The organism is Echinicola soli, assembly GCF_006575665.1.
In the GTDB taxonomy this organism is placed as follows: domain Bacteria; phylum Bacteroidota; class Bacteroidia; order Cytophagales; family Cyclobacteriaceae; genus Echinicola; species Echinicola soli.
Window position 1 is genome coordinate 528,872 of the sequence record NZ_CP041253.1, and the last position, 57,671, is coordinate 586,542.

General features: G+C 42.1%; 38 protein-coding genes, 1 tRNA gene and 1 pseudogene (1 of these 40 cut by a window edge). 16 read left to right on the forward strand and 24 right to left on the reverse strand.

Annotated features, from left to right (window positions below):
* From FKX85_RS02310 to FKX85_RS02320, 3 genes are all read right to left on the reverse strand, one after another.
* Positions 1 to 2,077: the 5' portion of an efflux RND transporter permease subunit gene (locus FKX85_RS02310; RefSeq protein WP_141613196.1), read on the reverse strand. 1,088 nt of this gene lie to the left of the window's left edge; only the first 2,077 of its 3,165 coding nucleotides appear in the window; it begins with the start codon at positions 2,075 to 2,077; its stop codon lies off the left edge, out of view.
* A gap of 26 nt (positions 2,078 to 2,103) precedes the next feature.
* On the reverse strand, positions 2,104 to 3,195 hold the full coding sequence (locus FKX85_RS02315; RefSeq protein WP_141613197.1) for an efflux RND transporter periplasmic adaptor subunit: 1,092 nt from the start codon (positions 3,193 to 3,195) through the stop codon (positions 2,104 to 2,106).
* 194 nt (positions 3,196 to 3,389) lie between these two features.
* Positions 3,390 to 3,797: a hypothetical protein gene (locus FKX85_RS02320; protein WP_141613198.1), complete on the reverse strand. Its 408-nt coding sequence runs from the start codon at positions 3,795 to 3,797 to the stop codon at positions 3,390 to 3,392.
* Positions 3,798 to 4,285: 488 nt separating this feature from the next.
* Here FKX85_RS02320 and FKX85_RS02325 point away from each other — a divergent pair, with 488 nt between their 5' ends.
* Positions 4,286 to 6,805 carry a Kelch repeat-containing protein gene (locus FKX85_RS02325; protein WP_141613199.1) on the forward strand — a complete coding sequence of 840 codons (2,520 nt, stop codon included), beginning with the start codon at positions 4,286 to 4,288 and terminating at the stop codon, positions 6,803 to 6,805.
* An 18-nt stretch (positions 6,806 to 6,823) separates the two neighbouring features.
* Here FKX85_RS02325 and FKX85_RS02330 read toward each other — a convergent pair whose 3' ends face one another.
* From FKX85_RS02330 to FKX85_RS02355, 6 genes are all read right to left on the reverse strand, one after another.
* Entirely contained in the window at positions 6,824 to 9,028 is a 2,205-nt protein-coding gene (locus tag FKX85_RS02330) for a hypothetical protein (protein WP_141613200.1), read from the reverse strand.
* 427 nt (positions 9,029 to 9,455) lie between these two features.
* On the reverse strand, positions 9,456 to 10,271 hold the full coding sequence (locus FKX85_RS02335; RefSeq protein ID WP_141613201.1) for a DUF3823 domain-containing protein: 816 nt from the start codon (positions 10,269 to 10,271) through the stop codon (positions 9,456 to 9,458).
* 27 nt (positions 10,272 to 10,298) lie between these two features.
* A complete protein-coding gene (locus FKX85_RS02340; protein WP_210416900.1) occupies positions 10,299 to 12,446 on the reverse strand; it encodes a RagB/SusD family nutrient uptake outer membrane protein in 2,148 nt (715 codons plus the stop codon).
* A gap of 43 nt (positions 12,447 to 12,489) precedes the next feature.
* On the reverse strand, positions 12,490 to 15,717 hold the full coding sequence (locus FKX85_RS02345; RefSeq protein WP_141613202.1) for a SusC/RagA family TonB-linked outer membrane protein: 3,228 nt from the start codon (positions 15,715 to 15,717) through the stop codon (positions 12,490 to 12,492).
* Between the two features lie 99 nt (positions 15,718 to 15,816).
* The gene (locus FKX85_RS02350) at positions 15,817 to 17,247 is read right to left on the reverse strand and encodes a glycoside hydrolase family 76 protein (protein ID WP_229239737.1); all 1,431 of its coding nucleotides are present in this window, start codon (positions 17,245 to 17,247) and stop codon (positions 15,817 to 15,819) included.
* Between the two features lie 31 nt (positions 17,248 to 17,278).
* Positions 17,279 to 19,090, reverse strand: a complete 1,812-nt coding sequence (locus tag FKX85_RS02355) for a carboxypeptidase-like regulatory domain-containing protein (protein ID WP_141613204.1) — start codon at positions 19,088 to 19,090, stop codon at positions 17,279 to 17,281.
* A 423-nt stretch (positions 19,091 to 19,513) separates the two neighbouring features.
* Between FKX85_RS02355 and FKX85_RS02360 the strand changes: the two genes are divergently transcribed.
* Positions 19,514 to 21,079 (forward strand): hypothetical protein, encoded by a 1,566-nt coding sequence (locus tag FKX85_RS02360; RefSeq protein WP_141613205.1) that lies wholly within the window; start codon positions 19,514 to 19,516, stop codon positions 21,077 to 21,079.
* 441 nt (positions 21,080 to 21,520) lie between these two features.
* On the opposite strand, the gene FKX85_RS02365 is transcribed toward FKX85_RS02360, so the two are convergent.
* Complete coding sequence (locus tag FKX85_RS02365) at positions 21,521 to 21,778, reverse strand: GIY-YIG nuclease family protein (RefSeq protein WP_141613206.1); 258 nt, start codon at positions 21,776 to 21,778, stop codon at positions 21,521 to 21,523.
* Between the two features lie 208 nt (positions 21,779 to 21,986).
* Between FKX85_RS02365 and FKX85_RS02370 the strand changes: the two genes are divergently transcribed.
* The 6 genes from FKX85_RS02370 to FKX85_RS02395 all read left to right on the forward strand — a co-directional run bounded on the left by FKX85_RS02370 (position 21,987) and on the right by FKX85_RS02395 (position 31,827).
* Positions 21,987 to 23,246: a tyrosine-type recombinase/integrase gene (locus FKX85_RS02370; protein WP_141613207.1), complete on the forward strand. Its 1,260-nt coding sequence runs from the start codon at positions 21,987 to 21,989 to the stop codon at positions 23,244 to 23,246.
* Positions 23,247 to 23,540: 294 nt separating this feature from the next.
* A complete protein-coding gene (locus tag FKX85_RS02375) occupies positions 23,541 to 24,977 on the forward strand; it encodes a hypothetical protein (RefSeq protein WP_141613208.1) in 1,437 nt (478 codons plus the stop codon).
* Positions 24,974 to 25,327, forward strand: a complete 354-nt coding sequence (locus FKX85_RS02380) for a hypothetical protein (RefSeq protein WP_141613209.1) — start codon at positions 24,974 to 24,976, stop codon at positions 25,325 to 25,327. The genes FKX85_RS02375 and FKX85_RS02380 overlap by 4 nt, the downstream gene beginning before the upstream one ends.
* A 334-nt stretch (positions 25,328 to 25,661) precedes the next feature.
* Positions 25,662 to 25,889, forward strand: coding sequence for a hypothetical protein (locus FKX85_RS02385; protein WP_141613210.1), 228 nt, complete (start codon positions 25,662 to 25,664; stop codon positions 25,887 to 25,889).
* A gap of 749 nt (positions 25,890 to 26,638) precedes the next feature.
* Positions 26,639 to 28,366: a HEPN domain-containing protein gene (locus FKX85_RS02390; RefSeq protein ID WP_141613211.1), complete on the forward strand. Its 1,728-nt coding sequence runs from the start codon at positions 26,639 to 26,641 to the stop codon at positions 28,364 to 28,366.
* A gap of 44 nt (positions 28,367 to 28,410) precedes the next feature.
* Entirely contained in the window at positions 28,411 to 31,827 is a 3,417-nt protein-coding gene (locus FKX85_RS02395) for a DEAD/DEAH box helicase (protein ID WP_141613212.1), read from the forward strand.
* On the opposite strand, the gene FKX85_RS02400 is transcribed toward FKX85_RS02395, so the two are convergent.
* The 7 genes from FKX85_RS02400 to FKX85_RS02430 all read right to left on the reverse strand — a co-directional run bounded on the left by FKX85_RS02400 (position 31,786) and on the right by FKX85_RS02430 (position 38,401).
* The gene (locus tag FKX85_RS02400) at positions 31,786 to 33,096 is read right to left on the reverse strand and encodes an McrC family protein (protein ID WP_229239738.1); all 1,311 of its coding nucleotides are present in this window, start codon (positions 33,094 to 33,096) and stop codon (positions 31,786 to 31,788) included. The genes FKX85_RS02395 and FKX85_RS02400 overlap by 42 nt on opposite strands.
* On the reverse strand, positions 33,089 to 35,098 hold the full coding sequence (locus tag FKX85_RS02405) for an McrB family protein (protein ID WP_210416901.1): 2,010 nt from the start codon (positions 35,096 to 35,098) through the stop codon (positions 33,089 to 33,091). The genes FKX85_RS02400 and FKX85_RS02405 overlap by 8 nt, the downstream gene beginning before the upstream one ends.
* 42 nt (positions 35,099 to 35,140) lie before the next feature.
* Positions 35,141 to 35,422: a hypothetical protein gene (locus tag FKX85_RS02410; RefSeq protein WP_141613213.1), complete on the reverse strand. Its 282-nt coding sequence runs from the start codon at positions 35,420 to 35,422 to the stop codon at positions 35,141 to 35,143.
* Positions 35,419 to 35,895, reverse strand: coding sequence for a 5' nucleotidase, NT5C type (locus FKX85_RS02415; RefSeq protein ID WP_141613214.1), 477 nt, complete (start codon positions 35,893 to 35,895; stop codon positions 35,419 to 35,421). Before FKX85_RS02415 ends, FKX85_RS02410 begins: the two co-directional genes overlap by 4 nt.
* Positions 35,896 to 35,920: 25 nt before the next feature.
* On the reverse strand, positions 35,921 to 37,015 hold the full coding sequence (locus tag FKX85_RS02420) for an ADP-ribosylglycohydrolase family protein (protein WP_141613215.1): 1,095 nt from the start codon (positions 37,013 to 37,015) through the stop codon (positions 35,921 to 35,923).
* Positions 37,016 to 37,024: 9 nt separating this feature from the next.
* Positions 37,025 to 37,519: a DEAD/DEAH box helicase family protein gene (locus FKX85_RS02425; protein ID WP_141613216.1), complete on the reverse strand. Its 495-nt coding sequence runs from the start codon at positions 37,517 to 37,519 to the stop codon at positions 37,025 to 37,027.
* 468 nt (positions 37,520 to 37,987) lie between these two features.
* Positions 37,988 to 38,401 (reverse strand): helix-turn-helix domain-containing protein, encoded by a 414-nt coding sequence (locus FKX85_RS02430; protein ID WP_229239739.1) that lies wholly within the window; start codon positions 38,399 to 38,401, stop codon positions 37,988 to 37,990.
* A 387-nt stretch (positions 38,402 to 38,788) separates the two neighbouring features.
* Here FKX85_RS02430 and FKX85_RS02435 point away from each other — a divergent pair, with 387 nt between their 5' ends.
* From FKX85_RS02435 to FKX85_RS02445, 3 genes are all read left to right on the forward strand, one after another.
* A complete protein-coding gene (locus tag FKX85_RS02435) occupies positions 38,789 to 39,706 on the forward strand; it encodes an IS1595 family transposase (protein WP_141613217.1) in 918 nt (305 codons plus the stop codon).
* Between the two features lie 192 nt (positions 39,707 to 39,898).
* Positions 39,899 to 40,519, forward strand: a complete 621-nt coding sequence (locus FKX85_RS02440) for a hypothetical protein (RefSeq protein ID WP_141613218.1) — start codon at positions 39,899 to 39,901, stop codon at positions 40,517 to 40,519.
* A gap of 316 nt (positions 40,520 to 40,835) precedes the next feature.
* Positions 40,836 to 41,177 (forward strand): helix-turn-helix domain-containing protein, encoded by a 342-nt coding sequence (locus tag FKX85_RS02445; RefSeq protein WP_141613219.1) that lies wholly within the window; start codon positions 40,836 to 40,838, stop codon positions 41,175 to 41,177.
* 155 nt (positions 41,178 to 41,332) lie between these two features.
* On the opposite strand, the gene FKX85_RS02450 is transcribed toward FKX85_RS02445, so the two are convergent.
* A tRNA-Asn gene (locus FKX85_RS02450) sits at positions 41,333 to 41,406 on the reverse strand.
* 124 nt (positions 41,407 to 41,530) lie between these two features.
* On the reverse strand, positions 41,531 to 43,873 hold the full coding sequence (locus FKX85_RS02455; protein ID WP_229239740.1) for a mechanosensitive ion channel family protein: 2,343 nt from the start codon (positions 43,871 to 43,873) through the stop codon (positions 41,531 to 41,533).
* A gap of 449 nt (positions 43,874 to 44,322) precedes the next feature.
* Here FKX85_RS02455 and FKX85_RS02460 point away from each other — a divergent pair, with 449 nt between their 5' ends.
* The 5 genes and pseudogenes from FKX85_RS02460 (at position 44,323) to FKX85_RS02480 (ending at position 51,218) form a co-directional block, all read left to right on the forward strand.
* On the forward strand, positions 44,323 to 45,657 hold the full coding sequence (locus FKX85_RS02460) for an alpha-L-fucosidase (RefSeq protein ID WP_141613221.1): 1,335 nt from the start codon (positions 44,323 to 44,325) through the stop codon (positions 45,655 to 45,657).
* Positions 45,658 to 45,857: 200 nt separating this feature from the next.
* On the forward strand, positions 45,858 to 46,286 hold the full coding sequence (locus FKX85_RS02465) for an Hsp20/alpha crystallin family protein (protein ID WP_141613222.1): 429 nt from the start codon (positions 45,858 to 45,860) through the stop codon (positions 46,284 to 46,286).
* 213 nt (positions 46,287 to 46,499) lie between these two features.
* Positions 46,500 to 47,990, forward strand: coding sequence for a Do family serine endopeptidase (locus FKX85_RS02470; protein WP_141613223.1), 1,491 nt, complete (start codon positions 46,500 to 46,502; stop codon positions 47,988 to 47,990).
* Positions 47,991 to 48,430: 440 nt separating this feature from the next.
* Positions 48,431 to 50,446: pseudogene (locus FKX85_RS02475) on the forward strand (HAD hydrolase-like protein); the annotation flags it as partial.
* 100 nt (positions 50,447 to 50,546) lie between these two features.
* Entirely contained in the window at positions 50,547 to 51,218 is a 672-nt protein-coding gene (locus FKX85_RS02480; protein WP_141613225.1) for a LuxR C-terminal-related transcriptional regulator, read from the forward strand.
* A 416-nt stretch (positions 51,219 to 51,634) separates the two neighbouring features.
* Here FKX85_RS02480 and FKX85_RS02485 read toward each other — a convergent pair whose 3' ends face one another.
* The 5 genes from FKX85_RS02485 to FKX85_RS02505 form a co-directional block, all read right to left on the reverse strand.
* Positions 51,635 to 52,642: an adenosine kinase gene (locus FKX85_RS02485; protein WP_141613226.1), complete on the reverse strand. Its 1,008-nt coding sequence runs from the start codon at positions 52,640 to 52,642 to the stop codon at positions 51,635 to 51,637.
* Between the two features lie 28 nt (positions 52,643 to 52,670).
* Complete coding sequence (locus FKX85_RS02490; RefSeq protein WP_141613227.1) at positions 52,671 to 53,834, reverse strand: hypothetical protein; 1,164 nt, start codon at positions 53,832 to 53,834, stop codon at positions 52,671 to 52,673.
* A gap of 105 nt (positions 53,835 to 53,939) precedes the next feature.
* Positions 53,940 to 54,188 carry a hypothetical protein gene (locus tag FKX85_RS02495; protein ID WP_141613228.1) on the reverse strand — a complete coding sequence of 83 codons (249 nt, stop codon included), beginning with the start codon at positions 54,186 to 54,188 and terminating at the stop codon, positions 53,940 to 53,942.
* A 206-nt stretch (positions 54,189 to 54,394) separates the two neighbouring features.
* Positions 54,395 to 55,708 carry a 30S ribosomal protein S12 methylthiotransferase RimO gene (gene rimO, locus FKX85_RS02500; protein ID WP_141616677.1) on the reverse strand — a complete coding sequence of 438 codons (1,314 nt, stop codon included), beginning with the start codon at positions 55,706 to 55,708 and terminating at the stop codon, positions 54,395 to 54,397.
* A gap of 321 nt (positions 55,709 to 56,029) precedes the next feature.
* A complete protein-coding gene (locus tag FKX85_RS02505) occupies positions 56,030 to 57,496 on the reverse strand; it encodes a Gfo/Idh/MocA family protein (protein WP_141613229.1) in 1,467 nt (488 codons plus the stop codon).
* Positions 57,497 to 57,671: the final 175 nt, after the last annotated feature.

Below are 57,671 nucleotides of genomic sequence, written 5' to 3' on the forward strand. Positions count from 1 at the left end.
GATAGTCTGTATCGGTTGTTTTATCAAGCAATCGCATAGAAAAGCCACCGGAAGAACCAAAGCCTGGAATGGCCGGTGGCTCAAAGAATTCGATGACGGCTCCCAGCCCTTTGGATTCTTCTTCCAGCTCTTCCATGATTTCTTTTACGGTATGCTTGCGGTCAGACCATTTTTTCAAGTTGATCAGACAAGTACCTGCATTGGAACCACGCCCCTCTGTCATGATCTCATACCCCGCCAAGGAAGATACTGACTCCACTCCCTCGATCTCTTCACAGATTTTCTGAAGCTCTTTGGACACTTTATTGGTTCGTTCCAAGGTAGCACCGGGAGGCGTCTGGATGATGGCATAGATGGTACCTTGATCTTCACTTGGGATAAACCCGGATGGCAGGATTTGGCTTTCTAAGTAAATCCCCGCACAGAAAGCGATCAAAATACCGAATGTCAACCACCTTCTACTCACCATTCGTTTTAGCAAGGCCACGTACCTGCCAGTCAGCTTGTCAAATCCGCTGTTGAACTTGTCCAATGATTTGGTGAGGATATTGCCATTTTTCTCTTTGCCATGATGGTTTTTCAGCAGCATGGCACAAAGTACCGGTGTAAGCGTCAGGGCGATCAGTGCCGAAATGACGATAGAACTCGCCATCGTAATGGAGAACTGTCGATAGAACGTACCGACAGGACCACTCATAAAGGAAATCGGCAAGAACACCGACACCATTACCATGGTAATCGCGATAATGGCTCCACTGATCTCTCCAAGCACCCTTTTTACCGCTTGGTAAGGTGTAAGATGAGGGAAATCCTCCATCTTGGCGTGCACCGCTTCCACCACCACAATGGCATCATCGACGACAATACCGATGGCCAGTACCAGCGCAAAAAGCGTCACTAAGTTGATTGAAAGTCCAAAAAACTGGATGACGAAGAAAGCCCCAATTAGGGATACCGGAACAGCCAAAATAGGAATTAAGGTGGACCGCCAATCGCCAAGGAAGACAAACACCACCAAGGCCACCAAAATGAAGGCATCCCTTAGGGTATGGATTACCTGCTCAATGGAGGCATCCAAGAAATTGGAAACATCATAACTGATCTTGTAATCTACTCCGGGAGGGAAATTGGCCTTCATCTCCGTCAGCTTTTCCTTTACCGTTTCGATCACCTCACTGGCGTTACTACCATAATTTTGCTTTAGCACAATGGCCGCAGACGGGTGGCCGTCCAAATTGGAGTAAATATCAAAAAACTCGCTTCCCAGCTCCACCTTGCCGATATCCTTCAGGTGGATACTTTCCCCCTCTGCATTGGCTCGTATGATGACATTTTCATATTGCTCGGGCTCATTATACCTGCCTTTATAGGTCAATACATACTCCAGCGACTGGGCTTCGATGCCCGAACTTCTCCCCAGCCTACCTGGGCGGCCTACGATACTTTGCTCTTGGAGCGCTTCCATTACTTCCTCCACGGAAATATCGTACGCCCTCATTCGATCAGGATTTAGCCAGATACGCATGGCGTAACGACGGCTACCCAAAATCTGCGCATTTGCCACCCCCTTGATCCGGTTGATCTCGGGGATCATGTGGACATTGGCGTAATTGTAGAGAAATTTCTCATCCATTTTTTCATCCGACCCATATAAGTTGACATACATCAACATACTGGGCTGGATGGGAGTAATAACCACCCCCTCCCGCTGCACCAGCTCCGGTAACAGGGGCATGACGCGGTCTACGCGGGTTTTGACCCGGATGACAGCCTGATTGGGATCCGTACCCGGTTCAAAGATCACACGAAGGGTTGCCTCACCGGCACTCGTAGCATCAGTAGCCATGTACCGCATTCCTTGGGCACCATTAATGGAGTTTTCGAGCGTAATCAGTGTTGACTTCACCAGCACGTCTGCACTGGCACCTGGATAAGCGATAAATACGTTTACAGAAGTAGGTGCAATTTGTGGAAATTGAGAAATGGGCAATTTCTTAATGGCCAATGTACCTACAAAGACGATAATGACCGATATCACGATAGCGAATACCGGCCTATGAATGAATTTTTGAAACATTACTGCGCTTTTTTTATGAGACTCGATTATTCCGCATAAAGGCCTAAGCTGGACATCGCTTCTTCCGGGGACACGATATCCGGATGGATCTCATCGTTTTCCCTCACTAGTCGCAAGCCCTCCAAGAGTACCTTGTCATTTTCCTCCAAACCATCTTGGATCACATATAAATGGGGCATTTCTGCAGCCACTTTAATCTCCCTGGAATGCAGTCTGTTTCCTTCGTCCAAAACGTAGACGTATCGTTTATCCAGCACCTCAAAAGTGGTTTTCTGTGGAATGATCATGGCATTTTTGAAAGGCACAGCCATTTGGATGTTACCTGTTTCGCCATGTCTTAGAAGTCCATTAGGGTTAGGGAAAGTAGCCCTGAAAGGGATGTTTCCCGTTTCGTGATTAAAGTCCGCCTCGATCGTTTCGACTTTCCCGGGATGGCCAAACACTTTGTTATTGGCCATCAGCAGGTTTACCATGGTAACAGAGCTGTCTTTTTTTAGACTGGTCATATAATCCAGGTATTCCGCTTCGGGTACATTGTAGTACACCCACATTCTGCCGTTATCGGACAAGTTTGTAAGCAATTCCCCCTCATCAATCAAACTACCTACCCGTACATGAAACCGGTCGATGATCCCATCAAAGGGCGCACGGATTTCAGTAAAATCGAAATGAGCCTGTGCCAAGGCCCGCTCTGCATTCGCCTTGTCAAGCTTGGCTTTGGCCATGGCCAGTTCATTTGGCGCTACGACATCCCTATCCGCTAGGGATTTGGTGTTTTGGTACTCTATCTCTGCAAAATTCACCTCTGCTTTTGCACGTTGAAGTTCCGCCTGATAAAGCTTGGGCATAATCTTAAAGAGGAGTTGTCCTTTTTTCACAAACTGTCCCTCGTCCACATAGATTTTTTCCAGATAGCCACGCTCTTGGGCACGCACTTCTATGTGGTTGATGGAGTGTATCTGGCATACATAATCCTCGGTGATGGTCGTATCCATCCGGACTGGATTGGTGACTTGCAGCCTGTAAACCTCTTCTTTCTTTTCCTCTCCATGGGAGTCACAGCTCGTATGCAGCAATAAGGCACACAAGCCCATTAACATGAGGATACTCGTTCTCATAATTTTTCTTTTAAATGTTTTGGTTTCTTGTTTCGTGGCGTGGTAATAGCGGACACGCCTAAACATTCAGGACATTAAATGCCATAGAATGCCAGGTGATTTTGGGCAATGGTGGAATTAGAAAATAATGGGTAATAAATGGAACATCAGGCAATAGGATTATTGCCTTGTCGAATAAGAAAAAAAGCGATGTATCATATCAAGAACACCTGAATAAATAGGTGCCAACGATACGATATTATATGGGAAAAGTGCTTGCAGAAAGGTAAGCCTTTTAGGCTGGTGGCAGAAAATTCACCAATTAAATAGTCAAAAAAGAGGACAGCGGAGGTTCCGCCGCGTTCAACATTCTTTCTAGAAGAAGTATTTTCGTTTTCCTCCTCAATGTTTTCCCCTTCTGCAGGGTATGTCCCTTTTTTAAGGCCAGAAAAAGAGGATTTGAAAACGATGTCCTCTAAATGATGTGAGGACTGACTTTGGGCTGTAGAAAGGTATGATGTTGGCTCAGAAAATTTTTCCAGATGCTGTATCGAAAACAGTGGTGCTATTCCACTCGAAAGCAGAATGCTAAAGGACAATATCAGTCTGATCAACATTTTCATGATTGGAGCCAAAAGTATGCAATGGATTTCGCTCTGTCAAGAGAACAAGTATTAAATCTTTTTAAACAATGTACTATATTGTTTTTAAGCACCATAAGCTTGCGGTTTCTGGCAGACACGAATTCCCTCTTCTCTAATGATCATCACCACGAAGAGGTGTCTTTTTGGCTGCTTTAACAGCAACTCTCTTGCAATAATTCAAAACACCATTTGTGATTTTTCTGTAAGCAATATTTCCCCTAAAAGATCGAAGGATTTCATTCGATAAAATATGGTTTTATATGAAACCTAAAATATTAACTAAATTGGAAAAGCATTTGTATCAAATTTTCGAAAATTCTACTTTTGAAAAGGATAATGATGCATGTGGAACTCAGGTTCATGGCTTCTGTTTTAGGATATTGAAACCCACCCGGTACCTCCGCACCAGCTAAATGAACATCATATGTCCACCACCCCTATAAGCAATTGATCTATAAATATCCACGATGTTCGCATTTACTAAAATGTACTTCTTAGCTTCTTTGATTTCTGGTTTTATCATCCTACAGTCATTCTTTAACGGAGGGCTTAAATTCCAGGGGAACGAACAAGCAATAAACCAACGCACCTCATACACTATTTTTGGAGAGCATGACGCGAAATTTCCTGACCATTTTGATATTGACTTCAGCCTATCGCTAAGTCCAGTCGAAGAAATCGGATACATCCTTAGGGTCAAAACCGGCGTAAACAATCGGATTTTTAATTTATTCTATGACAGTCAAGGTGACAATATCGTTTTTAAATTTAATGAGGAGGGAAAAACCAACCTTATCGTGGCCAAAATGGACAGGACCCAATTGTTTAACCACCAATGGTTTGACATGAAAATCTCATTCGACCTCATCGGTGATTCCATCACACTTACCATTGATAATAAAACGTTTACTGCCAAAAACCAACATCTCCAAGACACCTATCATCCCGAAATTCTTTTCGGAAAAAGTGATCATATCATCGATGTCCCTGCTTTTTCGATCAAAAACCTATCAATCGTCGGGAAGAAAACCTATCATTTCCCCCTCTATGAAAATGAAGGCAATATCGTCCACGACATCAACGGCAATCCATACGGCAACGTAATCAATCCAGACTGGTTGAAAAACTATGCCTATTATTGGAAACATCAGGCTTCGTTTAAATCTGCATCCGTAGCCGGAGCAAACTATGACCCAAAAAAACAGGAAATTTACTATTATAACCAGGATTCACTTTGGAGCTACAATGTTCGTTCGGGCAATATCCGAACAGTTATTTTCGATCAAAAATGCCCTGTGGAGCTTGTCTTGGGCACTAACTTTATCGATAGCCTCCAAAACAAATTATACACCTATGAAGCATATTATGACTTCCCCTACCAAGGCCCTACTGTGGCCAGCCTGGATCTAGACACCTATCAATGGACAGAAGAAAGCTACCAACAACTCCCTACCCAGCTTCATCACCATGGATCTTATATAGATCACTACTCCTCCCAATACAGTATTTTCGGAGGTTTTGGCAGCATGAAGTACAGCAAAAATTTCTTTTCTTACGATTTGAAAAAGAATCAATGGAAGAAAACCGATGGATTTACAGGTGATGTAATTACTCCACGCTACTTCTCTTCTGTCGGTTATCAACCTGAAAATAATAATTTATATATCCTCGGCGGGATGGGAAATGAGTCTGGGGACCAATCCGTCGGAAGGAAATACTACTACGACCTCTATCAGGTAGACCTGGACGCCAAGCATGTTACCAAGCTTTGGGAAATCCCTTGGAAAAATGACAACGTCGTCCCTGTACGGGGAATGGTAATATTGAATGATTCCAGTCTATATACACTCTGCTATCCTGAACATTTTTCGGAATCTTTTCTTCATTTGTATCGTTTCTCGCTGAAGGATGGCAGCTACGAAATATTGGGAGACTCCATTCCCATCCGATCTGACAAAATCACTACCAATGCCAACCTCTATTTTGACAAAGGACTCAACAACCTGTATGCGGTGGTACAAGAATTTGAGGATGATATCTCTTCGGATTTAAAAATCTACTCCTTGGCATTTCCTGCTATTACGAGGGAAGAGTTATCAGATTTCCCGGCAAAACAAAATAGCAAAGCCCCCCTAATGGCTTTGATTCTGGGTGTCGGGATAATAAGTTTGGGGCTCTTTCTGTATAAAAAGTTAAAATCCAAATCTCCGGGCACCGAGGATCGTCCTGAGGAAGCTGAGGTTAAAAAACCGGCCCCAACAACAGCGAAAACCGTACCTTCCAATTCCATCTACCTTTTCGGTAATTTTATGGTCCGCGACGCCAAGGGCAGGGACATTACCTATATGTTCAGCGCTCAACTAAAACAGGTCTTTTGTCTGATCCTGCATTACAGTTTATCGGAAGACGGCATTACATCGCAGCATCTCAGCAATTTGCTTTGGCCGGATAAACCTGCCGACAAAGTCAAAAACTCCCGTGGTGTGACAATTAACAACCTACGAAAAACCTTGGGCGAGCTGGAGGGAATAGAATTGGTCCACGACAAAGGGCACTATAAAATCATCCTCCATGAAAAGGCTTACTGTGACTATGCAAGGTGCCTGCAGGTCATCGCCACCCACCAGATGGACAAGCACAGCGATGAGTTCGCCGGAATCGTATCCAGAGGTAAATTCCTCTACCTCTTAGACGATCCCTTGTTCGACTTGTTCAAAGAAGAAGCAGAGACCAAACTTGAACCAGCCTTGATACTGGAAGTGGAAAAGAGCTTTACCAGCGAATCGTATCCCACTACGATTTCGCTGGCAGAAGCCCTTTTTAACATCGATCCTTTAAATGAAACAGCGCTGGTGCACCAAATTAATGCCATGCTGAAACTTAACATGATAGAAGACTCAAAAATCGCCTACAGAACCTTTGCCATCGAATACAAACATGCTACCGGCAAGGATTTCCATCGCTCATATTCAAGTATCGTCTCCTAAAGCTGATACAGGCCTGAATTACCAGCTAAGTGTTACATGAACTCCTTCTGGGCTGTTTTCAAAACTCAGAAAACAGGTTTTGCTGGCTTCATCCCAAGAACTCTCTGCCTGCAATGTCTCTCCATTTACATCCCTAACCTCAATAGCTGATGCTTGTTCAGGAAGGAGAATCCTCATGACATTCGTGGTGTTCAGGGGACTCTTTGCCACCAATGCATACTCGTTTGTGGTTATTTTTTCATCATAAATCCGAGCGGCTGTCGCCAAAACCCGTGGGATCTGTGGATTCTTGACACTTTCGATATTGTACAAGAAGGCTTGCTCCCCGGGCTGCACCCTCTTTTCGTCCAAAACAGGAATCTTCGGATCAAACAGATCAATGAATTTTCCCCTGGCGATATAAGGAGAAGTATGCTCATTTTCATTGACCACAGAAATGATCTCATAAGGGCCTCTGGTCAAAGAGAAGTGATTTTTGAATTCCAGCTTGCCAGATATTGGTTCTGAACCATATAGCTTTTTGATCGTATTCACAAACTCCAAATCATTGTTTTCCTTTAGAATAAACTCCTTCGGATCAGCACGCATAACGACAACTTTGCCCTTGCCATAGGTGAATTCCCCTGCCGCGAAAGGTGCTTTCAACCCCAACTTCTGAAACAGGTCCTCGGATGGAGCATTAAAGGTATTTTCACCCTTATTCCACCATTCCTGAACTCCCTGAAAGGCATCTTTATCCCTACCGCAATAGACTAAAACACCTCCCTTTTTGACCCAGTCCGCAATATGTCCATGGGCCTCTTCTTCCATCGGCTTCATATTGGAATAAGACATGATCAGAATTTTCAGGCCATCCCAGGTTCTCGGAAAGGACACATTCTCAATATGGACGGTCTTAACAGGCACACCACGCTTTAGCAGCGGCATGGTCTGACCATAAAAATTGGACAGCTGTGGATCATCATAGCCCTGATGGGTAGGAAAACGCTGAAACATAAGGGAATTGGACATTAAGACCCCAACTCCTTGTGCCCCGCTCACGTTGTTGTCAGACAGGGGCATATCATTCAGCGTATTGACCATCACCTGCATCTGGGTGGAATAAAAACGCGGAATTGGTGCTTTCTCCTCACTGTCTGCACTGGTTCTGTAAAGTCCTTCGTAAATCCGGTCAGGCCATGGCATCACCTCGTAATCGGCAACCATCGGATAAAGCAGTTGTGCTGCAAAGGTAGCCTGGTAGTTTTTCTTATAGTCAGCCCAATCCCGCGGCCAATCTTCGATCGGATCCGTCAGAAAGTACATTTTCCTTCCGGTAGGAGCGGTCATAGATTCCATGGAACCATATTCCAGAAAAGCTGTTTCGAATACCCGCTCCTTTTCCTGGCCATTGAAATAATTGGGCTCCCGTGAAGTACCCGTCCATACCTGTGCGATATAACCGTCCACACTGGGCAGGGAGGCCAGACTGGCCTCGGGACTGACAATCATCCACTGGGAATAATTCACCAGGGAATGCGTCGGTACGTAACATCTAATATCCATACCTTTGGTTTTGCCGTATTCCTTTGCAAAGGAAAAACACTGCTCCACCGCCCGGTAGTACAGATGGTATTTCAGCTTATTGGACAAATAGGTGTTTTCAGCGGATTCATGTTGTGGTCTCCAGTCAAAACCGTAATAATCCTTCCACTCCCTTTTGAATGCCTCACTGTAACCTGCTTTGGCCCAGAATTCAGGTTCTTCAAGGTAAATAGCATCTATCCCCGCATCAATCACCCGCTTGATCACCTTCTCCTTCATGTATTCGATAAAATTCTGCGACGGCACGATATAAGGGACCATGTGTCCATGCCAGAGTGTGTCGCCTTGTTGAGTAACCTGCCCCTCATCCAGGTGCCATTCCCCATCCCATTCACCCGTGAAATAATCCTGATACTCGCCCCAGGCAATCCCCGTCATAAAATGGGTGGTATATCCTTTGTCTCTCCAGGTCTTGACGCGCTCTTCAAAGGTCATATCAGCCTTTCCGTGATGGTCCTTCACACTATAGACAATTGCTACGTCCGCCCGAACATCAGTTACCGGCTTCCAAGGGTTGGAGGTTTGGAAAGCCGTTTTTTCTCCTTTTGGCCTCGCAGCATTCTCCCCAAATTGGGCAGGCTTGGCGCAAGCCAGTAATAAGAGAACAGGGATCAGGTATAATAAAGCAGTTTTTTGCATGGGTATAAAGTTTCTAATGTTTAGCTCAGGGGATACGATTTAGGTGTCACCTTTTGACGCTACCCGTCTGTCCACCAGGTAGCGTCAAAAGGTCATTTCACCGTTAACTAAATGGTAGTTAGGAAAAGGCAATTTTCAGATTGTCCCGCAGCTAAGAGGCTCAACAACCTACTTTGATCACTATATACCTGAGTTCGATTTAAAAACCGTCACTGCGAGGTGTTGAGGAAGGTTGTGCTGTGGAAGCCGCGGCAGTCTCCACTTAGCCCTTTCGGATTCACACCCCATCCTAAAGGGCCTACCTATAGCTGCAGAAAGACCTGTTTGGCACCAGACAAGCTCGGAATGATATCGAATTTATAGTCAAACTGAGGTTATATATACGGAGTGTCAATTTACATAATTGCCTTTTTCATGCACTTTCAAATCAATAAATCAATACCTGACGTGGTTCATTGTAGTTCCATCGTCTGGTACCGCTTCCTCTTGGCGTATCAAAATTGATTCGCGCGGCCGCCCTGACAAAGACCATTCTGCCCTCGGGGATCGTACCATTTGATTCAATGGTAATGGTCTCACCAAGCATGGAATTAAACGAAGACCCGGAAAATTCCAACTGGCTGGACCAGCGTTCATCACGGGCACGGTAGCCTACAGTAGAAGAATAACTGACGAACAACTGGATATCGGTCACATTCTGAAAACTGTCGCTGTAACCACCCATGGGTTCGATTTTATCGCGAAACGCTTCTTCTGACAAACCACGGGTCACCCTTATCTGGGCCCTTACCTTCCCGTTGATCACTTCCGGCTCTTTGACCCACTCCACTCTCAAAAAAGGCTGCACTTCAAACCTGACATTGGTAACTCCCTGAATGTCCAACGTCTGTGTTTCGTCGGCTAGCGGCACCCCGCGTTCATCTTCACGGATAAGTGGGATAAACGGCCCGTCGATACGGACATTGTAGGTTCCAGAAAACAGTTTGGTATTCTGAAAGGTCCCGTCCGGCATGCAAAAGAAGTCGGGATTAGGAGAGGCATTATCCCCCCAACTCACCTCGGTCAACCGGACCCGTATTCCTTCACTTCCCTGATCGGTGAGCACCGGCTCTCCGGTCTCCATGTCCACGACTTCTCCTTGGAGTGTTTCCGCAGGCAGCTCATAGTTATCCAGCTCAAACATGCTGCAAGAACTGAGAGAAAACAGCGCAGCTAATACTAGGTATGCTATATTTTTCATCATTTGAAATTCTAGGTTATTGATCATGCCTTATCGGTTGGGTTGTTGGTCTATGACCGGACTCTTGGAGACTTCCCCACCTGGAATGGCGAAATAGTAGTCGATAATATTGTACTCGAAAGTCTTCAAGCTTACCCATTGGAAACGGGCGTCAAAGAAATATTTTCCACTCTCGGTTGACAGGAACGGATAGAGTCCCCTGAAGCGATAGCGGGAATTCATGCTAAAGTCCTCTTTGTCCCGGGCCTCTCCCCAAAACCCGTCTCTTTGCTCATAATGCTGCACTCTCCATCGGCGCAGGTCCCATTTGGTTTTATGCTCCAGGGCAAGTTCCTTTCTACGCTCCTTACGGACAATATTGCGGCTTTCTATATCGGAAGTAAGCATTCCGGTCAGCAAAGTAGCCCCTGCTCTTTCACGGATTTCATTGATACCGGAAGTGGCCACCTGCAGCATATCCGATCCATCAGGGGAAGCTTCCCCTGCCAGGGCAAGCTCTACGGCCGCTTCGGCTGCATTGAGCAATGCATCGGCATACCTCATCAACACAAAATGCTGATCAGACCTGCCTTCGCCCGCTTCGAAAGAAGGGTCAGGATTCAGCCATTTACGGCCATATAGTCCAGTAAGCGTACTTTCTCCATTGTTGTAGAACGGGCCGTTGGCACCGGCTGCGGGGATTTGCTCTCCCTGGAAGGTAACCAACTCTTGGCTCCCTCCCTCCCTGGCACTGAGAAAGAGCTCTTTGGGTGCCTGTGTATATAGGGGCAACTGCTGATATCGTGTCTCTGCGGTCGCGTAGGAATAATCATTGAAGAGTGGTTGGACCGGTTCTGATCCGGTGTACACGCCGGCGCGGATTTCAATTTCCTGGTTCTTAAAAATATCCCCTGGAAAAATAACATAGGCACGAAGACGTGGTTCCGCATTTTCGAAGAAATCCAAAGGCGTATCATACATCAGGTAATCTCCTTCTGTATTGGTGGAGCCGTTGGTCACCTTAATCGTTCCGTCGGGATATCGGTCAAAGCCTTCAAACAACTCGATGAAATCCAGCGTCGGACAGGTACCTGAAGCCAATGGAGCCTTGAAAATAAAAGGGGCACTGTAGGCATCATAACCGTGGGTCGCCACTGGAAAGTCATACTCCTTTACATAAATATTCTCAGGACTGGTAACATCGCTGAACATGTCCACCATATTTTGGTATTGCGCTTCAGGATCGTCTGCAGCCCATTTTCTCTTATAGAGCGAATAGCGGCCGCTACTGATCACTTCATTGGCAGCCAGGTAGGCTTCCCTGAAGTACCTTACCGATGCGGATTGAGCCGTTTCTTCTGAAAATCCGATGACCCTGACCCCTGTCTTCAGTCCGGTACCTGTAAGTCTTCCTGGCACGGTTTCATTGTACTTTGCCACGCTGCCTGCATAAAGCATTGCTTCGGATTTAAAAGAAAGGGCCACATACTTATTGGAATATCCGGGCTTTGGGCTGGTGGGTTGGAGTAATTCGATTGCCTGGTCATAATCTGCCAATACCTGGTCCCAGGTTTCTTCCTCCGAAGAGCGTGGGATTTCCAAGTTTTCGCCGTCTGCTGGATAGCGTAGCACCCTTGTCGCCAAAGGCACTCCTCCAAAGCGTCTTGCCATGGCAGAAAACACAAAGGCCCGGACAAAATAGGCTTCACCTAAATAATGATTATAGGTCACCTCAGGAAAGGCATCTGCATATTCCGGCAATTTTTCCAACAAGTAATTGGCTTCCCTCAACAAGCGAAAAGCCATCCCCCAATATGGAGTCCTCTCACCGGTAAAGGCCGAACTGATTCCATCACGGTTTACCGCTTCTCCGGTCCCCTCAATCCCAAGAGAACCAAGCCATGAATTGTATTCCACACCCCACTGTGCCATATATTTAAACTCCTCAAAGGGCATCTTGCTGTACATCCCTGCGATATACACATCCATTCCCGATTCACTGGTCATGAGTGTCTCGTCACCGATTACATTGGGAGGAGGCACATCCAGATCCGTACAGCTGGAAATGTACAATACACTGAATATCAGTAATATGATATTTATTTTCATATGATTATAATTATTTTTCTGGCCATACGGAATCTCGTATGGTAAATCATCATTGCTGTGTGTAACATGCTTCGCTATGCTCGATTTCATGATGTATTTCATTTTAATGTTCCAAGGTCTCATCTAGCTGCTGTTAAAATGACGCCGTCACCCCTAGTGTGTAGGTTCTGGTCAAGGGGTACATTCTTCCCAGTTCATCTCCGGGATGCTCAGGATCCACAAATTTCACCCCTGTAAAAGTCAAGAGGTTATAGGCATTGGCATAGAATCGGATATTGGTAGAAGGGCTCCTCCATGGTTTTAGGGTATAACCGACCTCGATACTTTTCAGGCGCAGGTAATCGGTGCTTACCCTGTTAAATTCAGAATTCCCGAATGGATAGTTGCCTGTATAGCCGTAATATCCATTGACCCATTCCGTTTCGGGGTCATAGGGATCCGCCAAGGGATCCACCGGATGCCAGCGATCGAGATATTGCTCCAGCGCACCCCCACCGTTGCTCCCCCAAATGGAGTACAATGGTTCTTGGTACTGCATAGAACCCAATGCAGTACCTTGTAAAAGGACGCTCATATCAAAATTCTTGTAAGTAGCATCAAGTGCCAAACTGAAGTTTAACCAAGGGGTTTGGTCATAGGCAAAGGGGTGCTGGTCCAGACCATTGATCTCCCCGTCACCATTCCAGTCCTCATACTTATAATCTCCCGGCAAGATGCCCCTATCCTTATAGATGTCATAAGACCAGATATCCTCCCAGTCGGTATATCGGCCTGCGGATACATAGCCAAACTGCACTCCTTGATAGCGGTTGGTCAGGTTGTCATTGCGCCAGCGGTCGTAGGAATTGCCATAAGGCCCCTTCTCCGCAGCGATCAAGTGTTGTCTTCGCGTAATTGTTGCAATTCCTTTCACTCCATAGGAAACTTCTCCTATCCTATTTCGATGTGAAAGTTCGAGATCGATCCCGAATTGACGGTCACTGTTGGTGTTTTCCCTGGGAGCTCCAGTACCTACTACTGAAGGCACATCGCCCGACCGTGTGGAGAATAATCCCTCTCTACGCCGGTCAAAATAGTCCAGGGAAAAGCCGAACTTGCCCATCCAAGCTTCGAAATCCACCCCTACGTTAAATGTCTTGGCAGTCCACCAGGATAGGCTCTCATTCGGGACAACCGCAGAGGCCCCGTACACAAATTCCCCATTGAGCATATATCCGGGAGCATACTGGTTGTAATACCCTTGCTGGGCATTTCCGCTGGTAGCAGGATATATATAACCTGGATACCAATCATAGGCCAACGATCCATCATCGGCTGTCATCCCGTAACTGGCCCTGAATTTAAGTTGGTCCACAAAAGAGAGTGCTGAAACGGATTTAAAGAAAGGCTCTTCAGATAGTCGCCAGCCGATGGATCCAGATGGGAACCAGCCCCATCGATTGGTCTCGACGAATTTGGACGATCCATCGTAACGGAACTGCACCTCGGCAATGTACCTTTCTCCATATGCGTAGTTTACCCTTCCAAACATGGCCGAGTTAGATATCTCATACAAGTCTCCAGAACCGCCCTGCATACCACCTTGTTGATTTTCGTTCATGCCGCCCACGAGATATTCCATGGCAAAGGCCAGGTCACGTTGTGCATAAAAGTTATCCCCTTTCCGATTTTGGGTTTCAAAACCCAAAAGTCCGGAGACAGCATGGACCTTATCAAAGGTGCGTTTATAGTTGATCAGAAACTGGCCCAAAAACTGCTGTTTGGCAAAAAGCTCTCTTCTTATCTGGTTAGGGGAGCTATTGTTATACAGTTTTGACACGTAGGAATCTTCAACAGGATCATACATGTACTGGTAATATTCCCGGCGGTAGATGTCATTGTCATCCCCCCGGTAGTCAAAACTTACAAGTCCCTTTGCGGATAATCCTTCCAGGGCACTGGAAACAGTGCCAAAATCGAAATCCAAGGATGCTGAAGACTGAAAGTACTTTTGCTTGTACTTTCTATGCCCCGAGACATCTGCCCTCATCATCGCAATAGTATTCTGCTCCAAATCCAGTCCTTCGTAGTTCAGCATGGTATTTTCGGGATCTGCATAAGCGGGAAAAAGCACTCCTTGTCTCCAATAATTCCGAATAATGTCCACTGCACTGGAATAGGGCGAATTTCGCTGATCGGCCACTCCACTGAGGTTCAGGTTAAAATCCAAGCCCTTGGTGATTTCCGTAGTGATATTGGATCTCAGGTTGATTTTGTTGTAATTCATGTCACCGGATTTGAAAATCCCTTCTTGATAAAGGTATCCCCCGGCGATATAGTATTGAGTTTTCTCTGTCCCTCCCGTAATACTGATGTCATGTTGGCTTTGCGGGGCAAAATCACTGATCAGTAATGCATTCCAGTCTGTTGTGCGCCGACGTCCCGTTCGGAAAGCTTCAAAATCATCTTCCTGATAAATCAGGTTTCCCCCATTGATATTGTTCATGGCCATTTCATTGTAAAGGGTCATGGTCTGGTAGGGATCCGAAAGCTCAGGAAATCCAGAAGGACGCTGCAAGGTATAGGAACCATTGTAAGTGACCGTAGCCTTCCCACTTTCACTTCCCCTTTTGGTCGTGACGAGCACCACGCCATTTGCAGCACGTGCTCCATATATGGCGGCCGAGGCGTCCTTTAGCACGGACACTTCGTCAATATCTGTAGGGTTCAGCCGCTGAAAATCGGCCATGGTCCGCTGAATACCATCAATCACAATCAAAGGGGAACCTAATCCACGAATATCAAAAGAGGCATTAAACGTACCCGGCTCTGCACTTTTCTGCCATACACGTACACCCGCTATCCTACCGGTAAGCATATTCTGTGGGTTTTCATTTTTGGTACGGAGCATTTCGTCACCTTTGATATTGGACACGGAACCTGTCATGGTTACTTTTTCCTGCATTCCATAGCCTACGACGACGACCTCTCCCAATTGCTGGGTATCCGGCACCATCTTCACTTCGATCACTGATCGTGTCCCCACGTTGACATCCTGGGTGACATACCCTATAAATGAAAAAGTCAAAACCGTGTTATCATCAGGAATGGTCAATTTATATTTCCCGTCGATGTCAGTAGTCGTCCCTGTCAGGGTTCCTTTTAGCAACACATTCACTCCCGGCATCGGAGTACCGTCTTCTGATATCACCGTTCCCGAAACGGTTTTATCACTCTCCTGTACATCCTGCTCTTCTACAAGAGAAAGATTAGAAGCTAACGCTGAAGCGTGCACAGGAGCATTAACAAAGTACAGTAAAGCTGTTCCCAACAGGGAATACTTCACCAGTCCTTTGGATAATTGCTTATATATCTTTTGCATATGATTTAGGCTATTTTGTTTTTATCATTGTCGAATAAGACACTTTCTAGCGTTAAAATTTTGGCATTCCAGCAATATTGGAATGCCAAAAAATCAAGATCACTTTGTCAGTTCATAGCGTGACAACACGGCATATTCTGCTGCAAATGCGAAATTGAACATTCCCTCGGTTTTATTATTATTGGCCGTAAGACTCCAGCCTACCAGCAGATTGGTCGGAAGAAATCCCTCATGGAGGAAATTTTCGTAGCCGTAATCCAGGTTCTGCTGGAAAGTATCGATGTACTCAGAAGCAGCTCCATAGGCAGGATGTACATCCACATATCCGCGCATCAATACACCATTGAACCAGTTATTGAAACCACTGATATCGTAGCTGTAATATCCATCCTGGGTTTGGTTTTGTTTTGCGAAATATTGGAAGCTGTCGTCAGAAAGTTCCTTGGCATCCTGAAGGTAAGCATCTTCTTCGGTTGCCCTGTACAAGTCTGCGGCTCCTGAAAGCATGGTCCCGGAGTTATAAGAAATGGCAGGGCCTACGCGGTCTTGACAACTGATCCCTTTACGGTAAACCACCCCATCAATGGTTTCCGTTTGGGGGTTTCCAGGAGAACAACCGCCCCTCATGTCATCATAGACTCCGTCAGACCGTAAGAGACGATCCTTTTGCCAATCGTACACTTTTTTGGCAAAATCAGCGTAGTATTCACTTTTATTCACCTGCATGGTCTTTCTGGTTCGTTTATCTTCCGCATCGATGTATCGGTAAGTGATCTCGTCTTCTTTACCCTCATAGATCTCATGCAGCCATACCAATGGGCTCACCATGGGGCCATTACTGCAGGCATGCTTGGTCACATAGCCCGGCCCCCAAGTGATACCGCCGCGCTCTGTTCCATCAGGATTTCGGGTACTGTCCCAGCCATCCAGCACATAGGCTGTCAGGTACTCCGCTTTTTCCAAATAAGCTGTTTCACCAGTGATCTTGTAGGATTCTAGCAATTCCCGGACTAGCCACATTTGATCATCGTACACATTTTCGATCCCGGCTACATTAGCTGTCCCTTTGGCATTGCCCCGGTTTACCCCGTACACGGACCATTCTTTGGTCTGGGTATAGGATACCAGCTCAAATGTTCCCAAGTAATAGTCTGCATTGTCATACAGCTGTCCTAAGATTTCAGCGTACTTGTCGAAATTTTCGTCATAAAGCATTGCGTTTCCATGCTCCTTGTGGGCTTGGAGTCCATGAAGGACTGCATTGACAGCCTCTATAGCTGCCGTGTACATCCACACACTACCGGTTTCATCGGAACGGACATCCGTAAAAGGATTGTAATACCTGGCCATGGCCATTCCTGTCCCGGTGAAGTGGGCAGAGACGGCATTATCGGTCAGTTCCATTGCCCTGAGGATATTCTGTTCCGAAAGACTGACCTCCACAGGAGGGTTCTTTGGGTCCGGGTCAGATGAATTTTCACTACATGCTGCAAAAAACAGCATAACAAAACTCATAATTGTGATCATCATTCGATTTTGTATCATGTTAAGGTTCATTGAATTAGTTCAGATCGATGCGATGGATTACCAGTTTATTCTCGCCTGTATTGGCTTCTACATTGTACACACCCAAGGAGAGCGTGACGTCTTTGCCATTAAACTGGGACAAGTCATACACAAAAGCTGCGTAACCTTCCGGATTCCCGGCTCCTCCGTCACCATGTTTGAACTTCCAGCATCCGTCTGCTGCCGCACTGGCTTCATCTGCTGTATTGGTCTGGGGATCCAAATGGGTAACGGTACCGTCGTTTTCTATCGCGGTGAGTTTGAAATAGGTGAAATTATCACCAAAGTTGCGGGTACTCAGGGTCAACTGATTGCTTCCGGAATTGACTGAGAATTTCGAGTATAAATAAGCTTCCGGTACGGTAGAGTCTTCCTCGGGTGTATTACGGGTTTTGATCAGATAGCCCTCTGAAGGGAATACTTCCGGGTCTTTCTTCAGCGGAACAAAGAACCAGTTGGCGGCCACATGGTCCACCTCGCGCCATGCGCGGTAAGCGTCCACATAGTTGTCACGGTTACCATTGACGGGGCTGATTCCTGTAAAGGACTGTTTGGTATGCGGCATTGTGGAGCGTACTGTTTCTTGTGTCAGGTTCCAGCCCTCGATCACTTCTGTGCCCGGCAGCCAATCCCAATTCTCCACTTTTTGATCAGCAAACCGAATTGCTCGAAGCACCAGTTGCTTCCAATAATCTCCTGTAGATTGCCTATAAATCCCGACAGCTATGATGACCTCTTTGCCTACATAATCACTCAGGTCAAATTCAACATCTCCATAGCTTCCAGAAGCATAGGTTCTGTTTTCACCGATTTTCACTGCTGTAGGCTCAGCAGCCGACAGGTCCACTACCTGAACCCCGAAGTAGGCCGGGCTCGCTTCATCTGCATTGTGTGCACTTACCCTCAGCGACAAAATCTTATTGTCCTCTGTAATCATTTTACTTCCATAGACATAAGAATCGAATACATTCAGATCTGCCGGATTGCTACGGTCAGCCTCATTGTTTCTGATCTGAAGGGTAGTTCCTTCATTTTGCTCTTGCCATGCGCCACGGAAGTCAAGTGCTGACATGTAATTACAGGCCCAGTCCCATCGAGGATAGACATCCGCATTACGCCCCCCTCGGTATTCATTATAATACCACTTTTCAGCCGTCAAGAGATCCGCATAAGTAAGTCCGCGGAGAATCTCATTGCTGCCCATCGTAATGTCCATGACCGCAACCCCATCTACAAAATCATCGGTATTGACCGTTTTGGTGATGGATTCATAATTGGCTTTGGTAAAGGTGACGGTGTACTCTTCCACGATCAGGTTTTCCAGTGTAAAGACGCCATCATTTCCAGTGGTAACCGTACCGGCCACCCCGACACTGACGGTCACACCTTCAAGGGGAGCATCCTGATTCTTACCGTCTTTGATCGTTCCAGAAATCTTAGCTGAAGCAAACACCAAAGAGATATCTGCCGTGGCGATGTTTTCACTGTTATATTTCTCAGGATTTACAGTAAGGCTGACTGCAAGCCAGCCCGGCTTAGAAAATTTCACTGCACGTGTTTTCAACGTGACATCCTCAAAAATATACTTACCATCACTTCCTGTGGTGACAGCAATTTCTTCTTCCCCTATTCCGGATAGGGAGACGTTTACATCGGCAATTGGCTGGCCATCGGCATCCGTAACAGTACCCGTGATGGTTCCATGAGGTTCCGCCATGGGCTCATCTTCATTGACACAGGAGATTGCCGACACCAAAACAGTGCTCAGCAAGGCGATGCCAATAATCGCGCGTAGTTTTTTATTCATTTGTCAGGTTTTTTTAAGGTTTATGTTGAATTAACCAATCCAATCAGCAGCTCAGTATGCATAATCGATTCAGCAGCTAATTAGAGGGAAAAATATAGGAGGAACACGGTTAATTTTCCGGTTAAATTTGGGTTAATAACCTTGGGAAATTTGCTAATCGCACAATAATGCCTTGAAAAATTCGATAGTCGTAGGGTCAGAGGGACAATTAAAAAGTAAATGAGTTTACACATACTATCCACTATGATACCACCGCAAGTACGGAGAAGAGTGTCGGCTATAACTTTTTATAAAAGGCAAGCCGTAAATTAAACCATTGACGTAGCAGCTTCATTCTCGTGTATCTAGGCAACTGAAAACAACTACCTCATAAACTTTAAAGATTATTATGTTAATTTGCTGTGCAACGCAACCTAATGATCAATGCCCAGATTAATTTATTTCATTATTTCCCTGTCCTTCATATGTTCATTTTCTTTTGGCCAATCCTCTCCAGATAAAATCACCTTTGTACGGCAAGGTGCACAGAGGATGACCTTTGATAAAAACCAATCCATCCAACTTGCCACTTTTGATCCTGGCAAAACCGTTGGTTTTTCTTCTATGTATCCCATCACACATTATACGGAGACACATGCTGAGGTAAGTATCGGTGAAGAGCACTTGAGCATCCAATCCGATAAGGAAACGGAAACAGGGATCTGGTTTGGGGGATTCAATCCTTTTGCCACCTATACAATGGACATAGAAGAGGCCAAAGGCACGGGTGAGCTCGGATTTGAATTTTCTGATGCGGACGACAGGAAGCAGTTTTTTGTCATAATAGGCTTTGAAGACTCCCTACTCACCGGAGTCAGGTTACGTGTAATTACCGATGGCGAGTTAATCACTGATGAATCAATAACCGTAAACGCAGAAAAAGAAGAAAAAATCAAGGGAAAAATCATTCTACAAATGCTAGGTAGTGGACTTACCGTGTTTATTCAAGACAAAGGACTCCCCAGGGCCATAGGCCAAAGTGATTTCAACAATTACCTTGATTTGCGTCAAAAAAACATTCTGCAAAATTTCCAATCACAACTATATGCCCGCCTGTATGACGGTAAAGTCATGATCAGGAAAATTGATATGACGCTAAGTACGGGAATGGGCCTGGCTGATATCAGGGGGATCACTTATGAAAATGGTGCCCCTATGCTGGACCAGGGAAGACTTTGGTACACCATGTCCATTCGTGGACGTGCCCTGCCCCATCACGTCCAAGGGGTGTTCAGCATGGACCCCAGTGTTTTTGATGTCAAATTGGAAGGAATAATTGTTTTTGACCGGAATGACGGGCTCCTTCGTAATGAAATCGCCTCTCACCTTTTTTATGATAGAAACCGTGAAATTTGGAGAGGTCTAACTACCGGTTTTAGTGCCTATGCCAATCCCGGCAAAGAGAAAAAGCAACTGTTGGCCATAGAAAGTAAAAAAGACCCTCGTTTTGGTTTTTCAATTATGAAAGCTACTCCATTTGGGATGGTCGGGGACATTGAAGACCCACACATTCTTTTTGATGCCAAAGCAAAAAAGTGGCGTATGCTTGCGTGCAAAAACCATGATGGGTACAAAGCCATCGTATTGGAATCTGAATACTGGGATAAGGATTATAAGCAGATTTCCGGTCCTGTTCAACACAATTCCACTGGAACTTCCATCCAAAAAATCGGAAATAAACGCTATTGCTTTTCTGGCAGTTCTGAACGGAAAATCTATGTTTATACTTACCCTGACCTGAAAGAGGCGGGTCATTTGACAATGGACCTGCCACCATGGGACGAAACATCCGGGACAAGGGTTTGGCCCAATGTCATTCAACTGCCCGATGGTTACCCTTTCAAATACGTAGCCTTAATGATGGACCGTTATAATTTTCCAAGTCAGCAAGGACCCCACTGGTCTTATGGAGCTATCTATCTCTATCACGGATATGACCAGCAACCTTAGACAGGGCACAAATAGGTGAATTTATGGGGCAAGCGGAAAAGTTGGGGGGATTAGGGTTGGTTCCGATAGCACACAGATGGCACAGATTAATAAGATTTGCGCTGATTTTTTTATGCTGGAGCACGCATTCCTATTGCTAAATTAAAGAGAAATATGCTTACCATAGCCACCTAGAAATCACTCATCCCCCAGAAACATTGCTCGGTCCCTTTTAACCTCAGTTCGATTATAAAACCGTCATGCGAGCCTGCCTTTGGCTTGCCTGGTGCCAAACAGGCTTGCCTGGTGCCAAACAGAGCTTAAAGGAGGATTTGAGAGGAGGAAGCCGCGGCAGCTCGCAACGTAGGAAAAACCGTCATCGCGAACGGAGTGAAGCGATCCTGTATCTGAAAACGAGATTGCCATGTCGCAAGCTCCTCGCTATGACGGTTTTGATGCTAATTATGAGTCGAACTCAGGTTTATTAAGATACCTCTCCGCTTTTACAGCCATAGACCTCGATGAAAACGGAATCTGCGACTTTAACTCCCATGGAATACCCCGACAGGTCCAAAGCCTATTCAAAGATATCTCATTATGGTAAGCCAACCTGCTTCCTACATTACCGGTTTGACCGATATAGTACTTGTCCAATCCCGGCGAATAAAGAATGTATAAAAAATAGTGGCACATGCAATCAAAATAAAAAAAGCCCTGCATTCCTGCAAGGCTTTCAGCTCCTCCTCTTGGGCTCGAACCAAGGACCCTCTGATTAACAGTCTGATTTTGGCATCTTTTATATTTATTGTTTATTTTTAAATCATTGTATTACAGTTATTTAAACAAATTAAATCACTAGTCGATTTACTTATTTAAGTACTTAATTTTGCAAATATTTTGCAAATATTTTGCAAATTTTAAAACATATATGACAGATAGTAAGAGAGTTAAGTCAGAAAAGCAGGTTATTTTGTCACTGGATTTAGATATTAGACGAAAAAAATCCAATGGGTTATACCCTTTAAAAATTCGAATCTATAATACCACTACCCAAAAAAACAGGTACTATGGCACTGGATACGATATGGATTTATCGACCTATAAGAAGGTTTTTGAATCCTCTAAGCCCAAAAGAAGGGAACGAGAGATAAGGGAAGAAGTGGAAGCCCTTTTATTAGAATACAAGGGGATTGCTCAGGACATTGATGATTTTACCTTTGATATTTTTGAAGAAAAACTGTTTAAGCCTAAAGGGGAATCTCAGGATGCCTTTTATCAATATAAAATGAAAATTGAGGAACTGGACGCCCAGAATAAGATTGGCACCAAGTCCAATTATAACTGCAGCTTAAAATCCATAAAGCAATTTTTATCCGAGACCAAGTCACGTGTGCCAAAGCGATTGTACTTTTCTGAAGTTACACCAAGGTTTCTAAAACGCTATGAACAATGGATGATCGATAAAGGAAATTCAAGATCAACTGTCGGCATTTATCTCAGGCCACTAAGGCATCTTTTCAATATGGCAAAACCATCTAATTATCCATTCGGAAAAGATGGGTATAGCATCCCAAAAGGCAGAAACAAGAAAAAGGCCATCAATAAGGATGGTCTAAAGATCCTATTTGAGACACCGCCTGAGAACGAGTTCCAAGAAAAAGCCAAAGACTTTTGGTTCTTTTCCTATCTGTGCAAAGGGATGAATATGAAGGATATCTTGTATCTTAAATGGAGCCAAGTCAAACCCAAACATCTGGAATTTATCCGGGAAAAGACCAAGGATACTACCGATGACCAAATAGTTATCCGTGTTCCACTTTCTACATTCTCTAAGCATGTGATCAACAAATATGGAAGTGACCAAAAAGGCAAAGAGGATTATGTTTTTCCTGTACTAAACCATTCCATGAACGAAGAAGAAAAGTTCAAAGCCAAGCAAAATTTCACGAGGTTGATCAACCAGCATATGAAGCGGTTTGCCAATCATTCAGGGTTCGAAGAGGAAATAAGTACCTACTGGGCCAGACACAGTTTTGCAACCATGGCCATCAGGAAAAATGCCTCCATTGAATATGTTGGTGAATCTCTGGGACATTCCGATATACGAACAACAAAGTCATATATTGATAGTATTATGGATGAAGAAAGTGACCAGAAATTAATTGATGGGATGATGGATTTTGATTGAACAATATGCCTGCATCCTAAAGGTGTTAGGATGGATGGATGAATAATAGCGTATCTATCAAATTATTTTACTTGGTTTCTAGTATTTAAAACCTCGAATGCCTTTTGGGATAAATTGAACATGTTGCGATTAACAGTTTTTATTTTGCAATTAGAGGATGAACAATAGGTACTTATTTCGAATAATTTAAGGTGGATTTAAAATACAATAACCTTCCTTGAACTTCCTTAATCAAAATTTCGTTCCTATAAGAATAATTTATTTCAAAATGGTTTGGACTAAAATAATTTGCCTATGGAAAATGAATTTAATGATGAACATCACGCAAGCAATGAAAGAAATTTGCATTTGACTGAGAGGTTTTTAAGGAAACCCATTGAAAGTCTCCTAGATAGAATGTGTTCTTTGCCAGATCCGGAAAAACCAACTATTAGAAGTGGTGTTTATAGTGATGTCCAGGCTCTCAGTTTTGATAGCTTATTAATTGGTGGAAACTATAATGCTAATTTTGATAAAACCCATTTCCCAAATGAACCAGACTATTTAGCTAGGTCAAGTAGTATTTTTAGGGCAGAATCTTTTACTAACAGCTCAAATATTGAAATACCTTGTAAGTATTTTTCTACAGGGGTTATTTCACCAACTGAACAATATGATCCATCATCAATTAGAGGAAGTATTATTGCTGAATTCTCTCCATACAACTCTGTTTGTGGAAGATCTTCTAGTACACTGTCATATGAGGGCATTTCTCAAAATGAATCTGGCTTTGAAGTATTTTTAAGTAGTGCTACAAGGACAGAATCTTTTGTAAACAGCTCAGTATTTGACACCTACACCAAGTATCCTACCTCTGAAGGTATTTTACAAACTGAACAATATTATCCAACATCAATTATAGGTAATGGAATTGCTGACACTTCTTCATACAACTCGGTTCTTTGCAACCCTTATATTATACTGTCAGATGGGGGTGTTTCTCAAAATGAATCCTCTTACGAAGCATTATTAAGTAATTCTGTGAGGGCAGAATCTTTTAAAAGCAGCTCTATGTTTGATACTCACATCAAGTATCCTTCTTCTGGAGCTATTTCACAAATTGGACAATACCGTTCATTACCAACCGAAGGCAATCTAATTGATGACAATTCCACGAACAATTATTTATTCGGCAAGACCGGTAATATTTTATTCGATGGATATATATCACACACTAGATCAAATAACACAATAAAAACAAATGGCTATTTTAGTAGGGAGTCAATTTTATCCAGTTCCTTGCTTAAAGACACCTATGACGTTCTTGGAAATGGATTTGGAGAAACAAACTGGAGGGATTCGTTTATTTCCAGTGAACTTTCTCGAGACTTACATTTTAAACAAAACTGGTCTTCTTTGAAGGATTATTGGTGGCAGGGCCAAGAAGAAGTTGAGCCTTTAGAGAAATTTCTGTTTACAAGTTCATCAATTATTGATCATGATAGTAGTGAATCATTAATTATGGCAAGACCATATAGAATCGAGCCAGAACTTGACCAGAAAACCCTTTATTCATTGAAAGAAACTGTTGAAACCGCAATGAATAAGTTTAAGGGATATAGCCCAATTAAAAGGTGTAGTTTAGGTTTTGAAAAAGAAAAAAATGTAACAATTATCAACATTTTTATATTTCAAGGAGAGGTGAATGGAAATAACCACCATTTTGGTGATAATTATTATTTAGAATCATGAGCAAAATAGTATTTAACGGAAGTATTTCTGGCGTTGGACATCATTTTGGTGATAATTTTTATTTAAATCCCGAGTCGTTTATTCAAAACTCGGATAAAATCTATTCAAAAACGGAACAAGAACTGATAGAAATAATATTTAAAAATTTTCAGTCTGAAGATCAAAAAAGAGAGCTACTAAATAGCCTAATAGGGCTATCAAATACCCCTGAAGAAAATACGACTCAAGCTCCCATTTGGAGACAGTTTATTAATCAGCTTGTAGACCTTGGCTCAAAAGAAGCCGCTTCAATTGTTATTGACTTTACAAAAGGCTTGATACCAAATGTAATTGAAAATTTAAGTCTGTGATTTTTCAATTGATGGTTTTCATTTGGTTTGTAACAAGTGCAACTATCTTTAAGTAACTTCTTATGGTGAAGAATTTGCCTAATCAAAGGCAATTGATTTTTCATTAATTGGCTTGAATAATTTTGTTGTCTTAGCAAGATGTAGTTTTGTATACAAAACCATCTTTTCAGCCTCCAAAGTCGAGGGAATGGTGCTCGGGACTCGCAGCCTTTTGAAGGAAGGAAAATCATTTTCATAGTCGGGGAATTTGAAGTAGTCGATCACGTGAATAGACTGACTAGGTTATAGATAAAAGGGGGCAGGAGATTGCAGGGTAAGGCAGAAATATCCAGTGATGAAAGCTAGTGTAGTTAGCGACTTTTCCATCGGTATCCACTCCACCTTTCTGCAAAGGTATTCCGGTCAGGAATACGGTCAAGGGCAGGGTGAATACTTCCTGTCGTCAGCACCCTTGACCTTTATTCCTTCCCGTTATTATGCGGCATCCAAGAGGAGTGAATGGATTAGTGTGGTCACAACCCATAAAAATTCTATAGAACAACAATGGAGAGAAATTGGATGATAGCAAATATTGTTTTAGGATATAGTTTATTGCAAAATTGTACTTTTCTTATATGGTATTTACCGAAGGGGTAGAGTATCCCCTGCTTTACCCCAGCTTTGATGTAGCTTTGCCCTAGCTTTGGTACTACTTTGATGTAGAAGATGTGTAATTGTTTTATCGGTTAAATGGTTAATTTTTTAGGTTGGTGCTCTGACCGAGATATTGATAGTGGGGGGGGGGGTGATTTTGAAAACTTGAAATGGTATGAGAAATCCAAGTTTGAAAAACTGAATTAGTTTGATGGCTCCATATCGAAATATGATGTGGGCATTGCAAATGCCCGAAATTTGTGGATCCAGATTTGTAATCTGGATCAGCGTTGGTCCCCTCATTTTACCATGAATAGTAGATATTTATGCAAGTGGTGCATCGCGTTCTGGCGATGAGCAAGATGTAGGAATGTCTGACGTCATTCCCATCTTGCAGTTCCCGTTACACCTCAGGAACAAAATCCTTCGAAGGCGGATTTTTGTTTTGGCACAAGACAATAAATGGATAAATATTAAGAATTAGTTGGCGCATTTTGGATACCTCACAAATCCAATCTCTAAAAAAACTTGATCTTTTCACCATCGCTCTTTCAGCCAATGGCCATTCTTTCACCTGAAAGATTCACATAAAATATCCCTTTCATTGAATAACCTATCCTCCTCCCGAATAGGATAGAATTGCTCCTACTTCTTCCTTGCTGGTAAAACAGCGGGATTATGGAGAAATATAAAACCTATAAAATCACCAAGTACGATCTTTGCGAAATTCAGCAATGTGTAGAGGCAAAGGTGCTTTTCTGGGTTGATCTTATTCCTTTTGACGGCAAGCAGTTTCCTTCTTTTCTATTGATAGCACTTCCCAATGGAGGCACCCTGTCCATCAGAAGGGCAAGGGAAAAAATCATTGCTACTGGACGCTTTCCACTATGGCTGGCCAATCTTGCTTTTTGCCATTACCAAGGTTTGAAGGCAGGTATGAAAAGGGATGGCCTATTCCACCTGTTGCACCTATCAAGAAAAAGACTGGTTTCTCCCGAAATCCCCCTTCCCTTTCAGACAGTTTCAACAAAGTTTTTGGAAAGCAGGTATGAAGCCTCCATTTCGCAATTCAACTTATTTGCACAAAAAGCAGTATCCTTCCAGCGAGGAGCTTTGGACTATTGGAAAAAAAATGATTATGCCACCGCTGCTTTTATGTTCCACCAGGCCATTGAGCTGGGTTTTCATGCTGCTGAGGTATTTGCCCTGGGAAAGGCCAAACGGAGCCATAGGCTTTCCAGCCATATCCTCTCTGCTGAATATTATGCCCCTGCCCTTTCCAACATTTTGCTGAATGAAGGCCATAATGCCATTTCCCCCATTCCCTTACTGGAAAAAGCCTATTTGGGTGCCAGATACTGTTCCAACTTCACCATTGCAAAAGATGATATCGCCTATATGCCTGAGCTAATGGAGATATTTATCAGTAGGCTGTTTCAGGTCCCCAGTTCCTATAAAGCCGCCATTGATGCCTTCACTCCTGCTCCTATGAATTCAACTACCACAAAAACTACTGTTATGAACAATGAAGACCGAAAAGCCCTGATCAAGCCCGGGCTGAACAAAGAAATCAGAACATTTCTGGAAAACCTGGTCGATAAATTTGATATCGAACATGTCTATTGTTTCGGCATTCAGACCCGAGAAGGCCAAGGGTTCAGCCCGTTCATGTTTTCAAGCTCCTCCATCGAATCAAGGTATGATCTCCTGATTATTACAAATGAACCGGATCCTTCCCCCATTCAGGATTTTTTTTTGGAAGCGCAAGCGTCTGGCACAGGCATATTTGCCATTATCCATCTTAAAAGAGAAGTGGATGATTCCCTGAAGAAACAATCCAGGTTCTTCAATACCATCATCCAAAACGGCCATCTATTTTATGGGAAACAGGATGGGAATGGTTTTAAGGTTTCTCCACCGGATTATCAGCATGTCCAGCAGTCCATCATTACCCATTGGCAGACCAGATATAACAGGGCTTCATATTATTTCCAGGCAGTAGAGTGTTCCGGCAGGGAATGTCCAGAGGTGTCGATGTTCCTTCTTCATCTTGGGGTTGAACAGCTGGCACTAGGCATCATTTACACCTACATGGGCTATATTCCCAAATTCAGATCGCTTTCCTATCTACTTGCCCTATGTGGGAATTTCACCTCAACGTTATCTGAACTATTTATCAATGAAGAATATAAACCAGAAGAGCTCCTGAAATCCCTGTGTGCCAGTTTTTCCGGAGCAAGGTTCAATCCGGGTTATAAGGTTGATACCGGACATGTCCCTGTAATTTTTGAACGCATACCCGAACTGGCCAAGAGCCTCCAACAACTGCATGAAGAAAAAATCAAACAACTGCAATCATTGATGCAGGATTCTGAACAGGACAATAAAACAGCCATTAATTCCTGAACAGCCTATTCATCTTAATTTTCCAATATTTAATCCGCTTTACCATGAAACCAGACATTATACGTCTTTCAAATTTTGAACTGCTTTTAAGTTACGATGATCACAGGCTAAACCTTGATGATCTCCGAACCAAGATTACCGGAAAAGTTCTGAAAAGGAAGAAGATGCCACATGTTTGGCCCGATATAAAACTGACATTGGATTCCGTAACGATCGAGGCATGTATTTATTTAGCCGCTGGAAGAAAGGACGTTAACCTCATTGTCTCCACAAAAAGACTGGTCATCCTCAGGGAGGACAATGCTGATGTTGCTCCACCGGAACATCTGTCCATTTATGAATTCCTGGTACTCAAACACCTGGAAGAAAATAGCATTCTAAAGAGAATTTTTGATTTCTTCACCGATGAGCGCTATCCCTTGGCGAAGCAGTATCCCGCTGATTTCAGTTGGAAAGCAACGGGCATGTATTTGGACAACACCATTCGGCCAGAAGACCATGTCGGAAAGGTTTTCCTGCCCAGTGAAATAAAAGCTTTCCATAAAACCATGAATAGGGTGGATAAATCCTTTGAAAGCTGGGAAACCATTGGCTTTTGCATCCCTACGCTCAAACACTTTTTAGGGTATCCCATACTAAAGCCATTCTTGGGACGGACGACTTTGGACGGGAAAAACATAAGGTCATTCAACACTTTTAAAACCGAACAGATAACGCCCATATTATCCGAACTGTCCAACAATCAAATTGCCCTGCTCAAAATTGCAGAAAGGCTGGAAGAATTATCAGAACCCGTTGACAAGGTGTTGTTTCAAAAAGCGTTTTTGGAGGAACAGATATTTGAGTCGAAAATATGGACGCTATGGGAAAAAGCAATCCATTTACTGAAACGGGAACGGTTCGTTTTTTCCTATTTCTGTTACAGGAAAAAGCAGTTCAAAAACCGGCCCAGAAAAACGGATATGTCAAGTATTGAATTTTCAGAGGCTAAATTCCAGCCAGCATTCGAGCTCACAGAAATCGATGACCGTTTCTTGTTAAAGGCCTTTATGCTCCACAACGGGAAATACAAAGAAGTAGAACAATCCTTCCCAGATGACTTTCCTATGTTTTACAGGCCAAATAAGTACGATCCCCTTACCTATACCGCTTCCTGCCTCCGTGATGTAAAAATATGGAAGTGGATTACCCATAAAGATATATTCACCATCCACAAGACCTATTGTGAAGAATTTATTAAAAGCGTTTTACCGGAGCTTTGCTCCCATTATCCGATCAAGTTCAAATTCAAAGTAGAAAAGAATTTATATATTCAAACGTACCGACTCACCGCTGAAAGAAAATGGTTGTGTGTATCCCAAACAAATAACAGCATTACGCTTACCCCATACATAAAATACCTGGAAAGGAAAGAGCCTGTGAACATCCTTACCAAAGGTACACAATGGCTGTTGTTTGATGGTGACAATAGGACAGTCCAGATAAGGGACAAAAAAGAGGAAAAAGCCTTTAAGAAACTTATATATGGCCTGCACCCTACATTTAAAGAGCAAGCATCCGAAGAACGCCCAATGGTTTCTATGGATGAATTTATAAGGGATTACTGGTTCCTGGAGGCCTTTTCAATATTGAAAAAAGCCGATATTCCGGTTGAAGGATTGGACAGCCTCAAGGGGTTTGGTTACCATCCCTACAGCCCGGATATCCAAATGGATGTCCAGGCTAAGAAGGGCTGGTTTGATATTGGTCTGCAGGTAAGGTTTGGCGATAATCTTTTGGACTTTGAGCAATTGAGAAACGCAATCATCAAACAGGACGGCAAGGTCAAATTAAAGGGTGGCAAAGAAGGGATAATTCCTTCGAAGTGGCAGGACAAACTGAGGGGCATGTTATCCCTAGGACAGGAAAAGAACGGGAAACTGAGCCTTTCCAAGCTCCACTTTCCCATGGTTGAAAAGCTGTATGGGAAAAATGCCCCCAAGGATATCACCGACTGGATCAAAGCCAAAAGAAAGCGGTTGGAGAACCCTGTTTTAAAGGATGGAGTAAAGCTGCCCATGGTCAGGGCAACATTAAGGCCATACCAGAAAGCGGGGTTTTACTGGATGAAAGCCCTGCAGGAGGAAGAATGGGGCGGAATACTGGCCGATGACATGGGCTTGGGCAAGACCCTGCAGGTGCTTACCTTATTGCTCCATACCAAAGAGGACGGCGAAAAACAGCCCAGTTTGATTGTGGCCACCAAATCCCTGCTTTACAATTGGGAGGAACAGGCGGCTAAATTCACCCCTGACCTGACCATTTGCAAGTATTATGGACATTCAAGGCAACAACTGCAGGAAGGATTGCATCAGTTTGATCTGGTCATTACCACTTACGATACGGTCAAATCAGATATCCGTTTTTTTGGCAATATGGAATTCCAATACCTGATCACCGATGAAGCCCAGGCCATCAAAAATACAAGCACTGATCGATATAAGGCCATAAACTTGCTCAACGCCCGTTATCGGTTGGCCCTTTCAGGAACCCCGGTTGAAAACAGTGTAGTGGATTTATACGCCCTGATGAATTTTGTTAACCCCGGATTTTTCGGGACCGAGGCAAATTTCAGGAAAATATTTCTTCAAAAAGGAAGGGTGGACAAATCACCAAGAATGGAAGCGCTGCAAACGGCCGTCAAGCCTTTTATCCTGAGAAGGACCAAGGAAAAAGTGGCCAAGGACCTGCCGGAAAAAACCGAAATGGTCATGTACTGTGAAATGGAACCCCAACAGCGTAAGGCTTATGAGTCCTTGCGGAATTATTACAAAGGAGAACTTGAAGACAAAATCTCCACAGAGGGGCTTAACAACTCTAAGCTTAAGATCTTGGAAGGCCTGATGCGGTTGAGACAGGTTTGTGACCACCCCGTTTTGGTACCGGATCATTATAATTATGAGGGCAATTCTGCCAAGATGGAAGCATTAATGGAGCAGGTTATCGAAAAGACAGCCAATCATAAATTGTTGGTGTTTTCCCAGTTTACGGGTATGTTGAAGCTTATTGGTAAGGCACTGGAAAAAGAAGGAGTCTGTTATTCTTACCTGGATGGTCAGACCTCCGAGGCATCCAGAAAGAAAGCGGTAAAGCAATTTCAGGAAGATAATTCGGTAAGGGTGTTTCTTTTAAGCCTCAAAGCGGGTGGTTCCGGGCTGAATCTTACCGCTGGGGATTACGTGTTTCTGGTTGATCCCTGGTGGAACCCGGCTGTGGAGTCACAGGCCATCGACCGCTGTTACCGCATTGGCCAGGACAAAAAGGTGATGGCCTACCGCATGATCTGTAAGGATACTATTGAAGAAAAGATCCTGCAAATGCAGCATGAGAAGAAGGAATTGGCCGCTGGGCTGATCCAGAGTGAAGAGGGGCTGTTTAAGTCACTGGATACTAAGGGGCTGTTGGAACTGTTTGGGGAATAAGGTTACATCCATCCACTTGCCAATCTCCTCTGCAATTCTCTTTTGCCAATCGGACACGCTAATCTCATCTTCGTCTAATAATTGAATTTGAAGGACAGAACACTCATAATTATATGAAGAAAATTCTCCAAGCGATATTTTCGGATCTTTGGAAAATGGATATACCAAAGCTGTCTTTTCTGCATTATAGTAATGATGATAAGCAAACATCTGACGTAAATCATGTATATCGGGCTTATTACTTTTTATTCTTTTCCATTTTGCATCCAGTATATGGACAATTTCTTCCTTATCAGACTCGCATTTCTTCCTGATAATAATATCAGGTTCTAATTGTGACTTGAATTTACCCTTTACTTCCCAGAAATCGTTTTTCTTCTTTCTTTCCACTGTATATCCCACACCTAAATGCTTCCTCAAGCTCACAAATAAAAACTGCTCCCAAAGATGGTTCATGTCAAACATAATGGCCAATACATCATTGTTTCCCCTTTGGATGTCCGGATGGTAATTAAGCAGGATCATTTTGGCTATTTGTAAAGCTTTATGATACGCTTGTGTTTTTCGGTCAAGGCGTAATCTTTCAAACCACGCAGAACTAACTCGGATATCCGGCATTTCCGGAAAATTCAACACCAAAGCACCTATCCTACTATGCAATCCTGAAAAGGAATTAATCTTTTGGAGCAATAATAGTGCTTTATATAAAACTGCATGAATATCATGCTCCTTGTCATACACAGAGTGGTTGACATAAAACCGCTCTTTGTGAAAACAATTTTTTTGGATGTGTTTGGTGAAATTCAGGCTTCCCTTTAGAGCTTTAACATTCCCTTCAGTCCTTCTATATTTCTTTGTTAAACCTTGGTGGAGCAGCTTTTCCATTTCAAAAATAAAAAGCTCGAAATAAAGGTCCAACAGGGAATGATTCGATGTTTTCAAGCCTGCAAACTCGCTGCTTTCCACCTTTAAGTGTCCTACCTCTGTGAGCATGTCAATCAAACCCTTTTTCCAACTGGCATTACTTTTTTCTCCCTCTTGATCTACCTTCGGTAAAACCTCAATAGTCAGGCCACCAACTTGAATGACACCAACATGTTCGTTGAATTTTACTCCATTATGAACAAGGGAATAATATTTCACCCCCTTTGAGCCGTAATGTTGTTGAAGTGCTTTTAGTTTTTTCTGGCAAAACCTATCCTCATCCACTTTCAGTAATTGATGTTCGTACACTGAAATTGACTTTTGTCTGTCCTTTAATCTATTCACCGAGTAAAAGCTCAATAGCCCCTTTAAACTTGATTTGAGAATCCTTAGAGTCAAATTTCACTATCTGATAAATTTTTCTATCATCATAGTCGCCTTCGTATTCAAATTTAGCATAGGGTACTATATTTTTGGAGTTTGGTTCCACAAACCCTTCACCCAACACCATTCCGATCTTGACATAATCCCTATAAAAATACTCCTGTAGCAATGGAATAATTTTATTCTGGAAAACATCCATTAGGTCTTCCAATTTCTCAACACCAAGAAAATAGCTATGACCAATCAGATGATCCCTGTCCAAAAGCCTTTCGATTCTTCCATTGATCGTTTCAAGAACTTCTACCAAATTAACGTACTCCACTTTTTCCTTACCATATTTCTTAATCAAATCTGGATTGGGATCCATTTCCTCAAATGAAAACCTTCTCCGCAGTGCCGTATCCAACGCTTCCACAGACCTATCAGCGGTATTCATGGTACCGATAATATGGAGATTTGGCGGCACAGCAAACGACTTTTTTGAATATGGTAATATCACTTCCAATTCTTCAGCCATCCCCAGTCGTTTGTCTGGCTCCAAAAGTGTGATCAGCTCCCCAAAAATCGAAGAAACATTACCACGGTTGATCTCATCTATTACCAAGACAAATTGATCACAATTTGTAATTTTTTCTTTTTTCTTAGAACCCTCAAATTGATACCATATTTCAAGTAAGTCTTTTATTTCTCGATCCTGATCAGCTTCAACCTCCTTAAAGGATATTTTATTGTCAATTAAAAATTCGAAAAAACTTTTGTAAACGGCAAAGAAAACTGACCCATTATATTTTACACTTGGCAATATATCTTGGTTAATGGACTTTACTTCATTTGGGTCTATATCAGCATCGAACATATCCTTGATCTTTGATTTCGAAACTGTAAATTCATGTTTTCCTTTTTCTTCCTTTGTTGATGAATTTGACCATTCAAATTTTACATAAATGGTTTTGTTATCAAGGTTTACATTAACCAACTTTATTTTGCTTCCACCAATTGTCTCAAACTCATATTCATCTATTTTACCACTGAGGTAAGCCAAATATTTTTCGTATAGTTGGTCGAAAGAGAGTATTTCATTCTCCCTTTCTCTAATCTCATTCTCCCCAATTAAATTTTTTAATGCATCTTTAGCCATCTGTTTAAAGATTCCATCCTGAACTTCATACTCTATCCCATCTCCTTTCTTGCTCACATCTGGCTTTATGCCTTCAATAAAATCCTCATAGGAGAGGCTTTGGTGGAAAGTAGTAAAACCAATCCGTCCTTCTTTTTGCCTTTTGATAAATTGGTCTTTTATAACTTTTCTGTTATTCCAATCAAGCTTACTCTCTTGATCATCATTAATTAATCGAAGGGCCTTTTCAGTGGTAGAATATGTTTTACCGGTACCTGGAGGACCAAATAAAATTGTATTAGAAGGTTTTGCATTTTGTTTTATCGTCATATTTGAAATGTCACTTTCTGACAGTTTTGAATAAACATCTGGAAATTTCTCATTTAGAAAACTTAGAATTTTACTTAAGCTAAATTTGAATTGGTCAATAGGCGTAAAAGTTGTAGGTCTTTGGTGGCTAATATCAAAGTTATGCTCTATCGGTTCTTTCAAACAATGAATAAACTTAAATTTAATTGCTGGTCTTTTTTTATTATTAGAAAGGACAAGTGTATGCTCATTGGTGGAGTATTCTGATTCTGCAATACCAAATCCGTAATAATAATTTTTATTAATGATAAAAATCAAATCACCTTTCTTTAATTTATTTACCCAAGGCTTGATACTGTCTCCTCCACTACTGAGGTTATTCAAATCCATTCTTCGATAATCCTTTTCTGGATCGAGCCAATTAATAGTAAGGAGGCCGTTGTCTCTAAACTGTTCCCAACTTTTTGAATCTGCACATCGCCAAATCCTTTTAAACTCTTTTCTTACTTTGTTTTCTAATGCATTAATTTCTAACATCTTATCAAGAAAATTTATTAATTCAAATACATGGTAAATTAACTATTGTGTGCTGTTATCGTGATCTAACCCATTTAAATTTAATAAACTATCATGGGTTTGCTCAAGTTGACCAACCAAAGCCAATAACATCTGAATATTATTATCTTCGCTATTCAGAAAATGTGCTGTACTAAAGCGCACCACATCCCCTTCCTCGAACAGCTCATCGATATCTTTATATTCACCGGTCATCGCTACATTGATCAAAGCTGTAAAGACAAGGTCCCTTGCTTCCTCGATTGTCGAGCAAGATTCTTTCAATGCATCTTTATATGTTCTCATAATATACCTTTCCCATTACCAAGTAAGTATTCCCTCACAGCTATCCAATCCGGAAACCTTTCACTCCCAAAATGTAGCCATTCACCTCCAAAATCCTTCGCCCCGTTATTGGGACGATCATCAATAAGATAATTACCTTTATTAAGATGCTTGTTATGGGAAAGAATCAGCCTTTTATAAAACAATCCATCCTCCCCTTCTCCAAAATGCTTGTGTACCCACTTCACCTTATCTATCCATGCACTTGGGTTAAGCCATAGAGCGGTGGAGAGAATATACAAATCGTATTTGCCAGCCAGCATTTCTACCGATTCAATGGCCAATGGGTAAGGTTCCATTAAGGAAAATATCCCGGGGACTTCATCTATCCTGTCCACATAGGCTTCCCTTGTCTCCTCATCTGTTCTTTTTATTCCCGATGGAAAATCCACCAGAACATTGTCCATGTCTATATAAACTGTTTTTTTCGTCATCTTAATGAGTATATCTTTTTAATCTTCAATATCCCGGATACCTTTCCCACCATTCTTCATCTTCATTATGGCTATTGCCCTTTATGCCAATGGTAAGGTCTTCACCCATATCCAAAATGATGTCTGCATATTTTAACTTTTGTTTCCAATGTTCAGGAATACCTGTCACACCATTAATCAGGCCTAGAATATTTCCCGTAATGGCTCCAGTACTGTCTGAATCTCCTCCGTGATTAATAGCAGCAAGTACGCCCTTTTCAAAATTATCAGGATACCTTAATCCGCAAAGCAGACTCATAGCCAGTGCTTCTTCTGCCACCCAGCCTTCACCCAGCTCTGCTATGTCTGTAGGTTTTAAATCTCCTGAAATCCCTTGATTGTGATGGTTTAGCACCATCTGGACTGCTTGTTTTACTTCAGAATGGTTTTCCCATTGTACCATAATTCCCAAACAAAGTTGGATGCTTTCCAATAAAGGCTTTCCTTGTACCAGAAATGCTATCAATGCAGCGAAAAAAACTCCACTCAAATACCCACTTGGATGGCCATGGGTGATTGCTGAAAGGTGACATCCTTCATCAAAAGCTCGGGCTGCATTATCAGCAAATACCAATCCCACTGGTGCCATGCGCATTATAGTTCCACAGCCTTTGCTGTCATTGACAGGCTTGGAAATAGTTCCCGTTTCTCCACTTGCCAAGGCCATCAAACAAGTGTTGCCCGGAGCTCTTCGGGTATAAAGCTCCTTTCGTTTGACCAACCAGCCAGTGGCCAATTGTTTTGAGTTAATGGAGTTGCCCTGACGGGGAAAGCCCTGGGTCTCCAGCCACCTTAGGTAGGAGTGATAGGTGATTTGGGGCAAAGCACCTCCAATTCCTTTTAGCATGGCTCTATGCTTAGCTCTCAAAAGTCCTTCAGCAGTAAACAATGTCATCTGAGTATCGTCAGTGAACTCCCCGGTGCCATCACCAAATTCCACATAGTCCATAATCCCTTTAGGGCCAAATCGATGGAGCAATTGATCTTGGGACAAAAATTCTATCGGAGCCCCTAGCGCATCACCAACCGCTCCACCAAGCAAACATCCTTGGTACTTATTCAGCTTTTCTTCAAATGGCATCGTTCAAGTTTATTGGTTTTTGTTATCCATATACCCCAAATTTTTGGTCATTTGGATGGATTCTAAAATTCCCGTAAAGACTTTTACCGTGTCTTCCATATAGTTAATGGAAGAAAAATAATCTGGGGTACCCCATGCCTTTTCTATCCTTTTTTTAGCGGTTTCGGTATTACAGGTGACCTGAGCCCATCGGGTTTCAATTTCCATCTTTTTACATTGATCGATCCATGATTTGATTTCCTCATCATAGCCAGCACCAAGGCAATATTCGACCACTATATTGGCTCCATCCATAAATGCCTCCAGGCAATCCCCCGTTGCTTTATTCCATACCACCATTTGTTTGTCTTCATCTGATAAAAATGAAGCATAATCACCATGTAGTTCCACGTTGAGTTTTGCAAGGTCAAAAATATAGTGCCCTTCTTTTTCTAGGTAATGCTGTTCAATAAAAGTGCTTTTCCCTTCTCCTTGCCCACCAGTTACAAAAATAATTTTTCCCATAAGTCTTAGTTTAGTTGTTTTTAAATAATAGGTCAATTTAATAAAATAAGACTAAGCCTAATAGTTAATGACACTAAGTGTCCCAAGTTGTGCAGGGCTAATAGGAGGAAGGTTTGAGGTGTTTAATCTCATTTTTAAAAGGCCTAAAAATAATGGACAGAGATATTAGATAAGTTTCATTAAAAATTAAAAATGATGGTATCTGACCTCAGTTTTCTCCGAACTCATTTTTCTTTATCTCCGAACTTTAGTTGGTTTTCTCCGAACCGGAATATTTCAGAGAACTGGCAAAAAAACATCCTCATAATAAAACAAAGCCATTTTTCTCCAGCCATCAATCCAATTTCTTCCGAACTAGAAATGGTTTCTTCCGAACCTTATTAGAATCGTACAGCCCTATAAAAGCATCGTAACTTTATTTAGTATATGAGCTGGGTCGAGTACTTCTAAGCAAAATATTCAAAACGCTTACTTCTTTCCCTTCAACAACTCATTTTTCTCCTTTTCACTGGCTAAAAGCCGCTCATATAACCGCTTATTTTCCTCATATACTTCAATAAGCATATCAATAGGGTTGAAGTTGAGGGTACAATTGTTGTTTATGGAACCTGCATTGTCATGAAGTGTACTGGCAATAATATTTATTGCTGCTTCCTCACTAAAATTTTTAAGGGCCTCTTCTGGTACTTTCAACACTTCTGCAACTTGCTTAAGAAGGTCATCTTCAATAATTTCCTTTTGCTCGAGCAGAGATACTTTCTTTTGGGACCAGTCGTCTCCCAGCTCGTGGGCAAGAGCTTCTTGTTTGATTCCCATCATTTCCCTAAAGCGCTTTACATTTCTTCCGTGGTGGGTTTTTTCCGGCATAGCAGTGTCATTCATGGCGTAAATGTAAGGTTAAGTCCTGAAATAAGTAAACCCTAAGTTATTCAAAAAATGGGATAAATCAGAAGGGAAAAAGGAATTAGAGAAGAGTTTGGGATCTGAACGTAGGAAGTACTTAAAAGTACAGGAAATTAAATGCTAAATTGGTCAATGAGATATTGAGTGAAATAATGTCGATAAAGGACTCTTTTGAATTATTCACATTAAGGAATAAAGATGGCTCTTTAATTATACCAATTGGAATTGTATTTTTTCTATTTTTAAAGTATGATTATACGCCTTTATGCCAGTAGGCAAATAAATATAAAGTGACAGTTAGTGTCATCTGTTTCATAAAGTGGGCAAATGGCAGTTACTTGTGTCAGGACAAAAGGTTTTGACGCTATGAACATACTGAAATTTTATGAACGTTTCCCCGATGAAGACAGCTGTGCGGTCTATCTGCGCGAACAGCGTGAGCAGCAGGGTGTGATATGCAAAAAGTGCGGAGGATCAGCACATTATTGGCTGTGCAACAAAAAGATGTTCCAGTGCAAACACTGTGATTTCCGCACCAGCTTGAAAAACGGCACGGTGATGGAAAACAGCAACCTTCCCTTGAGGACCTGGCTGCTTGCCATCACCTTTATATCTGCCACCAAAAAGAGCTTCAGCGCCCTGGAACTGCAGCGGCAGATGGGGCATTCCCGATATGCGACCATCTTTGGGCTTCTCCACAAGGTCAGGGAAGTAATGGGAAAAAGGGACGGGCTTTACCAGCTTGAGGATATGGTGGAGTATGACGAAGCCTTTGTGGAAAAAGCGACCAAATCAGATGAAAAACAGGCCCTTAAAAAAGGAAGGGGGAGCCAAAGACAGGCCATAGTGGCCACCATGGCGGAATCCACGATTTTGGAAGACCTTGATACCGGGAAGGACAAAAGCTGCCGTTATTTCAAAATGAAGAAGATCGATGACCTGAAAGCCAAAACGGCCGAAAAACTGGTAAGGGACTTTATAGATAAAGAAGCCGTATTGCAGACCGATGAAAGCACGACTTATATCAATCTGGAGGACTGTGTAGATGTCCATGTTCATGAAATATCCTCATCGGCAGAGGGAAAATTCAACCTTAAATGGGCACATATAGCCATCAGCAACCTGAAAAGCTATCTGAGGACCTACCATATGGTCTCTGAAAGGAAGCTTCAGAACTATCTGGACGAGTTCTGCTATAAGCTAAACAGAAGATACTTCGGCCAAAAATTATTTGACAGGCTGGTCATTGCGGCTATTTACCCTTACTGGCACAATAGCGTATAATCATATTTTAAAGTACTTAAAATGAAGTTTCATAGACAACTATCATAAAAATACATGAGAGTTCTTAAAATTCACCAAAATACCAAGGGTAAAAAAAGTTTTTATAGGATGTTCTTTTCACCAGAGGTGACATGTGTTAATCCAATAGAATATCTCAAGCAATGTAGTATAATATCTTGTTTTTATCTAACTATGGATTTTAAAGACTACAAATTGCAAAAAATCCCCCCTGAATATCGATATAAAATTTATCAATATGAGGCTCATCAAGATTGGACAAAACGTTTTCAAATGATTATGGAAGATAAATTAGCTCGCAATTTAATTGATCTTTTAACTACGAACAAGAAACGTGATCAGTTAAAACTTTTAAAAGGGGTTTCTTTTACCTCCTTTACATTAACGAAATTGATATTTTATGCATATGAAAATCTTGGGTATAAGTTTAGTTATTATTCCTCCGAACAATTACCCAAAGGAATAAAATATACTGACTTACCCTATGTAATTGAATTAGGAGAAAATGAAAAAGATATTGATATTATTGGAGAGACTGAATTAAGTGAAGGTCAATTGAAAAACATCATAAAACATCGAAAAAGAATAATTGCAAAATTTATTGAAAAGGAAGACCAGTGGCATTGCTTTTATATAACTTATAAATCATTATCCGGAGAAGAGAGCTGGAATGATGGACAACCTCATTATCATTATTTAAGTGATAAATTTGGTGTGCCAAGGGATGAAGTTGTTCTAGGTATCAAAAATGGAAAAATGCCCAGCACTCCGGTTCATATAGGGATCGAAGGATAATAAAAGCTGATTCCCTTTAAAAGGCTCTTTTGGGATAAAGCCTTTTACTATTGTTTTCTTACAATACCTAAAAGCATATCTATTTAGGATAAAGGTTGCTTAATTGGTGAGTATACCATTAAAGTTACCTGCTCGTGAATATCTATTTAATAGTTAACTTCATTTAGGTTAGTTCCCACTTCTGATTTCAGTGTGATCATTTTATTACTCTCAATTTTAAATTACCAAAAATATTTCACCCAACTACGGTTATACTGGTGAATAATTACTCACAAAAATCCTTAGCATCGAATTCCCTAATTTAAACCAATTACCTATGGAATTAAAATTTGAAGATCTTCCTCAAGCAGTATCCCAGTTAATTAAGCAAAACAAACTGATTTTAAATGCAATCCACGAAAATGGCTGTTCAGAAAATCAGACTGAAGAGGTATTAACCCTAAGCAGGATATGTGAATTGTTGGAATTGAAAAGGCAAACCATCTACAGTTATGTGTCCAGGGGACTGATCCCTTACCATAAAAAGGCTGGCAAGCTTTATTTTTTTAGACAGGAAATCGAAGAATGGATCAAATTGGGTAATAAGACTGAAAAAATCGAAGGGGTTAGCTTTAATCCTAGAAGAAAGTTCAAAGACCGTAAATTCAAAAAGGTTTAATGGTCTGTCATGTCTTTACTTGTTGATTTTTAGACAATTAACTGGTGATAGAATTGATTTTGCAAATGAGGATTCGAATAGAGGCAATATTTTGCAAATTTTTTGCAAATAAAAAAACCACTTACAATTTTTCATCGTAAGTGGCTGATTTTCAGCTCCTCCTCTTGGGCTCGAACCAAGGACCCTCTGATTAACAGTCAGATGCTCTAACCAACTGAGCTAAGGAGGAATTTTATTATTTTCGCTAGCCCTTTCGCTTAACGTGATGCAAACATAGCAGGTTGTTTATTTTTTTCCAAATACCCATTCAAAAAAAGTGCTCTAATTTTTCTTTCACACTAAAATTCAATGGATTAATTTTCAGGACTCGTATCATCTTTTGAATCACGCCCTCCTTTTTCCTGTTCTTTTTCAACTGGGGGGATATCTTTCTTATCTGGCTGAGCCGATTTGGATTCCGGCATGGACTTGATGTAAAGATCTCGTTGAGGAAATGGGATTTCTATATTTTCTTCTCCAAAACGTTTATAAATATCCTTCATCACTTCATTTCTCATATCTACCCAAATATCAATATCATTTACCCAAAAAAGAAGCCTGTATTCCACTGCACTTTCAGCAAAATTCTGCAGGAAAACACTTGGCCCCGGCACTTTGAGAATATCCTCCCGGTCCAGCACTTTTTTAAAAACTCCTTCAACCTTATCCGAATCAGAACCATAGGCCACCCCAATAAACAGCTCTATTCTTCGTCGTTTATTGGAGAGTGTCCAGTTAATCAGTTGCTGGGAGAGAAGGTCGCCATTTGGCATGATCAGTTCAGATCCGTCCCAGCCCTGTATCTTACTGGCGCGGATCCCCACCTCTTTGACAACTCCACTTTGCCCCCCCACCTCTATGACATCTCCAATCTGCACTGGCCGTTCAAATGCCAGGATAATCCCGGACACCAGGTTATTGATAATGGTCTGTAGACCAAAACCGATACCTACCGAGAGCGCCCCCAATACAATCGCCACATTATCCAACGGGATTCCGGCAGCGGTAATAGCCAATAAAAACCCTAGTGTAAATACGGCCAATTTGATCAATAATATGGAAGACCCCAACCGCTGCTTACGATTAGCGGCCATTTTCTGATCCTTGGCCTCCGCAAAGTAGGAGATATACTTTGAGATAATTCCTGAAATCCAAATAATAATGATAAAAGTGGAAATACTCCCAAAATTAAACGTACTCTGACCGATCTTACGTTCTTTCGACAAAAAAGCAGAAATATTTTCAAAGAGATAATCATAAATCGTTAGGTTCGTTGTCAAATAGTAAAGCCAGATGGCAGCAGCCAGAAAGACAAAAATGTTTCTCACTTTACTTTGAATATCCTGAAAATCGAAATAAGCCGTATATTCAGTAGTACTCTTTTTACCCATTTCAATCTGCAGATAGATCGCCTCTAAGATCACCAGCACAAAAACATACAAGCCCACTGCCTGCATAAGGCTGGTTGTCGCTGCCACTCCCAAAATTTTGGCGAGGCTATACCTGCCAAGAACATTGGCCACAGCTGACAGTCCCTGAATGATCATAAACAACTGGATCAACAGAATAACATACCTGGTATGGTTAAGGCCAGAGTCCTTGATCTCACTGATAATACTATAAGCCAATCCAATACATACGAAACTCAAAAACAATAACACCCATCGCTCTTCATACGCGGTTTCGATATATAGATTGCTGATGCTATAAATCACAAAAATCACTAAAAAAACCCACCAAAAAAGATAAATTTTCTTTTTGACAATTGACCTGATCAGCACCGTTGTTACAAGCATCAGCAACCAGAGCACCACAACTACCAATACTACTGGCGGCGAACGATAAAAAAAAGTAGCCAATGGCAGTACAATAACCATCGCTGACAACAACGGGTTATTGGGGATAAACCTGGTCCGCTGAAGAATGATATCAGAAAATTCCTTTTCAGACTTAATATGCCTAAGCAAATACCTAAACCAAAGAAAAAACGCCAAAATCAATCCTAGCACCCATATCAAGACAGGACGGGTTGCCTCTACATAGCCCTTTAGGATAATCCGGTTGATATTGACCGAGTGACTGACAACCTTCAATAGCTCTTTTGTTCTTGAATAAGTACTTTTATCCCAAATAAAATTGATCTCCTTATTGAAAAGCGCCCGCTCCATTTTGCGCTCCCGCTCTCTGATCTCTTCCTTAAAATCATTTACTGCAATTAACACATTGGATAATCGGCTCTGATAATTGACCAGGTTAAGTTGCCTGGCCACAAAGAGACTATCTCCGGTCCTAATCCTCGTCTGAAGCTCTTTAAGTTGACTCTGGAATGCAGGCAAGATTGTAGGGTCTTCAAGTGTCAAGGAAAGTATTTTATCTTTTTTAATCTCCCTTAATGAATCAAAGGCATTGAGCACCTCCGCGCTTCTGCTATCAAAATCCACCTTCCATTTCTCTATTCTACGGGTTTGGTAGTCTGTGAAATTATTGAGTGCATTCAGGTACCTAAGGTTAATATCCCTGTTTCGCCTTTCCAGCCTGCCCCGCACCTCCTCTATACTCATTTCTACCTGGGGCAATTGTTCACTGATCTGAGTGGTGTCTACCTGTCTGTCCAGCACTTTATTGATATGGTTGGTTGCCATAATGTACTGCTCCATGGTTTGGATTACTGTATTAATGTTGCGGTCTTGTTTAACAGTATCTTGATTTCCCGCGTTTACAGTATCTTTTGTCAGTCCAAGCAAAGAATCCCCCATGGACAATATTTCAGAAGTAGATTGAAAAGCACTGGAATACTGAAAATTGCCCAAAGAAAAAAGACAGATGAAAATGAACTTAATGTAACAAAGTGGAAGAGGTCTCATAAAATATAACAGGTATTTCTCTTTATAAAAATAAGAAGAAATCCTGAGTAGGAGATCATGCCAAACCGCCAATCTTGCCCACTTTTAATAAAACCTTGCCCTCCATTAACATAAAATTTAAATTAACGGCGCTTATTAATACAAAAGAAAAATAAATGCACGATCAATTAGATCAATATTTTAATATCATTACATTTAAACCCTATAAATTAGGTATTTTGGACTAATCAAGTAAACTAAACATGAAAAATTGGTACATACTTATAAGCTGGCTTTTTATTTCCAGCTTAATCATCACTAAAACTTGGGCCCAGAACTCCACGGAAGACCAAAAAATGCAATGGTTCAAGGATGCTAAATTAGGAATCTTTATCCATTGGGGCATTTATTCCGTGAATGGAATTGATGAATCCTGGTCTTTCTTTAATGACTACATCTCCTATGACGATTACATGAAGCAGCTTGACGGATTTACCGCTTCTAATTATGCCCCAGAAAAATGGGCCCAACTTATCAAATCTTCTGGTGCTAAGTACGCCGTTATTACTGCTAAGCACCACGATGGAGTAGCCCTCTGGAATAGTCAAGCTAGCGACCTAACCGTGGTCAATAAAACCCCTGCCAACAAAGACCTCATCGCTCCATTTATGGATGCACTCGAAAAAGAAGGACTCAAAAAAGGACTTTATTATTCGGTCTTGGACTGGTCACACCCAGATTATGACAGAAAAACCCGGACAAAGTACCGTTACAAGAATGATCCTGAAAGATTCCAAAAATTCGTGGATTTCAACTTCAAACAACTCGAAGAACTCTCCTCAACCTTCAATCCCGACCTTTATTGGTTTGATGGCGACTGGGAACATAAGGCCGAAGAATGGAGAAGCAAGGAGCTCAAAGCACAACTCCTGAAATGGAATCCCAGCGTCATTATCAATTCCCGTATCGGAGGCAATCTGGGAGACTACGACACGCCTGAGCAGGGAGTCCCTGTCACCAAACCAGACAGCAAATACTGGGAGCTATGCCTCACCATGAACAACAGCTGGGGCTACCAACACAATGACGACAATTATAAAAGCCCAAATGAGCTACTCAGGATCTTTGTGGACTGCCTTCACATGGGCGGGAACCTCCTGCTGGACATAGGCCCCAAACCGGACGGGTCAATTCCTGATGAAGCGGTTAATATTCTGGAATCATTTGGGAGATGGACCGATAAACACGCTGCTGCCATTTACGACACACAAGCTGGAATCCCAGAAGGACACGTTTATGCCCCCACCACACTTTCCAAAGATCGAAAAACACTTTACATCTACTTAGACTATAAAGTAAATGAGTCATTGGTCATTAAGGGCCTGAAAAATAAGATCAACAGGATATGGGTGGTCGGCAATGGTACTAAACTCGATCACCGTGAAGTAGGCAAACAATACTGGAGCAAAGTTCCTGGACTTAAATATGTCGATATCCCAGACAATGTCTACGACAAAGACATTACAGTTATCGCAGTACTTCTAGATGGAGAAGTAGACCTGTACCGTGAAAAGGGTCAAGTGATCGAAAGCAACTAACCAATCTTAATTTATTAATAAAGTCATTTTTGACGCTTTACTGTTCACAAAACAGACATTTTGGCATTTAAACGTTTCAAAAAAGGCTAAAACCCGTCAAAAGGTCAGTAAAATTAAGTGAAAATAGATTTGGTACAGAATTCACTATAGTATGATCGTAGTTAAATAAAACAATTCAAAAACTAAAAATTCATACTATCATGAAACTCGTAAGATATAATCAATTAGAGCCCAACTATCCTTCTACCTTCAGTGGAGTATTGGACAAGTTCTTTAATGACTCATTCCAAACAGGCACTCAAAAGTTCACGCCTTCGGTGGACATCAGTGAAGATGAGAGCAATTATGAAGTAGAACTATCTGTTCCAGGAATCAAAAAAGAGGACTTTAAAATCGACTTGGTAGATGGCAAGCTTATCATCTCAGGCGAAAGAAAGAGCAAAGAAGCCCAGGAAGGCAAAAATTACCACACCGTCCAAACGCAATACGGAGCTTTTAGCAGATCATTCTTCTTGCCCGAAGATGTCTCTCCAGACAAAATCGAAGCAAAATATGAAGATGGCATTCTAAAGGTAACACTGCCTAAAAGCGAGAAAAAGGTGCTAAAATCATCCATCGAAGTAAAATAAATTATAAGTGGGGCAACCCACTTATTTTTTTTTGGGTTTAATATAAGACAAACATCCCGACAATTCGATAAAACCCGATAATCACCATTACTTCCTTTGTTAAAAGGTGTTAAATAAGCTATTTTATAGTGATCTTTACACGATATTTGGGAACAAACCTTATGCTTAATCGTGTATTTGTTACAGTAAAACAATAAACTAAAGGAGAACAACATGAATAGAAAGCAATTCTTTCTCAGCATTATTCTGGCCTCCATCCTCGGGGGCTTAATAGCAGTAGCAGGAGTAAGTCTATTATCTCCGTCGGAAAAAGTAACCACTTTCGAACAAAAACAAAACACCAGTTTTGTGAATTGGCTGAAGGACGACAAGTTCAATGTTCCTGACGGGATAAACTTTGTAGCTTCTGCGGATCAGGTACTACCAGCGGTGGTTCATATTAAAAGCAAAGTAACCGTTCAACGGCGGGGAAGAAGTGGAAATCCCCTGGAAGAGTTTTTCGAGTTCAGGCACCCAGATGGAGGTGGCCAGCAGCCGCCTATGGAAGGAATGAGTTCCGGTTCGGGAGTAATCATCTCTGAAGATGGCTATATCGTCACGAATAATCACGTAATCGATGATGCCAAGGAAATACAAATCACCCTTTATGACAACACCAATTACGACGCTAAAGTAATCGGCACCGATCCCACGACAGATTTGGCACTCTTAAAGATTGACGCCTCAGCGTTACCCTTTGTGCCATTTGGAAACTCCGATAAAACAAAAGTAGGTGAATGGGTATTGGCTGTAGGAAATCCATTTGACCTTACCTCGACTGTAACAGCAGGTATCATTAGTGCAAAAGCTAGAAACATTGGCATCCTGAGAAATGAAAACAACAACCTTCAGATCGAATCATTTCTCCAAACAGATGCAGTGGTCAATAGAGGAAACTCCGGTGGAGCTTTGGTAAACCTTGCGGGTGAATTGATCGGGATTAATACAGCCATTGCTAGCCAGACGGGTGCTTTTAGTGGCTATGCCTTTGCCGTCCCGAGCGCTATTGTTAAGAAAGTGATGGATGACCTATTGAAATACGGAGCAGTCCAAAGAGGCTTACTGGGCATCCAAATCCAAGATGTCAGCATCGCCAAGCAGTACCTTGACCTTGACACCAAAGCCAATCAAGGCGTGTATGTAGACAAGGTAAACGAAGACTCAGGCGCAGAAGAAGCAGGAATCCAAAAAGGAGATATCATCACCGAAGTAGACGGCGTGGAAACCACTAACGTATCTAAACTACAGGAGATGGTAGCACGTAAACGTCCAGGGGACAAAGTAGACCTTAAGTTCCTAAGAAATGGTGAAGAGCATGAGGCAACTGCCACCTTGAAAAACATTTCGGGCACTACCAAAGTGGTCAAAAAGGCTGAACTGAAAGCAACAGAATTTGAATCAGTGACCTTTAAGGATTTAGAGATCTCCCTACAAGAACACCTTGAAATTGAAGGCGGAGCCGTTATCGACAATATCGATAATGACAAATGGGAAGAGGCTGGTGCTAGAGAAGGCTTTGTGATCACCCATGTAGGAAGAGATCGTGTAAGCGGAGCAGATGATCTCAAAAACAAACTCCAACGAAATAAAGGTGACGAGGTAATGATCTTAGGCTTTTATCCAAATGGTCAAAAATCTTACTTCGAAATCAAACTAGATAATTAGTATAGTGTTTAGTTGGTTTATGTATGTGTTAAAACCATCCGCTTCGAGCGGATGGTTTTTTTTATTCCTGACTTCACCTGACTCAATGAACCTACATCAAAATCTTCGCTATCAATGGTCTAAAACAAACAGTCTTTTGGCCTAATAACTTTTCAAAACTACAAAACACACCACACCAAGCTCCTATCGGTAAAAAAAATCATTTTATTGAAACATTAACAAAAAAGCCCATTTTACTAGCTCCGTCTAAAAAACAAGGCTTTTTCCTAACTGTTTCACACATGGTAAAGCCATTTTGTTCCAGAATGAAAAATCACCATAAAATTCATTGAAAAACATTTTTATGTATTTATTTTACTTTTTTGTAGTTATATACGATATTAACATTATGTTATAATTAATAAGGGCCTCATAATCTACTTTGGCAAAACGCCAAAGTTTCAACGTCCCTCACTAATTACCTTTTGGAGAATCGATCACCGGAAGGCGACAATATTAAAAAGTTACTACTACTACTCTCTCTCACTATGGAAACGCTACTCCCACGGGTGGAAAGCATAAAGCTTGTCATCTGGGATTTGGATGAAACTTTTTGGCACGGTACGCTAAGCGAAGAAGGAATCACTCCCATCCCTGAAAACATTGAACTTATAAAAAAACTGTCCAAAAGAGGCATTATCAACAGCATCGTCTCTAAGAATGACTATGATGTTGCTAAGCAAAAACTTCAAGAACTTGGGATTTGGGATTATTTTGTATTTCCAGCCATTGACTGGAGTCCCAAAGGAGTATTGATCAGAAATATCATCGAAAATTGTCAACTAAGAAGTCCCAATGTACTGTTTCTGGACGACAACCATTCCAACCTGGAAGAAGCCATATTCTATAATCCCAAAATCAATGCTCATTTCCCGGATTTCATCCCGGTAATAAAAAACCACGAAGCTTTTGAAGGCAAGGAGGACGCTAGCCTATCTAGGCTAAAACAGTATAAAATACTCGAAAAAAAACACGAAGCTAAAAAGTCATACGATGACAACCTGGATTTTCTGAAATCTTCAGGAATCCAAGTGGAACTCATTCACGACTTGCTCACCCATCAAGGTAGGCTGCACGAACTGTTACAAAGAACCAATCAACTTAACTTTACTAAAGTCAGGCTAAACATAGATCAAATTGCCGCATTGATAAATAGCTCATCTAACGAATCTGCCCTGATCAAGGTAAAGGATAATTTTGGAGATTATGGCATTATAGGCTTTTATAGCTTGGACAAGAGCAGAAACCGGCTAAACCATTTCGTATTTTCCTGCCGCATCCTAAACTTGGGAATCCCGCAGTATCTCTATGCAAAACTAGGATTTCCCGACCTACAGGTAGTACCAGAAGTCGCAGAGGATCTGGACCGTTCACAACCCGACTGGATAGGGGAAATACCGGCAAGCACCTCTCCATCTTCAACGAGTTCGATTGATGCTTCTGGAGACCATAAACAAGCGCAATTATACTTCAGAGGGCCATGTGATTACAAACAAACCCTCTTTTACCTTTCCAATTCTGGCATTAATATCACGCAGGAAACCAATTATGTAGCCAACAATATCCCTGTTTACCCTACGCATACACAGGCTTTGCTCGGTGCAATGCAGCTATCTGATTCGATTAAAAATCAACTCTACTCGATTCCTAACATTCCGTTTTTTGACCAAAACTATTTCGAAACCACTCTTTTTAAAAACACTGCCAATTGTATTGTAATCGCTTTAGAAGCAGATTATTACCAACACATCTATCGACACAAGCAGTCAGGCACAAAACTGCCCCTTGGAAAAAGAGAAGGCATTCTCACCGAAGAGACCAACCATCCATCACTGGTCAATTACTTTAAAGAAAGAGGAGCCGAGCACTTTGATACAAAGGCATTGGTCGACTTCACAGTGCACTTCGAGCATTTTGGCTTAATATCCCCTAAGGAATTTCATCAAAACCTCCAAACCATTCGGAAGCTGATCCCTGAGCAGAAACGACTGATCCTGATTAATGCCCCCAACCCATCTTTTGGCCAAGAAAAGAGGTATGAATCAATGAATCAAATAGTGGATGATTTTATCAAGGATACCAAGAACACCAAACTCGTTGACCTCCGAAATCTGAGTACCGCTTCACTTTTTCCCACTACAGGAAGCAAGGCCTTCAACAGAAAAACCTATTTGGACATTGCCAACCTGCTATTGGAACAGGTTCCCACTACTTCAAACAAAAATTCAAAAAGGAAAATTAGCCACTTCTTGGTTTTCAAAAATGAAATCAGGATGCGATACCTATCACTAAAGAGCTTTTTACGCAAAAGCATATGGAAAAAAGTCAAACGCGTCAACCTGCTATTGGCCTTGGAGCTGTATTTGGAAAACGGGATCACAGAAATCTTGTTTTCATTTAATCTCGCAATGATTTAGTCCCCACACTAAACCATTATACCACAAGCAGTGACCGTAGCTGTTTTGTTTTTATAGGAGATAATGCTTTATTTTAGAAAGCTATATCTCCACTACTATAATGCTACACCAAAAATTAGATCTTATCATTACCGAACTAAAAGAAGCTAACATCATTCTTGAGCACCACTTGGACCTACACGGGTACGACGAGTTCGTCAATCAGAAAGATGCCCTTATTACTTTGCACGATATTGGAAATTACAGACCTGTACATATTAATAACGCCTGCAAGGCCTTTTATGGCTTCACCAATAATTTCCTATCGGGCATGGATTACATTTATTATCTCAAAACGATCCACCGATCCTACTACCCCACACTTTTTCGATCACTTTCGTTCTTTAATGAAGATAACGAGGAACACCTGAACCTTACCTATAAGCTCAAAAATGCAGCTGGAAAATGGCAAATCATGTTGGGCACCACTAAAACCATAACTCGGACCACCGCCAACAAGCCGCATCACGCCATTACGCTGATGATTCCCGAAAACGACCAACTCTCCGTTAACCCGGAGGCCCCCATCAGACTGCTTGAATCCTTAACGAAGCGTGAAAGGGAAATTTTCCTGAAAATTGCAGAAGGTTTGGCGCCCCAAGAAATAGGGTCTGGCCTATTCATCTCTGAAGAAACAGTCAAAAAACACAAACAAAACATCTTCAAAAAACTCAAGCTCAATAAAACCAGCGAACTGGTCAAGCTGGCATTTGAACTTGGAGTAAAATATTAAAGGAGGTCCTCAAAAAAACCTCCTCTAACAATTTTTAATGGATTAATTTAACCTGGATTATGCATTGGGAATTGTAGTAGCCTGAAAATGCAAGAAAATCAGTTAGTTTGGAGAAAGAAGCATAGCACCGCTATGGTGATGTTGAAAACTAAAGCAAAGCGTCTGATTTTAAAGCACTGGCGTCCGACTAAATTTCAAATATGATCAAAAACTGTCCTTAAATAGAAATTTGAGGGTTTTTATCCCAATCTCTAAAATGCCCCCATCCCCTAAAGGGGAGCTTTAGAAAGTCTCCTTTAGGGGATTTAGGGGTGCAAACAGTTGATTTTTTTTCAATTTGACGATTGTTTTCCCGGACGCCAGTAATTTTAAAGTAGTTTCAGGTCGTAATAAATAGGCTAATGCATATTTCAGGTTTAACCAAGCTCGGGATGTAATCTCTCCAAAACCACCTTGGCTTCATGCCACTCCAGTCGTGGACCAAACTGGCTCACCACTTTTGATGATGCCAAGCTGGCTAGCTTGCCACTTGAAGCATAAGAGTGATTGTTGGTGATACCGTACAAAAAAGCACCTGCAAACATGTCTCCAGCTCCATTGGTATCGATGGCTTCGGTTTCATAGGGCTCTATATCGATAAATGTATCACCATCATAAATCATGGCGCCATTTTTACCCATGGTGATCACAAATCGCTTTGCTACTTTTTTCAATGCTTCTCGTGCCTTCTTCAAATCTTCCTCTCCTGTAAAAATTTTTGCTTCTTCCTCATTGGAAAATAACAAGTCAACTCCTGCCCCGATCACCTCTTCAAAACCTGCTTTGAAGTACTTTACCATTGCAGGATCTGAAAATGTAAGGGCGACCTTTGTCTGCTGCTCTTCAGCAAGCTTTTTAGCATGCTTCATAGCGGCCTTTCCGTTCGGAGAGGTCACCAGGTATCCTTCAATATAGAGGTATTCGGCATCGTTTATTACTGCTTCACTAATGTCTTTGGTGGAAAAGTTCTCTGTAATCCCCAAGTAAGTATTCATGGTCCTCTCTGCATCACCGGTAACCATCACCAGGCACTTTCCTGTAACCCCATCTTCCAATCGGTCAGCTTGCAAATTATTAGCAACCCCTGAAGCCTTAAGGTCCTCCACAAAAAACTTTCCTAACAGATCATTGGCGACCTTGCAATTGTAATAGGCACTTCCTCCGAATTGGCTCACGGCGATCACGGTATTGGCAGCGGATCCACCGCATTGTTTCTTGGCTTCAGCTGTATTGATCACGGACATAAGCTCATTTTGGCGTGGTTCATCCACCAGCGTCATCAGGCCTTTTTCTACCTTGTTTTCCTCTAAAAACTTATCGGTGACCTCAAATTCAATATCCACAAGGGCATTTCCCATGCCCACTACATCATATTTCTTTTTCATGTTATTATTATCAATTCTTCCGACTGATTTATTCAAATATTTTATGTCTCTCAAAAGGTTTTTCGCGATCAAAAAGGTACCGGTAAGTATGGTGAATCTTATATATTTTCGCGTACAGCTGCTCACATACCCGCATCATTTTTGGACTGAAATCACCGATCCAGTTCATCTCAATGGTCTCATAAGGAAATGATTTCTGAGATGACATATCGTTAAATTTTTTCACCATGGCACTCTCCACACCCTTGCCTTGATGCTCAGGCACTACGCCAAACACCAATCCCAGCATTTTGTTCGGTGGATTAAAAAACTTGTGATACAGAAATTTTATCTTGCCTAACCAATTCATATTGCCATCGACATACTTGAATATTTGATTAAGCTCGGGAATGGAAATAAAGAAACTCACAGGTGTACCCTTGTAAAACCCAAAATAGATCAACTTCTCATCCACCACCGGCTTTAACTTCTTAAGCATGAGCTGAGCCTCCTTTAACGCCATGGTTTTGCCCATGTGGCGTGCCCAAGCTTTATTGTAAACTTCCACAAAGTACTCGGGAAACTTCTCGTTCAATTCTTTTCCTTTCAAATACCGGTATTCATAGTCCGGGTCATCGATGGTGATTGCTGCTCTCTTGTGAAATTTAGGATCAAAATCCACTCCTTTTACCGGACGCATATAGGTATACTGTTTAAAATACACCTGAAAACCGTATGATTCGAAAAAGTCCTGGTAATAAGGGAAATTCCATGGCATGTTATAATTTGGCGGTGTAAACCCCTCTACGAGCAGCCCCCACCACTTATCCCGCTCACCGAAGTTCACTGGACCATCCATCGCTTCCATTCCTTGCTCTCCCAACCAAGCCTTTGCTGTATCAAAAAGCTTAAAAGCAGCCTCTTTGTTATTTACACATTCAAAAAAGCCCATCCCTCCGGTCGGCTGTTTATCCTTCCATTTGGGATTGGTAAAAGCAGCAATTCTGCCAATGGTCTTACCACTATCATCCAACAGTAACCACCGCTTAGCTTTGGCACCTTTCCGAAACAACTTATTGGTTTTCACATCAAAAAGCCCTTCTATATCTGCATCAATCGGCCTGATCCAGTTCTTTTCATTTTGGTACAGGCGAACCGCCATATCCAAAAATTCCCGCGCATCCGCGGAACCGGTTACTTCCAGTACATTCATCTGCTACTGTTGTTTTTTTGAAAGGCTAAAAATAGGGAGTTTTTAGGGGAATAGAAAAGATGCCCTCCCCTTATCTCACCAGTAAATTACACTTGGAATCTGAAACTATATTTTGAACATCAGCTCTTGTACAAACTTAAAACGGATAAACCCCCACGATTTTAGAAACCCCTTGCGGTCAACAAGCCCCATGGACTTAAGTCTCTTATAATCCATGATCGGTCTATAAATAAAAAAATAGAGCAAGAATAATGACACAAAATCATACCACCCGATATAATCAAAGATAAAAAGCTGCATGACAATCATCATGGGCAAAACAGTCACTAAATGATAGGCTATTAGCTTTCTCATTTCCCTAACTTTTCGATAAATTATTTCCCTCACTAGGTAATCAAACGAGGTGATTCTGGGTCAGAAATATCTTCCTAAAGTGGAAAAACCATTTACGTACAATTCTTAATTTAAAAAAAATCTCTTAAAAACAACGTAGTTTTATTCAAAAAAAGCGAAAGGCCAGCTATTAAACCGGCCTTTCATTAACTATTTCCTAATACATCCTAATCGATGACATCGCCATAAAGGTCAAATTCAGTAGCCTCGTTTACCTTCACTTGGACAAAATCCCCAACCCTGCAATAATGTTTCGAAGCATCGATCAACACTTCATTGTCTACCTCCACGGAATCAAATTCAGTCCTGCCCACAAAGTACCCATTCTCTTTCTTGTCCACCAGAACCTTAAAGGTCTCGCCCACCCTTTTTTGGTTAAGGTCAAAGGAAATTTGTTCCTGCACTTCCATAAGGTAATTGGCCCTGGCTTGCTTCTCTTCCTCGGGCACATCATCATTCATGCTAAATGCATGAGTATCTTCTTCATGTGAATAGGTAAACACACCTAACCGTTCAAACTTCATTCGCTCCACAAAATCCACCATTTCCTGAAACTCCTTTTCTCCTTCACCTGGATGTCCAGCGATCAAGGTAGTCCTGATGGCAATTCCCGGGATTTTTTCCCGAATACGATGAATAAGTTCTTCCTGTTTCTCACGTGTGGTCCCACGGCGCATGACCTTGAGCACATCCGAAGATCCATGCTGAAGAGGAATATCCAGGTAATTGCAAATATTGGGGTGCTCAGCCATCACGTCGATCACGTCCATCGGAAAGCCCGTTGGATAGGCGTAATGCAGCCTCACCCAATCAATGCCATTCACATCGGCGAGTGCTTTCATAAGGTCGGCCAGTCTTCGCTTTTTATAAATGTCCAAACCATAATAGGTAGAATCTTGAGCAATGAGCAAAAGTTCTTTGGTGCCATTGGCAGCTTTATGTTCTGCTTCTTTCACCAGCTCCTCAATAGGCTTGGAAACATGACCGCCGCGCATCAGCGGAATGGCACAAAAAGAGCACGGACGATCACAACCTTCAGATATTTTCATATAAGCATAGTGCGAGGGGTGGCTCAACAATCGCTCACCCACTAACTCATGCTTATAATCAGCCTTAAACTTCTTCAATAATGCAGGGAGGTCCCGCGTCCCAAAAAAGGCATCCACCAAAGGGATCTCCTTTTCCAAATCATCCTTATACCGCTGTGAAAGACAGCCCGTCACATACACCTTCTCGACCAAGCCTTTTTCCTTGGCATCCACATATTGGAGGATCGTATCGATCGACTCTTGCTTGGCATTATCAATAAAACCACAGGTATTGATGATGACAATATTATTATCCTGCTGCTCTGACTCGTGGGACACATTGATCCCATTGCCCTTTAGCTGGGTCAATATCACCTCTGAATCCACCAAGTTCTTGGAGCATCCCATGGTGATGATGTTCACCTTGTCCTTTTTTAATGTTCTCGCCTTCAAATCTTTTCTTCTTTGCTGCAAAAGTACAAAAAGATAACCAAAGGACAGTATCAAGTTAGACTTAAGAGCAAAGACTAGTAGTGAGATGTGAGACTTGAGATATGAGACAAGCAAGATGAGGCGGCGAGTCAAGGAAAAAGATAAAACACCCGTTTAAAAATCATGGGGAAAGTTAAAAAAGAAGGTTCTAAATAATTTACTCACGATATCCCCTTTAGAGCAAAAAAAGATTAACGTCCGGCATCAGGATGACAGCTTAGCCAATCCACCGTAGTGGACAGGACTGACACTTTCACCTGACACCGGACATTTTGATATCATTTATACTTTCCAGCCGTCGCGATAGGTACGACCGACAAACTGATTGGCTTCTTCCAGGTTAGTGATGAGCATTTTGTCACCATCCCAAAGCAACTTCTTGCGGCCATAAAATTCCATGCCTCCATTGCTGTTTTCCCTTCTGAGCATATAGCTTCTAATAGCCAGATTGCCCATCAGCACCGTCTCTGTCATCGGGCCGGCATAGTCAAACGAGGAGGTAAGTTCCTTATGTTCCTTGCTGGCAAAACCCGCTTTACAAGCATCCACCCACTTGCGCTGGTGGCCGTATTCCGGTTCTGGAAAATCCTCTGTCTGTGGGCCAAACTCTGTAGTGCCATCATTCAAATACAGCTTAGGCATCAAGGGACTGCTGTCATTGATATTGGTAGAGATGATTCCCTTTTCTCCAATGATGAGCACGCCATTGGCACTGTCAGTACCGCCAATGTCATGGTCTGCAGGAATAATATCAGGGTGTGCAGGCCGTATACCGCCATCACTCCAGGTCATTTCTATCGGAGATTTGCTCTTCTTCGTAGCGTCAAATTTCAGGGAGATGAAAGACGACGCAGGGCAACCTTCTGGATGGTAATCCGGCGTCCACATATTAGTATATACAGCTCCTACGCTACATTCCGCGGCTTTTGGATAATGTAGTCCCAGGGTTCGGAAAGGTATGTCCACCAAGTGGCACCCCACATCCCCCAATGCACCGGTTCCATAATCCCACCATCCTCTCCAATTGAAGGGATGGAGATTAGGCGTGTAGGGAATCTTTGGAGATGGTCCCAGCCACAGGTCCCAAGCGAGATCATCAGGCTTCTTACTTGGGTCCGGCTGAGGAAAGGCATTGCCCTGCGGCCAAACCGGACGGTTGGTCCAGATTTCCACTTTGGAAATTTTGCCCAACTTATCTGAATCGATCCATTGCTGCACCAAATTCAAGAGCGGGTTAGAGCCCCCTTGGTTTCCCATCTGGGTGACCACTTTCTGATCACGGGCCATTTGGGTAAGGAGCCTGGCTTCGCGGATATTATGCGTCATGGGTTTTTGCACATAAACATGCTTACCTCTTTCCATTGCAAAAGCCGCTGCCGGTCCATGCACGTGATCAGGAGTGGATATGGTCACTGCATCGATGTCTTTTTCCTTTTCGAGCATTTCCCTGAAGTCAGCATAAAGCTTGGCATTGGGAAAATTCTTTACCGATTGGGAAGCAGAACCGGAAAAATCCACATCACATAAAGCCACTACTCTTTCGCGACCGTTGACAGATGCATTCTTGATATCACTGGCCCCTTTTCCACCGGCACCAATGGCCGCAATATTCAGCTGGTCACTGGGAGCGGTAAAGCCCACGCCACCCAATACGTGCCTTGGCACGATCAAGGCAGAAGAAGCTAAGGCTGCATTTTTAATAAAATTCCTTCGGGAGTTTTGACTCTCTGTTTTCTCAGGTTTTTTCATGGGTTATTTAATGATTGATTTTTTTGCTTAATCGAATTACCAACCTAAAATAAGGCATTTTTATTTCTGTAGCACTATGATTGGTACAGATTATCCACCTTAATTCAGGATAATCTTGCGTTAAAGACTTTTAGCAAAAAATCCCAAACCACAAATACCTTCCATTAAAATTTTA

What these genes read in the sequence shown, in the direction of transcription:
- FKX85_RS02315 (WP_141613197.1), bottom strand. Translation starts at nt 3,195, where the DNA reads ATGAGAACGAGTATCCTCATGTTAATGGGCTTGTGTGCCTTATTGCTG.
- FKX85_RS02320 (WP_141613198.1), bottom strand. Translation starts at nt 3,797, where the DNA reads ATGAAAATGTTGATCAGACTGATATTGTCCTTTAGCATTCTGCTTTCG.
- FKX85_RS02325 (WP_141613199.1), top strand. Translation starts at nt 4,286, where the DNA reads ATGTTCGCATTTACTAAAATGTACTTCTTAGCTTCTTTGATTTCTGGT.
- FKX85_RS02330 (WP_141613200.1), bottom strand. Translation starts at nt 9,028, where the DNA reads ATGCAAAAAACTGCTTTATTATACCTGATCCCTGTTCTCTTATTACTG.
- FKX85_RS02335 (WP_141613201.1), bottom strand. Translation starts at nt 10,271, where the DNA reads ATGATGAAAAATATAGCATACCTAGTATTAGCTGCGCTGTTTTCTCTC.
- FKX85_RS02340 (WP_210416900.1), bottom strand. Translation starts at nt 12,446, where the DNA reads ATGAAATCGAGCATAGCGAAGCATGTTACACACAGCAATGATGATTTA.
- FKX85_RS02345 (WP_141613202.1), bottom strand. Translation starts at nt 15,717, where the DNA reads ATGCAAAAGATATATAAGCAATTATCCAAAGGACTGGTGAAGTATTCC.
- FKX85_RS02350 (WP_229239737.1), bottom strand. Translation starts at nt 17,247, where the DNA reads ATGATGATCACAATTATGAGTTTTGTTATGCTGTTTTTTGCAGCATGT.
- FKX85_RS02355 (WP_141613204.1), bottom strand. Translation starts at nt 19,090, where the DNA reads ATGAATAAAAAACTACGCGCGATTATTGGCATCGCCTTGCTGAGCACT.
- FKX85_RS02360 (WP_141613205.1), top strand. Translation starts at nt 19,514, where the DNA reads ATGCCCAGATTAATTTATTTCATTATTTCCCTGTCCTTCATATGTTCA.
- FKX85_RS02365 (WP_141613206.1), bottom strand. Translation starts at nt 21,778, where the DNA reads ATGCAGGGCTTTTTTTATTTTGATTGCATGTGCCACTATTTTTTATAC.
- FKX85_RS02370 (WP_141613207.1), top strand. Translation starts at nt 21,987, where the DNA reads ATGACAGATAGTAAGAGAGTTAAGTCAGAAAAGCAGGTTATTTTGTCA.
- FKX85_RS02375 (WP_141613208.1), top strand. Translation starts at nt 23,541, where the DNA reads ATGGAAAATGAATTTAATGATGAACATCACGCAAGCAATGAAAGAAAT.
- FKX85_RS02380 (WP_141613209.1), top strand. Translation starts at nt 24,974, where the DNA reads ATGAGCAAAATAGTATTTAACGGAAGTATTTCTGGCGTTGGACATCAT.
- FKX85_RS02385 (WP_141613210.1), top strand. Translation starts at nt 25,662, where the DNA reads ATGAAAGCTAGTGTAGTTAGCGACTTTTCCATCGGTATCCACTCCACC.
- FKX85_RS02390 (WP_141613211.1), top strand. Translation starts at nt 26,639, where the DNA reads ATGGAGAAATATAAAACCTATAAAATCACCAAGTACGATCTTTGCGAA.
- FKX85_RS02395 (WP_141613212.1), top strand. Translation starts at nt 28,411, where the DNA reads ATGAAACCAGACATTATACGTCTTTCAAATTTTGAACTGCTTTTAAGT.
- FKX85_RS02405 (WP_210416901.1), bottom strand. Translation starts at nt 35,098, where the DNA reads ATGTTAGAAATTAATGCATTAGAAAACAAAGTAAGAAAAGAGTTTAAA.
- FKX85_RS02410 (WP_141613213.1), bottom strand. Translation starts at nt 35,422, where the DNA reads ATGAGAACATATAAAGATGCATTGAAAGAATCTTGCTCGACAATCGAG.
- FKX85_RS02415 (WP_141613214.1), bottom strand. Translation starts at nt 35,895, where the DNA reads ATGACGAAAAAAACAGTTTATATAGACATGGACAATGTTCTGGTGGAT.
- FKX85_RS02420 (WP_141613215.1), bottom strand. Translation starts at nt 37,015, where the DNA reads ATGCCATTTGAAGAAAAGCTGAATAAGTACCAAGGATGTTTGCTTGGT.
- FKX85_RS02425 (WP_141613216.1), bottom strand. Translation starts at nt 37,519, where the DNA reads ATGGGAAAAATTATTTTTGTAACTGGTGGGCAAGGAGAAGGGAAAAGC.
- FKX85_RS02430 (WP_229239739.1), bottom strand. Translation starts at nt 38,401, where the DNA reads ATGAATGACACTGCTATGCCGGAAAAAACCCACCACGGAAGAAATGTA.
- FKX85_RS02435 (WP_141613217.1), top strand. Translation starts at nt 38,789, where the DNA reads ATGAACATACTGAAATTTTATGAACGTTTCCCCGATGAAGACAGCTGT.
- FKX85_RS02440 (WP_141613218.1), top strand. Translation starts at nt 39,899, where the DNA reads ATGGATTTTAAAGACTACAAATTGCAAAAAATCCCCCCTGAATATCGA.
- FKX85_RS02445 (WP_141613219.1), top strand. Translation starts at nt 40,836, where the DNA reads ATGGAATTAAAATTTGAAGATCTTCCTCAAGCAGTATCCCAGTTAATT.
- FKX85_RS02455 (WP_229239740.1), bottom strand. Translation starts at nt 43,873, where the DNA reads ATGGAGCAGTACATTATGGCAACCAACCATATCAATAAAGTGCTGGAC.
- FKX85_RS02460 (WP_141613221.1), top strand. Translation starts at nt 44,323, where the DNA reads ATGAAAAATTGGTACATACTTATAAGCTGGCTTTTTATTTCCAGCTTA.
- FKX85_RS02465 (WP_141613222.1), top strand. Translation starts at nt 45,858, where the DNA reads ATGAAACTCGTAAGATATAATCAATTAGAGCCCAACTATCCTTCTACC.
- FKX85_RS02470 (WP_141613223.1), top strand. Translation starts at nt 46,500, where the DNA reads ATGAATAGAAAGCAATTCTTTCTCAGCATTATTCTGGCCTCCATCCTC.
- FKX85_RS02480 (WP_141613225.1), top strand. Translation starts at nt 50,547, where the DNA reads ATGCTACACCAAAAATTAGATCTTATCATTACCGAACTAAAAGAAGCT.
- FKX85_RS02485 (WP_141613226.1), bottom strand. Translation starts at nt 52,642, where the DNA reads ATGAAAAAGAAATATGATGTAGTGGGCATGGGAAATGCCCTTGTGGAT.
- FKX85_RS02490 (WP_141613227.1), bottom strand. Translation starts at nt 53,834, where the DNA reads ATGAATGTACTGGAAGTAACCGGTTCCGCGGATGCGCGGGAATTTTTG.
- FKX85_RS02495 (WP_141613228.1), bottom strand. Translation starts at nt 54,188, where the DNA reads ATGAGAAAGCTAATAGCCTATCATTTAGTGACTGTTTTGCCCATGATG.
- FKX85_RS02505 (WP_141613229.1), bottom strand. Translation starts at nt 57,496, where the DNA reads ATGAAAAAACCTGAGAAAACAGAGAGTCAAAACTCCCGAAGGAATTTT.